The sequence below is a fragment of the Mesorhizobium sp. P160187 genome, from assembly GCF_057766425.1.
The window spans coordinates 1-56,168 of sequence record NZ_JBYMDX010000004.1; the positions used below are offsets into that span (position 1 = coordinate 1).

The window sequence follows — 56,168 nt, forward strand, 5'->3', positions numbered from 1 at the left end:
GCACTCTAACCAACTGAGCTACACCCGCGCATTGGACGAGCACGTGTCAGCCGTGTTCGTCGTTGGGGCGGTGGATAAGGGGTTCGCCACCGGGTGTCAAGCGCAGCTGGACAGCATAAACGCAAACAGGAGAAGGTTTTTTGACGGGCGGCACTTTGCCCGCGAAAACCACTGTGCGGCTAAGCTCGCAGCTGTTCATTTGGCCTTGCGAAGCCGGTCGCGACCGCTTAAAGGTCCGGCCGGAGCGGGCGATTAGCTCAGTTGGTAGAGCGCTTCGTTTACACCGAAGATGTCGGCGGTTCGAGCCCGTCATCGCCCACCACTTTGATTAGGCAAGGTAATTATTGTTTTTTGCTTCTTTGCGATCGCCGCGTCACTTGCTGCCTAGCTACAAAGTAGCAACAGATGGCTGGTCACGTGGGAACAAAATAGCTCGCCGGGTACTCCGGGCCTTGTAACGGCGATCTTCATACCCTAATTCAAAGAACAACAAAAAGAATGGCGGCCGGTCCAATGGCCCAAGCCATCTCAATCAGAGGGCGATCTTGGTCATCCGAGATCTGGGAATTTGGACTAACCCTATCGCTTAGGCGCTTCGCTCTGATCAGCCATCCATATCAACATGGACGGCGGTCGGATTGCATGTCGCCATCCCATCGCTGTCCGGATTTTAGAGGGCAGTCATGAGGCAGCGAAACACTGAACAAACATTCGTCAATCTCTATCTGTTTTTTGCAAAGAAGGGACTCCTCCCCCTTCCTGATGAGCTCGCACGTCGGAAGAAGCGAAGGAGAGGCTTTCGTGATGGGGAGCTTCTAACCACATCGCAGACGGCGCGGTTTCTCAAAGTGAGCGTCAAGACGCTCGCCAATTGGCGCGTAAAGGGCGACGGGCCGGTTTTCACGAAGATCGGCAGCTGCGTGGTCTATGACTTCAGTGAGCTGAAATCGTTCGTTGCTACTCGCTCGAGGCCCAGCACTTCTGCCGGGAGGGCGTAATGGGCAATTCCCTAAAAAGAAAGGTGAAGCATCGGAGGCGCAGGAGGGCCGTTCAAAGAGTCGAACCCATGCGGTTCCCTCCGATCGACGAACTCCTCCAGCAAGGCGGCTTGAACGGCGCAATAGACGATCTGGGGCGCAATTTGGGTGCACTTGGAAGGCAACATCGCCGCGAGCATCGCAAGGCCATTGCCTGTGGCTACTATCTTGCTCGCATGTTGCAGGCAGTGCCCGACCTTTGGCGCGATTTCTGTCAGCGGCTCGAATGGAACGACAAGCCGAGCAAGCCAAAGCTGGAAGATTCCGCGAGGGCCATCGAGTTTGTCTTCCGTATTTCTTGCGGCCTGGATTCCACGGTTGGGCAGAAAAAGGCATCGAAACTCAAGTTCGCGCTGTTGGATGCTTGGGAGGCCGAAGTCTCGCCTGTCGAAATATCCGATTGGCTGAAGCGGCAAGGGGGCATCGAGAAAGCTTACAAGGCAAGGCGAACAAGGTTGGCAGCTGCGGGCGAGAAGTCATCTATCCGGCGGAATCCCAAGCCAGACACGATGCCTGATGACCACGGGGTGGCCCCGCCTTCGACATTCCAGATTTTGGCGAGCAAGGAACATCTCGCAGCGATCAACATGATCAAGGCCCCGCTATTCACCTGGATCTACATTCGGCGTTCGGACGAAGACCCGTCCAAATTCGAGATCGATCATGTGGGGAAGAGCGATACTCTTCCATGGCGGAAGCCTTGATGCCCGTTGTAGCACCAAAAAACGTGCCAGCGCCCACCAACGTGCCAACGCGAACTAGGCGCTGATATCCCGCACACACTACGTCGACCGTCGAGTGCACGAAACACGTCTCTGACGCCGCCCGTGCACTCGACATCACCCCACACATCACGAGATTTATCATGGCTTCAGAGCCCATTATAAAGTGGAAGACGTTCGTATCCTCCCATCAACAATTTGACGAAAAAGTGAAGAGATATGCGCTCGGAAAGCGAGGGCGCGAGGGCAAGTTCGCTTTAAGCGAAGCCGTCAGGGAGAACTTTCAAGATCGCTCATCACTGTCGCTTAAAGCGACAAATGCGAGGGCCAGAATCGAATTCTGCCGGGCAGCCCGGAAGATCATGAAGGCCACAGCTACGCCAACTCCTCAAAGCCCAGCCTTCTTCCTTACGCTATCCCCGATCGATTTCGTAACCACCGCTGCCGACGCAGAAACGTATGATTGGTCGGTCCTACAAAAATGGGCCGAGGAGGAGCTTAAGGGACTTTGCTACTTTGGCGTCGTCGATGCTGCGCCGTATGCCAACACCCCTAGAGGGCGTGAGAAGGTTGTATCGTGGCATATCCACGCCATTGTGTGGGGCGCAAGCCGTGAAAAAATGAAGGCGTTGAAGAACACCGTGAATGCTCGGTACGAATCGCTCTTGCCAAATCGAGAGGCAGCGCATTTCCGTGTTCGTAGTAGCTGGAAGGGCCTTCGTCAGAGCCTTATCTACATGCTGAAAGCCCCTCTCAAGACCTACCGAGTTTACGCTATAAAAGATTCTAACAAGCGGCCAACCGGGGAATACCAACAAAAGAAAGATTGGCATCGTTCAGGCGAGGCGGCCGCGGTCTGCCGGTTCATGCATGGTGCGGAGATCGACAAGCTGTGTGTCGCTGGTCTAGGCGGTCGTGAGGTTTTGGAGCGGACTATCGCTAAATCCATTTCAACCATCGGGCAGCAGGATGCCGAGCGGCTTCGTGCCTTAGTTCGGTGGGTTTCCTGGGGATAGTTCCTATCCGACTGACCCAGCTGTCTCGCAGGCGCGGCAGGGTCCTCTTAGCAGCTTGCGCTGGCCACAGAGAAAGGTCCGATGTTATCGCACACGTCGGGGCAACATCATGCAGAACTTGATCTTCTATCACTTCACCAGCGCCGAAAGCCTCTTAGGCATCGGCCGTCATGGGCTTACGGTGGGTGACGTGCCGACTAATATCGTAAAGATGCGCGGACTAGTCGGAGTTTGGCTTACCAGTTCGCCCCTCTCGGACAATCATGGGCTTGGCAAGCAATATGACAAGCGCCGATATAGGCTCACCGTCGAACTTCCAGTTGGCCTGCCGACCTTTCACAAATGGACCGACTGGTCGAAACAGTACGTCACCCCGCAGACCATATCTGGCCTTCAGGACACTGCTTCGGCTTGGGACACTTGGTACATTGTGCTGGGAGTGGTGCCTGCTGATGCGGTGATCGCGTGTGTCGATGTCCTGAGTGGCGAAACAATCCACAACTGGCGTGAAATCAAGCTACCCGGCAGCGAGAAGCGTATCGTGCCACCGTGGAGGCGCGAAGCGTGGCAAAAGAGAATGTTCAAGCAAGTTAGCAAGGCTCTAGCAATGCGGGCGAAATAGCGTTCCCTGCCATCCATCATTGGCAGCCGCGACAGGCCTCTCGTTCTACCGAACCAAGCCTCGTGGTCTCGGAGACCTTCGTCAGATTCCCCGATCCGACATCGTAGAAGCGCCGAACGCAGGTGTCGTATTTGTCGTTGCTGGTGTCCATCCAGTCAGCCTGCAGGAGAGTGCTGTCGATGCCATAGTGGAGTTGAAGCTGGTAGTTGTCTCCGCCGCCCAGCGGGAAATCGACCACTCTCCCATCGCGACCATCGATCAGAAACGCGAAAATGCATGACGTGCCGCAGCCGATTTCGATCGAGAAGTGGCCGCCGTAATTTGCGCCGGACTTCATGCCGTTCCGAATCCTGGTTTTGGATTGGGCGACACAGCCTCGGCTTTCCCTTGAGATACATTTTCGTTGGATAGTCGCCGAATTTAGGTTCTGCCGCTGCCGGTGAGACGGCGAGTAAAATGGCTGCTAACAACGCTCAAATCAGTTTCATCATGCTGCCCAAATCCCCTCAACGACGCGGCAATGCCTCCGGCCGCCAAACCTGTCAACAGTTTTCCTACACCCGGTTTTAACTGAGACCTCGCACTATTCCGCGTAGACATTCGATGCCTTTGTGGGACTACCTGCCAACTGCTGACTAGATTGGGCATTTGATCTGAACGTGCCATCCAATAGCTGGTCCATGATCCGGCCGCAGGTTTTGCAGCGCGACGGCTATTGCTGTGTGTCTTGCGGCATCAGGCTCAAGTCGGTGGATGCGGACGTCCACCATTTGCTCCCCCGCTCGATGGGCGGGACCGACGAAATGTCGAACTTGGTCACCCTCTGCGACGGCTGTCACGCGCGCCATCATCCCAACTTGGCCGGTGGTCTGGCGAGACGGGTGATGGAGAGATGGGCTGTGCGCCTTGCAAAATGGCTGGACCGTGAAGGGGTGGTGACCGAAGCGGCGGGCAACTTCGGACCTGCTCTACGCCTGTTTGGGCTGCAGCGATTTCGTAACGGTCAGTTGCCAATCATATTGGCAGCGCTTTCGGGAAAATCCGTGTTAGTCGTCAGTCCTACAGGCTCCGGCAAAACCCTATGCTTTCAGCTTCCCGCGGTGCTCAGACGTGGCGTCGCCCTTGTTGTTTCCCCCTTGAAGGCGCTGATGTCCGAACAGGTGTCCGACCTTCTAGCCAAGAAAATACCGGCAACGTTCATCAACAGTGATCTCAGCCGCGAAGAGAAAGAGACCCGCTTTTCTCTGCTTGGCCTCAAGGCCATAAAGCTCCTCTACATAGCGCCGGAGCGCTTCTTCGTTCGCAGCGATGCGGAGCGCAGCCAACTCAAGCGCAGCGAGCCGTCATTTCTGATCATAGACGAGGCCCATTGCGTTGACCGCTGGGGTGAGGACTTTCGCCCCGAGTACGGCCGCTTACGCGAGGTTCGGGAAAAGCTCGGTGCTCCCCCAGTCTTGGCTTTCACAGCTACCGCTGGAAAGGAAATGCAGGACCGGATTCTCGCCTCGCTTGGCATCCCGGATGCAAAGGTGTTCGTCCGCGACGTGGATAGGCCGAACATTGCGATGTTGCGACGGCATTGTCGATCTGAACAGCGGGCGCAGGAAATAGCATCCATGCTGGCGCTGCCCCAGTTGAAGGGGCAAAAGGCGATGATTTTCGTCCCTACGGTAAAAGTGGGTGACGAACTGCGGACTGCTATGTCGGCGATGGGGTTGGACATCCCATTCTATCATTCCAAGCTGGGAACCGCATGGGAGCGGCAGGAACTCGTCAAGCGCTTCTTGGGGCAGAGCCGCCCAGTGGTCGATCAGATTGTCTGCACCAACGCCTTTGGCATGGGCCTCGACGTTCCTAACGTGCGGCTGGTGGTGCATTGGCAACAATCAGCATCTGTTGAAGACCTGTTGCAGGAGTTTGGCCGCGCTGGAAGAGATGGGAAGCCGTCGGTCTCGGTCATGTTCCACGACGGTAAGGGCCGAGGTGATACGGGACGCCTCAAATTCATGGCCGAGATGACTGTCTCGAATGCAACGGGAGATGAACAGCAAAGAGCAGTCATCCTGGAGCAGAGGACCCGGAACATCGATCAAGTGGCTGGGATGCTCCGCTCGACTTCTTGTTTTCGTAATTCGATCCGCAACTATTTCGGCGACAGCGAGGGACGGCACAGACTGAGCCTTGCAGAGCGGATCCTGGAATGGGTTTTTGGGACCCGTGCGCCGACAACCTACCACACCGCTTGCTGCGATAGCTGCGACTCCGCAACAATCAAAAAGCACGGCGCGATAGCTTATGTTGCGCGGGTCATGGGCGGTGAATTCCCGCGTTTAGGGCGAAAATGACAATCGATTGTGCTCAGAAGACGGAACCCCGTCATCACCACAATACAGTATTTGGTCCAAACATTTAGTGATCTCTTAAGCACTTCTCCACAATCGGTACTTGCCCGGCTTGGCCCGTTTTGCTAATGAGTCCGTACAAACGGGGGTTTGGATAATGTCGAAGCGCAATTTCCTGTCACCAATGGCCTTGTCGGCCACGATGATTCTCGGCGGCCAAGTTCAGGCTGCAGTCCTTGTCGAATCGGCAAATCAGCCTTCGGCCAAGCTCGCTGAAGCTGGCACTGTTCCGGCGGACCTCGGCTACGGTGAGGTGCTCGATCGCTCAAATGGTACCGACGTTATCATGGCGTACCACACCAGCCATTCGAGCCATGCTAGTCACGGGTCTCACTGCTCTGGCTACAGCTATTGTTGATGTCGGACACCCCTCGCGACAGCGAGCTCGTCCAGACTGCCCAAGTCAAGTTTGATCTGTCAGTCTTCAGCCTCGACTGTGTGAAGCGCGCAGCGTATCGGGTAACCGGCAACGCTGCGGTTGAGATCACGATCGAAGGCGGCTTCGCAGTATGCACGATCAACTTCAGCAAGGCGGCCGCGCGAACTTCGGCCGACGCAGCGGTAGAAGGGCTGCGGCTAGAGGTCTTGGATCAGGACCTGCGTAGCAGCATCGCCGCCGAAACCGCCACGGTTAGAAACGCGATACTGGCGCTGGCGTTTTCCAGATCGGGCCTACAGTCCGATGACTAAGTTTGCTCCGGCAACTGACTTCCAACGACCGTTGGACGACACATATCAGCTCGCGTACTTCCGTTTTTCCCAGTTGGACAACGAGCGGTATGTGCTGACCAACCAAGCGGGCGAATATCTGGTATTGCCGCGCGCCGTGCTGGCTTCGTTTGTCAAGCACGAGCTTCCCAGCACACACGCTGCCTACTCCCGCCTGCGCAGCAGGCAGTTCCTCTTTGATGCATCCTCCAATATCGGCAAGGAGCTGCTGGCGCTTAAGGTTCGGACAAAGGCAAAGAGGCTTGAGAACTTCACCTCGCTGCACATTATGGTCATATCGCTGCGTTGCGAGCACTCCTGCCCCTACTGTCAGGTATCTCGTCAAAGCGAAGATCGTTCAGCCTTCGATATGTCAGAGGAGACTGCCGAGAAGGCGTTGGCGCTCATTTTCCAGTCTCCAAGTCCGGCTATCAAGGTCGAGTTCCAAGGCGGCGAGCCGCTTCTGAATTTCCCGTTGATCCAACACGTCGTGCATCGGGCTGAAGCGCTCAACAAGGTCGCCGGGCGGAAGCTGCAATTCGTTATCACGACGAATCTCGCTGTCGTTACCGACGAAATCTTGGAGTTTTGCCGCGAGCACAGCGTCCTAATTTCTACGTCGCTTGATGGTCCGGCCACCCTTCACAATGCCAATCGACCGCGCCCGGGAAAGAACAGCTATGAGTTGGCTGTGGCAGGTATCCACAAATCCAGACTGGCTCTCGGCCATGAACGCGTCAGCGCACTTATGACGACGACCAAAGCCAGCCTTCCACTAGTGCGCGAGATCATTGACGAATACGTGCGGCTAGATTTCCCCGGAATATTCCTTCGGCCGCTTTCCCCTTACGGCTTCGCGGTCAAGACAAAATCATACGCCGCCTACGATGTGGACCGCTGGCTCGACTTCTATTTCGACGGGCTGAACTACATCCTCGAACTGAATCGGAAAGGCATTCCCTTCAAGGAGTTTTACGCGGCCACCATCCTTACAAAGATGCTCACGCCTTTCGAGCCGGGATATGTGGACCTCATGAGCCCGGCAGGCATCGGTATCTCTGCCGTTGTCTATAACTATGACGCCAGCGTCTACGCATCCGACGAAGCGCGCATGTTGGCTGAGATGGGCGACAAGACATTTCTGCTCGGGAACGTCCGCGAAAACACGTACGCGGAGATTTTCGGGTCTGATGCTCTCATCGATCCTATTGAGCAGTCCTTTGCCGGGTCAGCTCCGATGTGCGCCGAATGCGCCTACGAGCCTTTTTGTGGGTCTGATCCCGTATTCCACACTGCAACGCAGGGCGACTTTGTTGGCCTCAAAACGCGGTCGGGATTCTGCAATCGCAACATGTCGATCTTCAAGAGGCTGATCGACCTTATGGAGAGGGACGTTACCGCCCGAGAACTCTTTCTAAGTTGGGCGAATTAGGATGTTGCGACTGAGTGGCTTCGCTGCGTCAGCAAGCGTCGGTGATTTCTCACAGCGAGTGGCACTTAGGCTCGTGACGGGCCAAGCTGATCAAGCGCCTAACCCGGAGCATGATGCGTATCTTTTCAAGGGGAAGGCGTTTCATCCTGAATGCCAGTGGGTTGTCACCTTTGAGGAGCATCGGCCGGAGGCTGAGCGATTGTTTTCAGACCGACGACTAGTCGTTCTGCCCCACGAGTTCGACTACCTCAGTGGGGGAGACGTTATCCGCTTTGTGCCGGATCGGAAGGCAGTGCGTGTCCTGTTCAGAAAGGATGCCAACGCGAACTATTTCCTCGTAACGGAGCGGTGCAACCACCTGTGCTTGATGTGCTCCCAGCCACCCAAAGACGTTGACGATCGCTGGTTGGCGCGGGAGATTTTGGATGTGCTGCCATTGCTGCCCGCAACGACCCCGTTTCTCGGGATCACTGGCGGTGAGCCAACGCTGGGGGGTGAGGACTTTTTTGACATTTTGTCCTCGGCTCGTGACCACCTTCCTACGACGCCAATTCATATTCTTTCCAATGGTCGGACGTTTAAGGACAAGGCGTTTGCTGAGCGGTATCAAGCAATTGGACATCGCCGCCTTTCGGTCGGCATACCGATCTATTCCGCCGACCCGGAAGTTCACGATTACGTGGTTCAGTCCAAGGGCGCTTTTGACGAAACAATCCGCGGAATCATGAACCTGAAGTCCGTCGGGGCTGAGGTTGAGATACGAGTTGTCGTTCACAAGCAGACCTATGAAGGTCTCGCCGACCTGTCAGATTTCATTTTTAGAAACCTCACCTTCGTAGACCACGTGACGTTCATGGGGCTGGAGATCACGGGCTTCACAAGGGCAAATATGGATAAGCTCTGGATGGACCCGTACGACTATCGAAGTGAGCTGCGGGCGGCTGTGCAATATCTGGCTGCGGCTAGGATCAATGTTTCAGTCTACAATCACCAGCTCTGTCTTCTTGATGGCTCCATCCATCGATACGCGAAGCGTTCGATCAGTGATTGGAAGAATGAGTACGTGGATGAGTGCGCGCGATGCTCCCGTCGGGACGATTGTGGTGGCTTCTTTTCGTCGAGCAGCCTTGCACGGAGCTCCCACATCTCGCCTTTCCAGTGAATTCACGGAGCAGCCTTGGATAAAACCGCGATCAGAAAAGACGCGTATGAAATCGCGCTTCTCCTTACGGCCAAATCCAGAGAGCTAACACAATTTGACCTGCGTCTCCCGTTCGAGTGGAAAGCGGAATCGCTTCAGTGGCCGAATCCGCCGGAATGGGTCTTAGAGCACAGGTTACACCGTCTAGCATCCGAGCTGCTGGAACTCCTTGATGCGCTCGATCGGCTTCGCCGGGAAGAGCATTTTGACGCACTGTACGCGCCCTTGCAGAAAGGAGAATTCTGGAACCTTGGTACAATTGAGATTCGATTGGAACAGAGACCAATACACCTCGGGTTTTTAGAACCAATCCTTTATACGCCATTCGACGTTTCCGACGAGAATCTTGCCGCATATTTGATCACCGTGTCAGGTGACGACCATCCCCTGAAGCGCGAACACCATGACCATTTCGGCTGGCACTACCACTATCTAGATCGGAAAATGAGGCGCTCAGACGTTATTCTGTGTTGGGATACGTTCGCTAAGGTGACCGACCAACAGATCCGCCCCCTGTTCTATGAGAATCACGCAGAGGGCAGTTGTGATTTTCCTGCTCGCCCCACCTTATGGGCTGACCGAAAGAGGAAATCCATGCACGAGGCTTGCAGACCCGATCTGCTCAAATGGCGGATCAACGAATTCAAGACCCCCGGAAAGACCTCCTCGGCAGTATGGCCATTGGGAGCAGTCCTTACGCCACGCCCGCCTAGTTCTGGTCAGCAACAATCTGAGCAAAAAAAAGCTGCTGGAAAGGGCGTACATCGCAAACGTGGGCACAGGAGTTAGCCTTTGAGCAAGTACCAAGAACTTCAAGAGCTTGTGGCTTCCTATGGGGAAGCAACAATCTTGTTGATCAATGAGTCCCGGCGCTTTGGGCAGGCCATCATTGACGGCTTTCCCGACTATCTCGGATGCGAGAAGCATCGGGTCAAGGGGGTGCCTCCGCAAGGCGAAGTGAACGTCAATGCCCGATACCAAGACGACATTTTCAGTTTCTATCACAAGAACCCTAATTTCCTCGAACCCGTCACCATGGGCTTCTACGTCGAAGTGGCCAATAAGATTGGCAGAGGCGCAACATGGGTGATCTTTGGCGTTGAGTTTTGGCTTAGTGGCCAAGACGTGATCATCACTGTAGCTGGCAAAGACCAACGGGCGATTGCCCTCCCTCGCGTCGAGAGCCCTGATCTGACCCGCGTTTTTGAAGTGCTCTTCGATGAAGTTCGATCAGAATTCTCGGTCGATTTGGACGCTTCGCGAGAGCGGCCGCGTATTGGCTTCACCGGCCGCGAAAAGCTGGACTAAGTACGAGTCGGGATCAACAGAATAAAGGGAGCAAACGGTGCCGACCTACAACTTTACGCCGAACGCGTTGTTTCGTGGCGGGCCAGTCACTGAATATAATGCTTGTGTAGGGGAAAACGGGGGGCCCTACGATTTGATCGACTACGGACAGGGCTTCTTCGACGGGGCACAGGAAATTGTGCTCGCTGTTAAAGAACGAAACGGGACCGTTGATCTTTTGGTTTATCCGATTTGCTTTTCGTTTCGACATGGGATCGAACTCTACCTGAAAGCGCTTGTGCAGACGGCTAACAAGTTCAACGGGTCGAAACGCACTTACCAGAAAAACCATAGCATTGACGAATACTGGAAGATGGTTGTCGAGGAATTCGAGAAAATGGACGACCGAGTCATTGATAAGCTGGAGGTCGGGATTGCAGGTGACATCATCGCTGACTTTGTGCAGATTGATCCGACTGGGCAGGTGTTCCGATATCCCGAAGACCTTAAAGGCAACACTCATTTGACTGGGCTAAAGCTGATTAACGTTGAAGTTTTATCGCTTGGCATGAGAATGCTGCATGGTTTTCTAGACGGCTGGTATTTCCGAATAGAAGGTCTGATGGAATTTCGTCGCGAGAATGCCTGACTGATAGTTTCGGAACCAAGAAAGAGGCCAGATGCCAACGCTCCAGCAAAACATTGCGCACAAATTCGTTGCGGCACTTGCCGAGGGGCAGAAGGTCGATAATGACAAGACCGAGCAAATCCGCAAATTGTTGGCGAATGGTAAAAAGCCGAAGGCTGAGGACCTCGTCAAAATCTTCTTGGCACCTACAGACGGCGACGTGAAGTGATCAAGCTCGAAACCGCTCACATCGAAGAAGTGCGCGGAATCCGCAAGCTCGATATCGACTTTAGGAAGGAAACCTTCGCGATTTCCGGCCCGAATGGCACGGGAAAAAGCGGCGTTATCGACGCGATTGAATTTGGGCTTACTGGGGAGATCGGTCGACTCACAGGCAGAGGCACGAAGGGCCTGTCAGTTGCCGAGCACGGCCCGCATGTCGATAAGGTAAAATTCCCGGACGCCGCCTTCGTTGAATTGAAGGTCTTCATTCCCGCTCTTGGCAAATCAGCAACGATCACGCGTAAAGTTTCCGCGCCCGGCAAACCGAAGATCGTGCCTGCCGATGCCGACGTGAAAGCGGCCCTTGATGAGATTGCAGATCACCCCGAGATCACGCTCGCCCGACGTGACATCCTGCGGTTCATTTTAGTCGAGCCGACGAAGCGCTCAGAGGAAATTCAGGCGATCCTGAAGCTGGAAGAGATCGGACAAACGCGGTCAGCACTCAACACGGCCCAGAACAAGCTCCAGACAGGCCACAAGAACACCTCAAATCTTGTGAAAATCAGCCGGGAGATGCTGCAGCGTCATCTGCAAATCGCGATATTCGGGCCTGCCGAGCTCTTGGCGGCTGTAAATCCAAAGCGGGAAGCATTGGGCCTTCAGAAGCTCGAAAAGCTGACACCCGAGACGCGGCTGGACGCCGGATTGTCGGACGCGGACAAGCTGCCCGAATTCAACAAGCAATCCGTGCTGCGCGACCTCAACGCCATGTTGAACGCGCTGAACACGCTTACCAATGCCGGAGAAGGGGATGCGGGTGCCATTCTGTCTGGCATTGCAATGCTAGAGAATGATCCCGCCTTGCTGCAGGCGCTGCAGCGGCGGTCCCTCGTCGAGAAGGGTCTTGACCTGATCGATGGCCCCGAGTGCCCACTATGCGACTACGTGTGGCCCGATGAGGCCCATCTGCTGGGCCATCTGCAGGCAAAGCTCGCCAAATCTGAGGACGCTGGGAACCTTCAGTCCTCTCTAATCAAAAGCGGGACTGCGCTTGGCGGGCATGTTGACGGATTGCTAGGTTTGCTCAGACAAACACTAATCATCGCAAGAACTGAGAACGATGGAGCTTTCGTTGACCTGATTACGGCGTGGGGCACGGAGCTGCGGGAGCTGAAAGGGCCGCTTTCAACCTTCGATGGGCTGATGGGGATGAAAGAGCGCCTCACCGATGGATGGCCCAGGATGCCTGTAGATTTTCCCGCAGGCCTCTCCGCCCTGCAATCCAAGGTCGAAGCTAGGCCCGATCAGAGTGCGACCGTTGAAGCGCAGACGTTTCTTACGACTGCGCAGCTTCGCCTGAATGACTACCGTGACGCGCTGCGGAACAACGAGAGGGCGAAACTCGCCAGCGATGCTGCCAAGGCCGCCTACGATACCTATTGCCGCGTCATGGAAGGCGAACTGAACGCGCTCTATGACGACGTCCAGGAGGACTTCAGCACTTTCTATCGGCTAATCAATGGTGACGACGAGGCCAAGTTCACCGCCAAGCTGACGCCAAGCGAAGGACGCCTCGATTTCGATGTGAACTTCTATGAGCGCGGTCTCTTTCCGCCCGGTGCGTACCACAGCGAAGGGCATCAGGACGGCATGGGTGTGTGCCTCTATCTCGCCCTAATGAAACGCCTTTTCGAAACGAACTTCACCATCGCGCTGCTCGACGATGTCGTGATGTCAGTCGATTCCGGTCACCGCCGCGAGTTCTGCAAGCTTCTGAAGACGCATTTTCCCAACACGCAGTTCATCATCACGACACACGACCGCCTCTGGGCTGAACAGATGAGATCGGCGGGGCTGGTCACCGCGAAGACTTCGCTCGCGTTTCATAGCTGGACGGTGGATACAGGTCCCTTGGTGGAGTCAAACGTAGATATCTGGGATGAGATCGCTGCAGCTCTCGCCAAGGGGAAGGTGGAGACGGCGGCCCATGGGCTGCGTCACCATCTCGAATACGCCTCACGTCAGCTCGCGGATCAGCTTGGCGCGCGCCCGATCTTTAGAGCGGACGGCAACTACGAGCTTGGCGAGCTGCTCCCCAGCGTCCTCTCGCGTAGCAAGGACCTGTATGGCAAGGCTGCGGATGTAGCGCAGTCCTGGGGTAACGCTGCTGCTAAGGAGGCCGCGCTAGAGCGCAAGACAACGCTTTCCGGCTCGAGTGGTGCGAGCAACGTCGAACAATGGGTCGTTAACAAGGCTGTGCACTACAACGAATGGGCCAACTTCGGAAAAAAGGACTTCGAGCCCGTCGTCGCGGCGTTTAGTGAGCTGCTTGAATGCCTGCGATGCAAGGACTGCCAGTCTTGGCTTTATGTCACACCGCGCGGCGGCAGCCCGGAGTCCTTACGCTGCCAATGCTACGCGGTGAACCTGAACCTGAAGGCGAAGCCGAAGTGACCGGTGCTGACCTTCGTAAACTGAAAAAACTTTTCGGACCCAATCATGAAAATACGGGGACCCATGGCATATTGCGCTCGTTGTCGCTTCAAGATCTTAACGCCCTTGCAGATTGCCGAGGGTGCATCGTTGACCGTTACAATTCCCGGCTGTCCACCGGCAGTCATCGATGTCGGCCCAGATGCGTATCCATCAGGGCAATGGATCGTTATCAGAATGGACGGGTTCGAAACCGAAGACGAAGCGTTCAAGGCAGGGACGCAGCTCGGTGACGTTCTGTCAATTGTTGGCGCTGTTACGCGGCTTGGAATTGATATTGGCTTCAGTCGGCCGACTCTTCAGTTCAGCGAGCATGTCCACGCCGCCATAAAAGCGGAATCGGGTAAGCAGCTACGCACGGAAACCCACGGCTTAATGGTCTACGAAAAGGATGCTGTCACTATCGTCGGGATGGAAGCTCGCGGCAGGTCCACGATTGCCTCCGACGCATTTGTCCAACGTCTAGAAGAATGGGGCCATGCGACAAAACAGCTTACCCAACGCCAACAGAACTGCGCCGCGCTGCTGAACGACTCATTGTTTGTACCGCAGGCGGAAGGCCAATTTGTGCTGCGCGTTTCCGCAGTGGAGGCATTGTGCGATCAGTTCGACGTAGGTGCGGAATTGCAAGCAGCAATCACTCAAATCGAAGCGTTTGTGGCAGGCCTGTCGCTTAACGCTGATGTTCAAGAGACGATAAGGAAATCACTCTCTTTTCAGAAGAAGCAATCACTACGCCAGTCGTATATGACGAAGTTTAGAACCCTTCTATCCGAAGATCACGCTAGAGCTTTCGATGCCTTGTATCAGAAACGCAGTGCGCTGGTTCACGACGGACGCGGTCGTGGACAGCTGAGTGAGGCTGCAAATGAAGCAATGGACCTTGCCTGCGCCTTGCTTGCGGCGGAATTGAAGTAGCCCTGTCAGATTCTTCGATCACATACAGCACCGAGTTGCGGTAGGCACGTTAGACACAGTGGGGGAATATTGCATGATGATCATTCGACAAAGGGGAGAGAGCGACTGCGGTATTGCCTGTGTTGCGATGCTTATCCAACGCTATGCAGGATGCCCCGCGAGTTCCTCATACGATGCTGCGCGGGCCGTATTGTTCGGGTCAGCTAAGGGCTCAGACACCGGCACGAGGGATCTCCGAAGAGCACTTGCGAAGTTTGGCATAAAAACCGCAGGACGCACGGTCGGTTTCAAACCGATCTCAAGCACCAATATGGGGTTGGAATTTGATGCAATCGTCTCAACAAAAGTCAAGGCGGACGGTTGGTGGCATTGGCTTGTTTGGGACGGAAAAAACAACGTCCTGTTGGATCCCCTTGAAGTTCCATACAAGCGCCCGATCGTGACCCACTATCTAAGGATTGTGAATTGAGTGCTTTTGTTTATCGCTATCTCAATAAGCAACAACAGATCAACTGGCGGCCGATGCACGCCGATCGCAAGACCCGCTCGCAAGGGAAAGTTGGATGAACCTCCCAGAGGAGATACTGTATTTTGACGAGCCCGGGATCGACTCCTTGTCGAACCAAATTGACAGTGGGCGACTGGTAGATTTCTCCAAGGAGCACGAAGTCAGCCGCGAAGGGTCTGGTTCTGTTAAACCTAAGCTCGGCATAGGCTCAATCCTTTCGATGCTCGGAGGTCCATCGTTGGAGGTCGACAGTGAGTTTGGTCTCAAACGTAGCGGAGTCGATAAATCAGTACAGAATTTTTCTTCCACCCGAGAGACGCGATATGCCCAACTCTTGGCGCATTTGGGAGGGTTTTCGGCTCTCAAAGGAACTCTTGATCAGGCATGGCACTCCTCACTCAGCAAAGACGGTAGCGTATTCTGCCTTATCGAAGGGCGCTTTCAGCCCACAGAGCCATCTTTCTGGGTCGAAACCGCAAACGAATTGCACTTTCTGCAACTGACCGACAGCGTGTCGGAATCGTTCAAAATGGGCATGAGCTTCTCGAACATCTCTGGCATGAGGGACAATAAGTTGCACCATCTAAGCCATCTCGTAAGACGAATCCGTGATGGCGCGCATCTGCGGGTTTTTGGAAAGATGGATAGAACGCGGTACATAAAGCCATTCGTCGTTTCGTGGAACTAGTCAGGTATTGATGCAACGTTGGGGTATGCCTTGAGGTGACGTAACACCATTCTCGCCAATCGATGTAACACAGGAGTTGACACCGACTATTTGTGACAAGGTAGCCTCGGGCCTAAACCTTGAGGTGACACACATGAGCCGGATTGGCTACGCCCGCGTCAGCACCATCGACCAAGATCTCGACCCGCAGATCGCAAAACTGAAAGCCGAAGGCTGCGGCATCATTCGATCGGAAAAGGTCTCTGGGGCCAGCCGCGATGGCCGGGCCGAACTGGCGACCGTCATCGACTTTCTACGGCCGGGCGATGAACTGGTCGTGACACGGTTGGACCGGCTCGGCCGCGACACGCGCGATGTCCTTAACTTGATCCACGAGTGCGAACAACGAGGGGCGTTCGTGACTGTCCTGGACCCGCACGTATCAACCCGAGGCGAGATGGGTCACATCGTCCTTACGGTCCTCGGGATGGTCGCCCAGATGGAACGGAGGTTTATCAAGGAGCGACAGCGCGAAGGTATCGACAAGGCTAGGCGCGAAGGTGCCTATAATGGTGGGAAGCGGCGTATTGATCGCGAGCGGATAACCGCTTTGCACTCCGAAGGAAACGGGGCCGCTCTGATTGCTCGATCCGTAGGCTGTTCACGAATGCAAGTCTATCGAGTGCTGCAAGAAAATAGAGCCATGAACCGGACAGTTCTGTAGGCATCGGTCGGCGGACGGCACGGTCAATGCCATCCGCTGCTATGCAGTGGCACTCAGGTATAAAGGTTCGCCAAAACGTGGTCTGCGACTTTATTTCCAACCTCAATGCCCACACTGGCATCAAAATGCCAGTGGATTCCTAAGAAAATTCGGCTTCTAGCATTGAGGTACTCTGGGTGCGAGTACGAAACAAACGATTGAGGAAGTCGAGGGCGCGGTTTCTTGTCATAGATTCCGCGATTTTGACCGTTATACTCATCAGAAACGAAAGTGAAACTCTCATCGCCATCAGCTGGTATGAGCGCTCGCAACGCCTGAAAGACGGCGCCGCCAAAAACTGCGTGGCCGGATGGGTAGGCGGGAAACGGAGGGGTGAAATTAGGTCCTCGTCCGTTCGTCGCCGGTGCGCCTAGAGGATAGAACGCGGGGTCTGGATCAGTCTGAGGATTTCCATCGTCTGGCCACCTGATACCCGTTACTGGCCGCCAAAAATCATAATGCCACTTAGCGTCCCACGCGGCGATCCCAGCGTCCGCCATCGCTACGTTCACGATAGCAAGAATTCGTGCCACCTCTTCCAACTCAGTGACACGCTTCTGAAGCGCAACGTCTTGGGCAATCTTATTATACAAGCGCGGCGGGGCGCATAAGCCCGGTGTACCGTCGAAAGCCCAGAACACGCCTTCAAAAGTCTCAAAATCCATGCGCTCGGTTGGTGTATTGTTCCGAGGATCGCCACCCACTCGTTTTACTTCCGAATATGCGGCCGCATATTCAGGGCTATCCAGCGCGGGGGGGGCGGCGGGACGAAACTGGTCACCGGACGTCAATATGAAAGGGCGTACACTGCCCCACCGCGCTCCGAGGGCTACCGACAGTTTGGATATCGGATCAATGTCCCAGTGACCCGCGCCCCCTACAAGCGGGTGGTCCACGCCTACCGCAGGCTCCACGTGGTTAGAGCCATCGTTTGCCCGCATGGTGACAATGGTTGACGCAGCTGCCTTGCCCAAGGTCATTGACGCTTTCGCTAAAGCGTCCGATTTCGCGATGTCGGTTGGATCGTTTATCTCTGGAATTCGGATGAGGTCGCTGCTTAGCAATGCCGAGATTCGTTGCTGCTGATAAGGATACAGGGCGACTAGAGCATCGTGCGCTGCCCATGCTACCGCCGCTTGGATGGATACGTCACCAGCAGCTGGCGGCAGCCCAATGTAACTCTTTCGCTTCTTCGTAACCGCGTTGATCGCCTCGAACATAGCGATGTGAACTATCGCCATAGCGCGACTAGACCGGTGCGGTCCCAGTTGAAATCCAAAGCGCTGTGGGGCCTCGGGAATATCCTTTGACGTGGGAACATGATCCAACGCGCTGGCGTCGTGAGCCAGCAGGCTCCACATCAGATATCGGTCTACTGGCCCTTCAGCTATCCGTGGTAACTCGCGGAAACCCAGTACATTTGCTTTGCCCTCTTGGAGACTTAAAAGGCGCTCAAATTCTTCACGAATCTTGTCACTTAGCGGATAGCTCGGTTCAGCGTCACTTGATTCTTGGGAAAGTGCCGAACCTGCAGATCCAACCATCGCAATTGGCGCTGCTCCAGCAAGCTTTAGTAAATCACGCCGCTTCATAATAATTTCCTCCCCAATGACGCTGCCTACAGTTACCGGTTGCGATCTCTCCTAAAGAATTGCATTTTACTAATGTGGAGTCGACAGATGTTTTCTGAATGGAAACTGCAAGATCCGTAACGCAGAACGATAGGCGAACTAAGGTGACGCTCTGCCGGTTCTTACAATTCGACGTTCCATGAAGCGACGGAAGATTGTTTGCAAAACGTACTCGCGCACGGGACGATGCGGGATAGCTATTTCTGGACCCCAGACGCCATCTAGGCAACATAGCTCGTATTGATATAGCCGGACCAAGCGCGGCCGCCCTTTCAGACGGAACACCGCTTCATCGCGGATCGGCAGCGCGAGGGGATCGAACGTGCTAAGGCCTCCAGAACCTGCCCGGACGCAAGGGCAGCTTACCCTCGGTGGCGAACGCTGCGGCACACCCGCTGTAGCAGTTGTTCACCAGTCCTAGTCGCTGAAGACGGCAGTCCAGTTCGTATACCAGTTGCTGTGGCAATACCCGTTGATTGTTCTAGGCTCTAACTCTGAATTCGCATAAACATAATACACATAAACCGGCGCCCCGCTGGACGTCTCGACCCTAATTCTGTGCTGAGCGTTTCGGTTGGCAAGTATTATACAGTTGTTTCGTTGATTTATACTCAGATCTTGGCAGGCTACTCCTGAACAGCCTGCAAATGCGGTAGCGTTGAGGTTCAATACCATGGCGGCACTCACAGCAGCCAGACTCCCAATTCGAAGCACACCAGATGGCGACATCTCAAAATTCTCCTCAGTCAACGTCCCAGACCACTACGAAGCTCCCTGTAGATCCGTATGTGAGCGAAACCTGCCCACTAATTATCGACGCAAGTTACTTCCCAGAGGCCGAAGCCACAGGCTCCCCCGCTCATAATTTCCTTTTGGATTACCCTATAGGGGGAAACCGTTTTCTTGCCGTCGGCAGTTATGGTGCAAACGTTGACGGCCATTTGGTCGATCGAGGTTCCGCATGGAAACCATGTATCGCCTGCCCACGGGCAGCCGTTGCCTCCCATGCAAACTTTAAAGGTCTGATCAGCCGATGCTGGAAAGCTGGTGGTCAACATTAATACTGTCAGAACACGCGCCGAACCGCGATTCATGGGATCCTCCCCAAACAGACAGAATCTGATATAATGGACTACAAACCTGTTGAAAGGCGACGTTGTACAATCAGTTCGGAGGCGCTCAGTGATGTTAATCAGATTCAAACTGAATTAAGCTAGTCAAACCTCACAGATCGAATCCTGTTTCGCCAATCTCCCGCGCCGCGAAAGCAGTTATCCAGCTCACAGAATATTTTCTTGTTTAGAATTTTTATGCAAGGATTGCCATAGTTCGGCTTTTCGCAGAGGGCCACTGGCCCTCCGTCTACTAGTACGACTACACTCTTCGCGTTTATGCTAGCTGGTAGAGTTGGAGAATTCATTTCGATCCGCACCCGCGTTTTGTCCGCAGCGATTAACGTCACTCGCCGTGACGTCTGGCTATCTGAAGCGCCGGAGAAACATACGAAGACGATGCCAATTATGCTGTACAACAATACCTTCCGGCCACTTTTCTTCGGGCTTTGTTCGGTTATCACGAAAACCTCCATTCAACTGGTGCGCAAGCGCATCACTGCGCCAGAACACCCGCACTGCGCCAAGATCGACATTGTCTCAGCTTCTTGCAGTGACTAGGGGTGACACTGCCCGGACCACTGAATTTCCTCGGACGATCGGGTGCTCACGTCTGAGCCCTTGCTTCTGCAAGGATCGCCACCGGGTGCTTTGCCTGCAGTCTCGGCAATTGCTTGTCGTGAGGCGGCACATGATGATCCATCCGCAGAAATTGTCTGATCACCCTGATCCCGCCCGCTAGTGTCGAAACAATAGAAGCGTTTAGCCACAAAGAACTGGCCATTGTCCGCGACCGCGAGCGAACAAGACAAACCAAGAAAAATAGAACCTAACATGAATGCCTTCATCTACTCCTCCTACACTAAATTAAATGATTAATTTGCACAGCACGAAGTGATTGACGACACAACTAGCGGCAAGTAGCTGCTACCTCGCACCCACAAACATAAACTGGTTTGAGTTGTTCTCGCGGTCTGGTCCCGTTCGGTGGCTTTTTACAAGTAATTGTCGTGCCGTTGACACACGTATATGTCGCACCGCAATTCCCGGTGTAGTCAATCGGCCGGATGGCATTCTCAGGAACTGAAGGACTGACCATGACTCCGTAAGCAATCACGGTCCCGGCTGGGAACAAGGCAGCGACCAGCGCCGCTATTACTAGCGTTCGCATGTGATCCTCCTCAAGTCGTAAGTTCTGAAACGCTAATATAGCGGCGAATGCTGGCTGTGTCCAGCGGCACATTCAACGAGTGTAAAATATCTAAATATTTTATTGTCTTTTCAAAATGTTGCGCGCGGCTCTTATCGGTCGTGATAAAGTAGCCGTGCGCCTGAAGGCCTTTTCAGGAATTCTATCCGGGCGCACAAATCGATACTTCGATCCTCAATCTAGTGCGCCTGTAATCTAGTGATAGGTTCGCTTGACGTTCCACAAATTTGTTGGGGGAGGTTTCCACGAAGCTGGCTAAGAGATGGATCTCTGGATCGAGAAGCTACAGCCATCTACCGCTCGAATTGAAGATATCAGGTTCTTGCCGTTTCTGCGGACTGTCTAGACAACCGACCGCCCTACGGAAGTTTGCGATTTGCGCTCGAAGGTATAGCGAGCAAGAAAGCGGCCTCCGGTTCAAGGCTAACGAGCTGTAACGGCTTCTTGAGATTGCGATAGAATGCGGTCATCGCCGCCGCAGAAAGCGGCCCGCGATTGCGCTTTTCTGGAATGACATATTGTGCGGCTTGATCACCGTTGCCGTCTGCAAGAGCGTAGTAGAATGCCCTCACGGTGGTAGCCGCAGTTCCGTACTCTTCGGTAATGTCCTTGGTGGGAGAGACCTCGACTGCGCTCGCCAGCAGAGGCGCATGATGATGGCCCGTGGTCGCCGCTGCCTGACTAGCTAATTGGACCTGGACGTCTTTCCCCACGAGGGATCGCAGCAATGCCTCCGTGGCGGTTGTCGCGAAGAGTTGGACCGTTGAGACCGGCTCGGCCTCGTTCGCAAACTCGTCACCGGTTAGGCAAATCGGGGAGTCAAGACGGAGTATGTACGCAGGCTCCGGTTCGTCTCCTAATGTCACATCCTCGAAATTGGGCGATCCGGGGAATTTCCGGTAGATGAGTTGGCCAGACAGATGCTCCGGCTGTCCTTTGGATATGTCGAAGCATTGGCTTGCCTCCAGCCGCGTCGACAGGATGGACAACGCGAACACAATCGCGATTAGGGATCCGACCCGTTTTCCCATTGACTTCATACCTTCGCCTTTCGCCACCCAGCCCACCAAGCCTCCCATTGGGAGCAGAACCAGCGTTCCCCTCGCGCCGGGTTTACGCGCGTGGCCGAGTAATACTCCTGGCCGGGCATGTGATAGATATGCTCGCCGCGCTCATTGATGTTTCCTTTGATGTCACAGCCCACTCTGCGCACGGCGACGGAGGTCGTTGACGTGCCGGGATAATGAACATTTGGAAGTGAGTGCTGGGTGTCTATCGCGACATAAGCGAGGGACGCCGTGCCAAGCAGCGCCAAAGAAATAGGGAGGCGAGCGCGCAGAAGCGAACGCCACCAAGGCCTTCGCCGTCTAATCCACGGCTGAACAGAATTGCCCATAGCCATCTCCCCGAGGGGAGAATGCTTCCGTCAGGCGGAAGAGTCTAGAGAAGGAAGAAAGCACTATCGGGCTATTCTGAACTGTCCTCGTCGCTTTCGTCGGGAGGGACTTCATCGTCTGGCGCTGGCTGTTGCTCCTCAACGTAAGCCTGACAACCTTCATTGAAGGATTGGCTGTTGCCGTCGCAGTCGTTGGCGTCCGAAATACCATTTCGTTCGGCCCAATCGTATCCTGCTTGGTGGCCTGAACAGTCTGCGGTGCAGTCGTAACCTTCGAAAGTTTGCTGCGCCACGGTAGGGTAGGCCGTAAGGCTTAACCACACGATAGCGCCAACGGCGGCTGATCTATTCATCGAGGTTCCGGCCTAAGCCGTCTTCCGCCGCGCGGCAGGCTTTTTGGCTTTGGCTGCAGGTTTTTTTGGGGCAGCTTTTGCAGCCGTTTTTCGGCCGAGGCCTGAGGATTTCGCAAGGGCCGACCGCTGAGCAGCATAGTTTGGTGCCACCATCGGATAGTCTCGAGCCAAGCCCCACTTGGACCTGTATTCCTCCGGCGCCAGCCCATAGTGGACATTCAAGTGACGCTTGAGGGATTTGAACCTCTTTCCGTCCTCCAAGCAAACAATATAATCTGGGAACACGGACCGCTTGGGATTCACTGCGGGAATGAGTTCAGGCTCCGGCTGCTTCGCAGGCAGACCAATCCCTACCAATGCAGAATTGACGCTGGCGATAAGGTCGGGGAGCCCGGCGACAGGCACAGCGTTCTTTTGGACGTAGGCCGCCACGATATCCGCAGTCAGCTCCAACAAATCGGGGCTCATCTGTCCATTTGGCTCGTTCATCAAATTCAATCTCCTCGTTGACCTTCTGCGTTCCTATTCAGGAAATTCACGCGACGCAACAGCCGCGCAAACGCAGCACATCGAGAAATTCTGCTATTCGTCAGATCGAACCCCGCTCCACCCTGCGGGGTTTCTTTCGACAGAGCATTGATCGACAGGGATTATTAGACGACCCTGTAGCGAACGAATGCTGGGAGCGTTTGCGATGCTGGTTAACTTGTTTTTGGCAAGCGTGGCGGTTTGCCCCGGCCTGATGATAATTATCATTTGGCAGTTCTTTCGAATGAAGAAGGAGCAGAAAATTGCGCTGGGGAATCAGACTTTGCTCGCGGAGCACATCCATCGACTGGAAACCAAGTACAAGCCGATATTGGACATTGAGGCTGAGGTGACACGTCTAACAGGAGATTTACAGTTTCAGGAGAACAGGATCGTGAACCTGCGTTCTGACTATACAGACAAGAAGGCTATCTATGACCGGTTGCTCAAGGAAGTTGCGATCTTTGACGATAAGCTGGCGTTCGCCGAGATGGGTGTCTACGAGCCGCACTTCGATTTCACGGACAGCGAGGAATACAAGGCTGCGATATTGACGGCTCGGGAGCAGCAGAAGGCTATGATAACAAGTGAAAACGCCGTGATCTGCACCACTAAATGGTCTGTCGAGGGAAGCGCCGCCAAAGGTCAGACAATGACGCGCCGTAATATCCGTCTCACACTAAGAGCGTTTAATAACGAGTGCGATGCCGCGATCGCTAATACTCGCTGGAACAATGTGAATGCGATGGAAAAGCGTATTCTGAATGCGCAGGCTCAAATCGACAAACACAATGCGTCCAACACAATTTTCGTCACCGGCGACTTTGTCAAGCTCAAGCTCAAGGAGCTCTACCTTGCGCACGAGCATCGCGAGAAATTGAAGGCCGAAAAAGAAGAGAGAGCCGAAGCTGCACGTCTCGCCCGTGAGGAGCAACGGCTAATCCGTGATATGGAGCAGGCGCAAGAGGAGGAAGAGCATTACCAGCGTTTGCTGGACAAGGCTAAGACTGAGGCAGGCAGCATTGTGGGACCGAAGCTTGATGCCTTCGCTGAGCAGATCAAGATGCTCGAACGAGACCTAGCGGCGGCTCATGCTAAGGTCGAGAGAGCCCAAGCCATGGCAGAGAAGACGCGATCGGGGTACGTCTACATCATCTCGAATATCGGCTCTTTCGGCGGTGACATTGTGAAGATCGGGCTCACACGGAGACTAGATCCGCTGGACCGGGTCCGGGAGCTAGGCGACGCAAGCGTTCCATTTGTTTTCGATACCCACGCGATCATCTATAGCGATGATGCGCCGACGTTGGAACGCGCGCTCCACGTAGAGTTTGAGCCGACACGGGTGAACGCCCAGAACTATCGAAAGGAGTTCTTCAGGGCGTCTCTTGATGATGTGGAAGCTGTGGTGAAGCGCCTCGCACCCAGTGCGCCCTTCTTCAAGGATATCGAGGCTCAAGAATATCACGAAACGCTGTCGAGGAGACGTCAGGCCCTGGAATTTGTCGCACATGCCGAACAGTCAGTTTTCCCAATGACGATCTAGGCCAAAATTGCACCTGCATAACCGCCCGCGGCTGATCGTAAGCAGATACCCTAATGCTGGTGCGACTGATGGCTTGCCAAGATATTGCAATTGCTGCCACTCTTCAGGACAGCAAGCGGGGACAGCTATGACATTGGAGTTGCGAAAGCGAGTATTTGAGTTGCTCGCGTCAAGACCGGACGAGCGGTTCAAAGCTCGCGACATAGCGAAGTGGATCTGCGAGCACTATCCTCTCGAGGCCGCAGAGAAGCTAGAAACCAGCGCGTCGGTGACCAATCAAACCCAGCTTTTGAATCAACTGGTGGCGGAAATCGGAGCCAATCGACCCGGATGGGAGCAACGGTATCCTGAGTTGCGCACGACAGAGGGTGTTCGTCCCCGCCTATATTATTGGACAGCGAAGTCGGAGGCGGCCGAAGTTGAAGAGGCAGAGCGGGCTGGAAAGGCCCCCCAATCCGAGCTTGAAGACCCAAAAATCCGAGAACATGACCTTTATCCGATGCTCGTCGATTTTCTGCTGAGTGAGCAGGGCATCCGAGCCGAAAGAATCGACGAGCGAAGGTCGTCAAACACTAGCGGATCGGGCGGAAACAAGTGGCTGTTCCCCGATGTGGTCGGAATTGAGGACCTTACCGCCGGGCTCAACTCCGAAGTAGTTTCCGCCATAAGAGAAAGCAGGGATAAACGACTCCGCCTCTGGTCATTTGAAGTCAAGATGCTGGTGAACCGGTCGAACGTGCGCGAAACCTATTTCCAAGCAGTGTCGAATTCGTCGTGGGCAAATCTCGGCTATCTTGTTGCGGCAGAGATCGAGGGAGTTAACACTCTCAAAGAGCTCCGCATCCTATACGCGATGCATGGCATTGGACTTATCAAGCTTGATGTAACCAACCCACCAGAAAGCCAAATACTCATCCCAGCTCGGGAACGGCTCGACCTTGAATGGGCCATGTGCAGCCGTCTCGCGGATGAAAATAAGGACTTCCGGTCATTTATAAAGCGAGTTCGGCAGTTTTTTCAAACTGGCGATCTATGACTGTGTAGTCTTCCGTTGTAGCCTTCACGGGCCGGGACTACCCGGCACTTTGCAGTTCCAGTGAGGGCATACTTTTGATCAGGGAGTTCTAGTCCGGCGCTGCCAAGAACGGCATCGGACGTTTCCACCGGTAGGGCTCGAGTCTATCGAAATTGCGGAGGGCCAGAGAGTGATCCCGTATGCTGATCGAAAAGAAGCCGTTCGAGCTGTGCTCAAGTATTGCGCGATGCAGGGCCAGACGGTTCGTTATGGGGTGCTTGGGAAGGCGGTCGGCATCCCTGCTCAAGGACCTTGGAAGCCGATTCTCGATGAAATAAGCGGTGAAGAGTTGCCAGACATTACCTTCCTAGTAGTTAACAAGGACGGATTGTCGAGCCAGATCGATTTTAAGGAAGCCAAGCCAGCCATCGACAGGCAAAGGAGAAAGGCCGCAGATACGATCAAAGCTGTCTTCACACACTATAGCAATCAGAAATAGCCAGTTTCTCGTACTCCGCCGCGGGCAAGCCAACTCGATTCAGAAGAGAAAATCTGGGGCGACCAGCAGACAGCCTATGCTTACTCGATGGAGCGTCCGAATTGGACAATGAAGCCCTTCCCGGGGTAATGCCCGCCTCGCGGTCACTGAGCCCAGCAATCGGCTTCGGAAATGTTCTTGAATTGCTGCCCATCAGCATCTGCAAAGGTCAGTCGGGTGTTGGCGACGTCGTAGATCGCGAACCTTTTGCGACCGTGCAAAGCTCCACCGATGAACATTTTTTGCATCGCATGGAATTGCATGTTCTCGTCGTCGCTGAGGCCCATTGAGGCACCGGTTGCGTTCTTGGAACCGGCGAGCAAATAGTCTTCTACCGAGATCATCGAAAAGGAGACTGCCCCGCCATTCCGAACGACATCGACCGCAGCAATCTTTTTCCCCTCGATCACGAAATCACCGGCGGAAGTGAGCGCGACCTCCACCACTTCCTCGGGATCGTCCGACCCCATGTTCACCACGCCCAGAACTGTTGTGCCTTTTGCTGAACAAGTCATTTCAGATATGCGCCCGTCCGTGGCGCTTTGATTAGCGAAATTCTGGAGGCTTGGCGGATTTGAAGACGGCAGCGTTTGTTGCGTCTGGCCCGATTCAATAGCGTCAATCTTCTGGTCAATGGCACTATCCAAATCTCTCCATTCGTTTGAGGCGAATGCTTCAACCGACTCGTTACGGATCTCGATGAGCCGTACTTTCAGTTCTTGCAGGGCCGCCCTTGATGACGGATCGGCGGGGAGAGCTTGAGTTCGTTTGATCAGCTCGACAAGTTCTTGCTTGTAACCCTTCGCCTGTTGCTTTCTGGCCTGCAGCTTTTGCGTGAACTGCTCGAGAGACAGTGCATCTGCACCGGCAGCTGATTGGCCGCACTCTGCCGCCTGCGATATAAGAACTTGGACCCAGTTCGGGTCCATCTTAGAAATGGGCGTTTCCTGATACACACCCGAACTGTTTGCGGCAATCATATCTCTGCAAACGTCGGCAAAAGCGCGCGGGGTTAGGAGCAGCGCGACCCCAACGCAAACAGCCGCGCATCGAACGGTTTTCCTCACTTTGTGGCCTCGCTGGATGTCTTACCTCTGCCTGCGCGACCGCTCCTCCATGCGAAGAATGCCATGGCGGCCAAGATCAGGTCGGCGATGGCCCAAATCTTCATGTCGGTGAAGGCGCTGGCGGCGATGAATGCAAACAGGCTGCCGACGCCGAAGATGATTGCGGAGATCAGTGGCAGGCCGAACGCAAAGGCGCCGCCGACGAAGAACAGCAAACCCACCAACACGCCGACTGATCCAGCGCCCGCTAGGTCATGGTTGGCCGCGATGCTTCCACCCGTCGCGACCGCGCAGGACTGCAGCATCGAAATCAAGCCAAGCAGAATTCCAATAATCCCAACTGCTATTTTCATTTCACTCCCCCAAGCAAGCACATGAATCGTGCAATCCCCTGAAATTGGAAATAGGGGACTATTGGTCCGTCGATTGTCAAGCCGTTTGTATTGCCTTCTTGCCCACAATGAACGTGCGCAAGATCATTGGTTGGAATCTCCGTAACCTGCGTGTCGAACGCGGGCTGTCGCAAGAGCGGTTGGCGTTGGCGGCGGAGATCGATCGTTCTTACGTCGGCCGCGTCGAGCGCGGTTCTGAAAATGTGACGATCGATACGCTGGAAGCTTTGGCGAAGGCACTTGGCGTCCCGGCCGCAGACCTTCTGACCGAACCTCCGAAAGGCGCTCGTGAGCCGTCGCCGCTTACGTCGGGCAGAAAGCCCAAGGCAGGTTAGAAGAGCGGGGAACTGTGCCCCTGTGCCCTGTGCAGGGGAGAACATCAGTACTCCTCCGGCAGCATGACGGTCATCACGCGAATGGTGACGGCCGGGTCGGAGGCATCGGACGATAGGTTCACGAGAGCGCGGTCGTAGCAGTCGATTTTCCACAGCAGCTGCCGATCGCCGACGTACAGCAGAGCGCAGTCGTGGGTGTCATAGGGATCGTTGTCCTCGTTGAACACGTCGAAGTTGGCGATGGCCAGCAGGATAGCGCCGATCTCTTGGGCAGGCAGTGCGGCGACACCGGCGGTCATCACCATGCGCCCGCCAGCGCCGGTCTGGCGCAGCTGGTCGTTTAGGGTCCGAATACGCGCGGTTCGATCAGCTGCCGACAGCCGACCGACGCGCTCGGTTGAGCATGTCATGGGTGTTTCCTTCGAATGGATGTGTGATTGACGGGGGTGGTGGGCCGGGACGAACCCGGCCCGTTGCAAGACCGCTTACTTCTTCGCCAGCTGGCGGGGGTGGATCAAGCCAAGCTGGTAGTAGCTGCGGTCTACCTGCGGGGCGTCTGGGTAGTCCCTGAACTTCAGGGTGAAAATCCCCTTGGCTTTCGCTTTCATAATGCGGGCCTCAAAGTATCCCTCGTCGGGTCCTTCCGATGCCAGCACGACATCGCCGACCGTTAGCTTTGCCCAAAGGTCGCTACCGTTACCGCCAACGGCACCGCCGCCACCGCCGCCCTCGCCATGGCCCGCCACGGCCTCAGGCGAGCCCGCTGAAGCGTTTTCGGGGCTGTTGGCGGCCTCGTCATCGCCCGGCCCGCCGTCGCGCTCGTCAGCGACGCCCGCTAGGGCCGCAATGCGGGTATAGACTTCCGATTTGACGAACGGCACGAAAGCCTTGCCGCTGTCGAACAGCTTGCCAGCCGGAAGGCGCATGACGATCTCGGGAGCTTCGCCGGGCTCAACGCGGTGCGAATGCATCCCCATCAGCCTTGCAGCGCTTTCCGCCGCCTCGACTTCCGGCAACAGAAAAACCGATGCGTGGGGTTTACGGGTATCATCGCGGCCGAAAACAATCAGCGAGCGGGTGGTTTCGAAGGCGACATTCATAGTCTTGCCTCCTGATACGACAAAGGGGCCAGAAGGCCCCCTTTGGTGTGATTTGAGTGGTGCCCACATGGCGTGTCGGGTCGATCTGTCAAAGGCATGTTAGTCCTCCTGTTAGGGTCTGGCCTAACCGCGTCAGCCGACGCAGCTCGCCGCAACCAGTATAGAGGAATGTTTTCCTATTGTCAAGAATCGGTTTAAAATCAGCTACTTACCTCCAGCGGGTTGCTCATTCCTCCAGCGGGTTGCTCATTGAGGGCGTAAAGCTTGTAGCGATTTCGACGACAGGCCACGCCTCGCCCTTTCTCGGTGGGATGTCTCACTTACCCACCGAGATCGGAATCTAGTTCAACGCGGCGCGCAATTCCCGACAGCAGGCGGGGACGCGGCCCCGGCGATGGCACCTACAAAACGCCCAGACTCAGCATTTTTGTGAACACCTTCCAGTAAAATGGTCCTCTGCTAGATTCCTCCGGCTTCTACATAGCATTGAATTTGCTCGCTAATTTCATCTGCCAGTTTTTACACGCAGATTTTCTTGCATCGCGAATCAGTTTTTCTTAGAAAATTGAACCCCACCGCCGATGAAGAAATGTGGGGCAAAAGGGAGTGAGCCTCATGTTTAAGACACCATCGATCCCCGACAGCATTCGTCGCTCGAAGCCGCCGCAGGAATTCGTCAACCCGCTGCAGATCGGAATAGTTGGCCCAAACCTATTTGGCACGGAAACACTATGCGGAGATTGGGACGGGGATCTATTGCTGTTGGCGCAAGATTTCGCGCCCGCCGATGAAGTGCGAGCAGTTCTGAAAAAGCATGGCTCGAAAGGCGCATGGCGTCACAATGACGGAGATGGGCGCTATGGGATCGGAATGATCACCAACGAAAACATTTGCCATCATCTTGGAAGCATCGGCAGGACGATTGACCTCGCAGGCAGGAGATCGTTCGACAGCGGTGTGCTTTACGGCAACGCTTCATTTTTCCTCAAGGAGGGCAATGTCTCTCCAACGAAGGGGGTCAGAGCCTCGGCCCCGGTATTTGAGTTCGTCACGAATAATATGCGGAATCTGAAGGTTGTAGCTTGTCTTGGAAAGCCAGCTTTCGAGGGTGTGATGGGCTGGCTCAGCAGTTCCGCCGACTGGCGAACTCACATGAACGCCCGAAAGCCGGTCAGATACGGTCAACTGTCGGTTTTTGCGCTCGCTCATCCCGGTCAACTTGGGATCAACGGACGACTACCGAGTGCGACCTATTCGGAGCGACTTGCGGCCATCGCGGCTGATTGGAAAGCCGTGGGCAAGGCCCTGAACTGACGCTGCAACCTCGGCAAAGGTGGATTCATGACCGTTAATGCACTCGCTCATCGACATCTCGACGAAGAATTTCTGACGGCGTTAGACGATCTGGCTAGATCAAAGACGAACAAAAACTGGTGGCGGGACGTGTTACTCCGGCCTGACGTGGTGATAGCTATTCGAAGAAATTCGATAAACGTCTATAATCGCGGTGCGTCGCTATTTAAGGTCGATTGGAGCGGTGGCAGAATATTGCTTTCTACCCATGCCAAGTACCTAGTGAGACAGGAACAAACCTACGTTCCGCTTACTGATTCCGGATTCGGAATTACTAGCGAGAGGCTCTTCTGGCAGGATTATGAAGGACCGCAAACGCTCGACTCCATGGTTAAGGCCGCGCAGAAGCTGGCAGGGCCGGAAAAGACCGGCCTTCATCCCCTTCTAGTCAACGATCCGAAGGTGATCGATGCCGAGATTGCGCTGACCCGGGCCGCCGAGATTGAAGACGGTGAAATGATCTTAGCCCCTGTGTCGGAGAGGCGGCAGGATCGGTTGGATGCAGCTGTTGTCCGGAGTGGCACGGATGGCCTGACGATCTCATTCTATGAGGCCAAGGACTTTTCGAACAAGGATCTCCGAGCGTTCAGTGACAATCCTCCTGCGGTTCTTATGCAGCTGGCTGCATACGAGAAAGCGCTCACGGCAAAAGGACCGTCGATAGCGGCCGGATACACCAATGTCGCAAAAGCATTGGTCAGGATTGATGCCATGCGAAAGCACGTGGCAGGAGATGGCTTCATAAGACAAATCGATCCCTTGGTGCTCAGCCTTGCGGAAGGTGGGTTGTTGCCAGCAATCGACTGCAAGCCCCGGCTGTTAATCTTCGGATTTGACAGAGCTCAGCGCGATGACAGGGGTTGGCAAGGCCATTTAGCCAAGCTGAAGTCGGCCGACGGAATCGGGCGAGGTCGAGTACAAGCGGTCGGCAGCGCCAACCGCCAAACACGGTTCTCCTAAGTTTTGAAACCGAAAAGAGTATCAATGCGTCAGAGAGCCTTTGCCGCGGTTTTCGCAATATTTGGCACCATCATATCCGCTAATGCCGCTAAGAGACCTGAGTCCAAAGCCGGGGCACTTCAGGCGGGGCAGTTCGTCGGAGTTGCTGAGCAATGTTTTTCAGCCGGGAAGGCTGTCCTCACAAAAGCGGCGCGCAAATTCGCGGCGGCGGCTGAGCGGAACAATCCCAAATGGTACTATGCTGCCTATAATGACGAGATAAAAGGTCCTCCAAGCGTTTATGATGAAGCCTTCTGCAACGATATAGCGCGAAAGGATTACGGGCCAAAAGGCTCAGTCAGCAAACGCCTTGGGTTCACGATAATGGACGTTGCGAACTTCGTTGAATGAATGGCGTCACGGCGCAGGAGGGGGCTTGTTTGATGCCAAGATGCCTGCAATCTCTGCGCTTACTGCTTCGGCGGCGGAAGCGAGTGCCTTGTCAGGGATGTGAATATATCTAGAAGTCACCCCCCGTCCTTTGTGTCCAAGTAATCCCGCTATCGTGCCGTCCGAATAGCCTAGACCTGATGCGACAGAAGCAAACGTGTGCCTAAGACAGTGGGGGCTCGCCTTGTCGATCTTTGCGGCCTTAAATATGCGCGCGGCTTCCTTGCCCATGCCTTGATAGGCTGCGGTGCCTCTGCTGCCAGGAAATATAAAAGGCTTGCCAGCCATACGACGATGAGCCTTGAAGACCGCGATTGCGGCATCTCCAATTGGTCGCAGACTCTTGCCAGTCTTTGTATCGTCGAGCCGAAGGCATTTCAGCCCGAGATCAAGTTCGGTCCAACGCAGGCCGTTAATCTCTCCGATTCGACATCCCGTTAGGCAAAGGAGCTTGATGATGGTGAGGGCATATGGATGGATCGAGCTGTCTCCAGCGTCTTTTTCATTCGCCAGCACTAAACCAAGGCGGCGCAGCTCCTCCGTACTAAGAAATCGTTGTTTCGATTCACTGCGAAACCGCCGAACCCTGTGCACTGGATTCTGATCTATGATGCCTTCGTCGACTGCCCAAGTCATGATGCCCGACAACAGATCCGCGACCCGAGCAGCGGTGGCGGCTCCTCCGGTGACTTTTGCCCGACCTCGCAGTTTTGTTTTTATGAGAGCCTTTGTTTTGCCAATCGTTATGTCTTCAATTAGGCGCTTCACAGCACGGCTATCTATGTCGGTGACCGATTTCGATCCGATCAGTGGCTTGATGTGGCGGCTGATCCGGCCTTTGTCGATCAACAGGGTGGAGAGCTTCTTGGGCCGGTTGAACCGAGTAAGGATTCCACCGGCTTCAGCCGATTCCATATACCGATCGCACAACTCGCCGACAGATACCGGCGTCGGTCGGTCCCGAACGACGGCTGGATCGTCACCGGCGGCCACAAGGCCGAGTAATCGCTTAGCCTCTATCCGTGCTTGATCAACTGTCCACGGCGAACCGTAGCGACCGATGGTGTACCACCTCTGCTTCCCGCTCTTGCTGTACTTAAGGCAGAACGTCGGGTGCTTGCGCTGACGTCGAACTCCGAAACCTGCAACCGATCCTCGGCCAGAATCCCAAAGCGTGGATTTGAGAGACATTGCATCGATATCGGTCTTTGTGATGGGCATCGGGGGCGGCCTAGCTACAAACTAGCAACAGCCAATACGGGAACTCAGGTGATTTGCAAAGACCCTGAAACTTGGAAAATCAAACAAAATCAGCGAAGATATGATCTTGCGGGTTCCTCAGTGACCTGTAAGTTATACGTTTACACCGAAGATGTCGGCGGTTCGAGCCCGTCATCGCCCACCATATCCCGGCCGACATATCTCGAATGCCGGGCGCGGCCGCAATGAGCCGCACCCGCCGTTCTTTCCCGGCGCGCTAGCCTATCGCTTGACGTAGCAGTTCTTCTTCACGCGGCGGATGGGATCCTCGCCAAAGGCGTCGACGCTGCATGTGACGCCGTTCCTGAATACACCCTGGACGTACTGGCCACGCGCCCCGTATCTCACCACTTTGCGGCCACGGAACTCGCAGAACCGCCCCTCCGAGGCGCAAGCCACCCATCTGCCGCGGCCCTGGCCGTAATCATTATCGCCGTAATTGTCATCATTGCCGTAATTGTCGTCGTCGTTGTCACCATAATCATTACCGCTATCGCGCCTCGCAATATAGCAGGCCTTGTCGCGGCCGGGCGCCGGGTCGCCGAAGACGCGATTCGAGCAAGGCACGGAACGACGATCGAAGAAGCGGGAGGTGGTCTGGCCGCGCGCGCCGTAGACCACTTCCGAGGGGTAGGGCAGGCGGCACGTGCCGCCTTCATCGGCGCATTTCTGCATGCGCTGGGCCGACGCGGTGGCGGGGAAAAGGATAGAAACGGACGAGGCCAGGCCGACCAGGCAAATGAATGTAAACGTCATCCGGATCAAAGCAGTGAAGGTTTTTGACATGATTTTGTCTCCCGTCGATTCGACCAGCATGGTACAGCTGCCTTGTTAAATGCACGATGAATGAAAGCCCTCGCGGAGGCAGCACAATGATCGACCATCCACGGCGGCTGATGTTACAACTGCTATTGGCATTGGCAATCTCTGGTATTGGGCGCTTCGCCTATGCAGGGAATGCGGGCGACGGCGTCGACCAGCCGGCGGCCAAGGCCGCCTTGCTCAAGGTCTATCCCGGACTTTTCACCATTTCGGGCAATGTACTGACCTGGACCGACGGCACCACGATGGTGTGGGACGACGGCAAGGCGCGCGAAGCCGACGCGCTGCTGGAGAGCCCTGACATCGAAGACATGTTTCGCTACGTCTATCCCGGAGCAGCCGAGGGCGCGCTGGTCCCGGCGGAGGATTTCGATCCCGGCCGTATCCGCAATGAACCTTTCTTCGAGAAGCTCTACGGGGCAAGTGCCGCCGAGGTGGGCAAGCACATCGCCAACGTCAAATGGTTGCCGAAGCTCGGCAAGAAGACCGTGCAGGTCACCAGGATTTTCGGCATCAACGACCGGCTGGGCAAGGTCTCCGCTGCGCTTGAGGCGATGCCCGCGGAGCTGAGCCGTTACGGGCTCAAGCCCGGCGGCGGCTTTGTCTGGCGGCCGATCGCCGGCACCGACCGGTTGAGCGTTCACTCGTTCGGAGCGGCCTTCGATATCAATGTCGGCTTCTCCGACTATTGGTACAACAACAGGAACAAAACCAACCCGAAGGCCCACATTCCCTTCAAGAACCGGATTCCGCTGGAAATCGTGGAATTGTTCGAGAAAAACGGCTTCATCTGGGGCGGGCGCTGGTATCACTACGACACCATGCACTTCGAATACCGGCCTGAGTTGCTGCTGTACAAGAAATCCGGCTGATCACGGCGGCAGCAGCCGGAAATCCTTGCCTTCGGGCAGCAACTGGCCGCCGTCGACGACGATGGTGGTGCCGGTGATGTAGCTGGCATCGTCGGAGGCGAGGAACAGGAAGGCGTTGGCGACGTCGCGCGGACTGCCGAGGCGTCCGAGCGGGATCGAATCCTCCATGTTCTTGATGTAGGCGGCGCCGCGATGCAGCTCGATCGCTTCGGTCAGGATGTTGCCGGGCTCGACGCCGTTGACGGTGATGCCGTAGCCCGAAAATTCCAGCGCCGCCGAGCGGATGAAGCCGTTGATGCCGGCCTTGCTGGCGGCATAGTGGCCGTGGCCGGGGCTGGTGACGTGCGGACCGGTGATCGACGAGGTGTAGAGCATGCGCCCGTAACCTTGCACCTTCATCGGCGCCAGCGCCGCCAGCGTGGCGTTGAACGTGCCGCGCAGATTGACCGCCATCACCCGGTCCCAGTCGTCCGGGCTGGTGTTTTCGATCAGCTGCCAGGGATAGATGCCGGCATTCTGCACGACGATGTCGAGGCGGCCATGGCGGCTCAGCGCCAGCGCCACCGCAGCTTCTGCATCGGCCATTTGCGAGATGTCGGTGCGAATGAAATCCGCGCCGAGCTCGTCCGCGGTCGCTTGACCGGCCCCGGCTTCGCTGTCTGCCAGGACCAGCCGCGCGCCTTCCTCGGCAAAGCGCTGCGCGATGCCCTTGCCGATGCCGCGCGCGCTGCCGACGATCAGCGCGACCTTGCTTTCGAGCCGTCCTGTCATGCCAGCCGTCTCCTATGCCAGTCTTTGGCGAATGGTTTGCTTGAAGGCGTCGAGCAGCACGGCGGCGAGCACCAAAAGGCCGTGGATCACCTGGGTGAAATTGGCCGGCAGGCCCATCAGGTTGATTGCCGTGTTGATGGAGGAGAGCAAAAGCACGCCGGCATAGACGCCGGGCAAGGTGCCGACACCGCCTTTCAGGCTGACGCCGCCGATGACGACGGCGGCAAAGGCGTTGAACAACAGCCCGGTTCCGAGATTGGCGGTGGCGCCCGAGGTGCGGATGGCGAGCAGCCAGCCGGCGAGGCCGGCGATGGCGCCAGCCAGCACGAAGGCGATGATCAGGTTGCGGTTGACGCGGATGCCGGCGCGGAAGGTCGCTGTCTCGTTGCCGCCGATCATCACGAGGTGGCGGCCGAACGGCGTCTTGGCCATGATCAGCGAGAACAGGACGAAACAGGCGACGGCGATCCAGGCGGTCAGCGGCAGGCCCGCCAGCCGCTGGATGCCGAACCAGCGGATGGCCGGCGCCAGATCCTGTGCCGAGCGGCCGCCGGAAATCACCAGAACCAGGCCACGCACCCAGATGTAGGACGCCAGCGTGATGATGAAGGCGCTCATCTTCACCTTGACCACGAGATAGCCGTTGAAGACGCCGATGAGGCCACCGACGGCCAGCGCAACGAGCAGCGAAACCGGAACCATCAGCCATTGCGGATTGAGCTGTATGCCCATGCCGATGCCCGATGAGCAGAACAGGATGCCGACCGCCATGGCGCTGAGCGCGGCCACCGATTCCACCGACAGGTCCATATGGCCGGCAATGATGACCAGCGACAGGCCGATCGACATCACGCCGAGAACGCTCGAGGCCTCGATGATGTTGGCGAAGATGCCGAGCTGGAAGTAGTTCGGGACGAAGATGGAAAAGACAACCAGCACAAAGATCAGCATGAACCAGACGAGGTTGTCGAGGACGAACTCCAGGGCTTTGCGGCTGCGCGGGTTCATGGGCTGATCCGGTTGGCGCTCCCGAGAAAATCAGGCTGAGAAATCAACTCGATTTCGTCGGGTTCAGGCGCGGGTTTAGGTTCGCCACGGTGTCCTGGGACGCGGCGTCGTGAATGGGCAGGCTCCGGGCCGCAATGGCCCGGAGCGCTTCGCTAGGCTACTATTCGACAGACTTGATCGTGTCCGTCGGCGGCTTCTGGTTGCCCCAGAAGGCCGGATTGTCGACGTTTTCCTTGGTGATGGCGGCGCCCGGGATCTTGATGTTGGGGCCCCAGCTCTCCTTCGTTACGGTCGACTTCAAGCCGAGCACGTCATACTCGCCAGGCTTGATTTCCTGCTTGCCGGCGATCTTGTCCATGAACATCGCCACGGCCGCGGCCTGCGCGTAGAGCGGTTGCTCGACTTCGACATTGAGCCAGCCCTTGCGGATCAGGTCGAGACCGACCGGAGCGCCATTCGAGCTCATCAGCAGGACGTCGCCCGGCTTCTTGCCGGCGGCCTCGAGCGAGGCGACGGCTGCGACCGACAGGTGCGCGGCATGGCTGAAGATCAGGTCGATGTCGGGGTTGGCGAGCATCTGGTCGGCAACGATCGTGCCGGCGTTGCTGGCTTCCCATTGCATGGCCGGCAGCGAGATGATCTTGACGTCAGGAAACGCCTTCAACTTCTCCTCGAAACCCTTCTGGATGTCGAGCGTGTAGGGATCGCCGGGATCGCCGAGCACCTGCAGGATCTTGCCCTTCACAGAACCGTTCTTGGCGGTCAGAAGCTTTTGCGCCTGCTCGGCGGCGACGTAGCCGATCTCGACCGTGCCCGCCACCGAGGTGAAATCGGACGGGGTCGAGGTGATCTGGCGGTCGAACTCGACCACCGGGATGCCGGCCGCTCGCGCCGCTTCGATGGACGGCTTCAGCGCGTTGAAATCGACGGCGGCCAGGATGATCGCCGCCGGCTTCAGCGCAATGACGTCGTTCATCTGCGATTGCTGCGCGTCGGTCTTGTTGTCGGCGTTGAGTGTTTTCACCTCATAGCCGACCTGCTTGAGGAACAGCTCCAGCGCGCTCACCGAGCCGGTCTGGAATTCATCGAGCAGGGTCGGGACCATGTAATAGACGGTGCCCTTGGTCTGGGACATTGCCGGCGTGAGCGAGGCAAGAGCCAGTGCCAGGATACCGAAGACAAGAACCAGTATTCGCTTCATGTCGTTCGCTCCTCTTTTATACCGGACCCCTCTTTTGTCCCTCAACCTGCCGGTCCGGCACCGGCAAGCGTCTCACCGGTGATCATGTTGATCACCGCATCGGGACTTGTTTTGTTGCGCGCGACATCGCCGGCCACGACGCCTTGCCGGATCACCACGATCCGGTCGGCAACCTGGAAGGCCTGTTGCATGATGTGGGTGATGATGACGACGCCGATGCCCTGGTTGGCCACCTGGCGGATCATCTCGAGACCGCGCCTGGTTTGTTCGACGCCGAGGGCGGCGAACGGCTCGTCGAGCAGCACGAGCTTGCCGCCCCAATGCACGAAGCGGTTGAGCTCGATGGCCTGGCGCTGGCCGCCCGAGAGATGCTCGACATTGGTGCGCAGCGACGGGATGCGGGTGCCCGCACTGGCCAGCGCCTTGCCGACCACGGCCTCCATGGCGCGCTCGTCGAGGATGGGGATACCGAGAACCTTGCGGGTGATTTCGCGGCCCATGAAGAAATTGGCGACGACGTCGACATTGGTGCAGAGCGAAAGGTCCTGGTAGACGGTCTCGATGCCGGCGGCCTTGGCCTCGGCCGGCGTTTTCGCCAGGAATTCCTTCCCCTCGAACAGCATGCGGCCGGAGCTCGGCTCGAGGCCGCCGGCGATGATCTTGACCAGCGTCGACTTGCCGGCGCCATTGTCACCGAGCAGCGCCACGACCTCGCCCTTGCCGATCGAGAAGCTGATGCCTCTGAGCGCATGGATGGCGCCGTAATTCTTGGTGACGTTTTCGAGTACCAGCAGCGGTTCGGTCATGCCGCCACTCCCTTGCTGTGCATGAGGTCTGGCCGGCGCTCGCGCTCGGCAATGAACATCTGGCCGAAGCGCGGCGACAGCACGCCCGAAACGGCCAACGCGGCAGCGCCCCGCAGCACCGAATGCTTGCCGCCGGTCGCCACCGTCACGCGCGGTGTCTTGCGGTCGCGCCGCGCCGAGACCGAATTGGGAAGCTGTCCCGCCGCGCCGACCAGCTTTTCGAGCAGGTCGGTGGGCGCGAGCCCGCCGAGGATGACGGTTTCGGGGTCGAACACATTCTCTATGGTGACGATGGCGTTGCGGAAGATCGGCGCGATCTCAGCCACCCAGGCGGCGTCGCTGATGTTGCGGCGGCGACGTGCTTCCAGCGAGAGATACCGTTCGAGGCAGCCGCTGTTGCCGCATGGGCAAGGCTCGCCACCGGGAACGGCAGGGATGTGTCCGATTTCGCCGGCATTGCCCCAGGCGCCGCGCATCACCGCGCCGTCATGCACGATTACGCCGCCGAGGCCGACGCCGAAATAGAGGTAGTAGTATTCGGAATAACCGGAGCCGAGACCGTAAAGCCGTTCGCCCATGGCCGCCGCCGCCATGTCGGTTTCGAAGAAGGCCGGCAGCCCGGTCGACGCCGCCAGCCGTTCCGGCAGCGCGACATCCTTCCAGCCGGCCATGGTCGTCGGGCCGACGAAGCTCATCGACTCCACGCCGAACGGTCCAGGCAGCGCCATGCCGATGCCGAGCACGCGTCCGCCGGGCCGCAGCGCGGTCAACTCGGGCACCATCGCGCCGATCAGCTCGAAGGCATGGTCGGGCGTCGCATGCGGCGCCTCGCGATGCATGCTCTCGATGACATCGCCGCTGAGATTGATGAGCGCCGCGTCGATCCCCAGCGGGGTGAGGTGGACGCCGACGGCATAGCCGCCCTCGGGGTTGATCCTGAGCGTCGCCGGCGGCAACCCGCGTCCGCGCGGCTCTTCGCGCAGCGACAGCACATAACCATGCTCTTCGAGTTCGCGAACGATGGTCGATACGGTCTGGACGGTGAGGCCGACCCGGCCGGCAATGTCGCCGCGAGCGATGGGACCGTGAAGACGGATGGACTCCAGCACGATGCGCCGGTTGTAAGGCCGCCCGAACTCCTGATTGGTCCCCCGCAGTGCCATGTCCCGCGCCCCATAGGAAGACCAAGACTTGCACAGGCAATTTATTCAGTCAAATGGAATTCAAAAATAATTCGTGACGGTTCCCGGGCGCGCTGCAGGACCTGTCCCATTCGTCGCGCTGGCCGATTGCAGCCGGGCTGAAACCACCGCAATGGTGAATGACGTCAGGCGGGCGCGGGGCTCGCCGGCCAACAATCCAGCAGGAAAACCGATGATCGAATTGCCTTTTGCGCGCGATGAGTACCAGCGGCGGCTCAAGAAGATCCGCGCCGAGATGGCGGCGCGTGGGCTGGAACTGCTGGTGGTCAACGATGTCGCCAACCAGCATTACATCACCGGCTATGACGGCTGGTCGTTCTACACGCCGCAGGTCGTGCTGGTCCCGATCGAAAACGAGGCCGAGCCGGTCTGGATCGGCCGCGCCATGGATGCGGCAGGCGGCTTGCTGACGGCCTGGATGAAGCCGGAGAATGTGGTCGGCTTCCCCGAGGACCACGTGCAGCGCGCCGATCGCCATCCGATGGACTGGATAGCGGCCTGGATCGTCGACAAGGGCTGGGGCGCGAGACATATCGGCATCGAGCTCGAAGCCTATTATTTCTCGCCGAAGGCGCATGCCCGGCTGGTCGCCGGCCTGCCCAATGCGAAATGGCACGACGCCGATCTCCTGGTGAACTGGATCCGCGCCGTGAAATCCGCTCCAGAAATTGCCTACCTGCGCAAGGCGTCGACCTTGGCTGAAGCAGCTGTTGCGCGGGCCTTCGAAGTCATTGCGCCAGGTGTGCGCGAGTGCGATGCGATTGCCGCGATCCAGGCGACGCAGATCGCCGGCAGCGCGGACTTCGCCGGCGACATCACGGCACTGCCGCCGACCATCCTCGGCGGCGAGAATGCATCGGCTCCGCACATCATGTGGAGCGACCGGCGGTTTGGAGAGGACGAGACGATTGCGCTCGAACTTGCCGGTGTCTGCCGCCGCTATGCCGCCGGCCTCGCCCGAACGATGCAGCTCGGCAAGACGCCGGCCCGTGTCGCCGACACCGCAAAGGCGGTGATCGAAGGCATGGATGCGGTGCTCGACGCGGTCAGGCCGGGGACCACAGCCGAAGCGGTCGAGGCCGCATGGCGCAAGGTTATCCAGCGCTACGGGCTGAAGAAGGAATCGCGCATCGGCTACTCCATTGGCGTCGCCTATCCCCCGGATTGGGGCGAGCACACGATCAGCCTGCGGCCCGGCGACAAGACCGCGCTGCAACCCGGCAATGTCGTGCACTCCATTCTTGGCATGTGGATGGATGGCTGGGGCATCGAGATCAGCGAGACCATTCTGGTGACCGAGACCGGCCATGAGACGCTGACCAAATTCCCGCGAGACATCCATGTCAAATCCTGACCGGTCAGCCACGACGGACGCCACCGCGACCCGCCTGACGCATCTGCTCAATATTGGATCGTCCGGCGCTCGATCAGCACCACAAGACAAAACAGGACGATCGACAGGCCCGATGACAGCACGATCGCCGCGTAGAGGCGGTCCGACCGGTAGTTGAAGGACGCCTGGATGATCAGCGCGCCAAGTCCTTGGTCGGAGCCGATCCATTCGCCGACAATGGCGCCGATCACGGCGGTGGCCGAGGCAATCCTCAGCGATGAGAACGGCATCGGCAAAGCGCGCGGCAGCCGCAGGCTCCAGAACGTGACGCCGGAGCACGCGATGTCGGATTGCCAAACAACAGGATGGTACAACGGGTGAAGGAGGCGGGGGCGTGCAACCAGCCGCCTGGCTTGACCCTACAGATACTGCTCGACCTTCTTGCCGACGGTCAGGAAGCGCAGCGGGTCGATGGCTTCGCCATTGTGGCGGACCTCGTAGTGCAGGTGCGGGCCGGTCGAGCGGCCGCTGCTGCCGGTCTTGCCGATGATGTCGCCGGCCGCGAGTTTTTGGCCGACGGCAACGTCGATCTCGCTCAGATGGCCGTAGCGCGTGGCAAAGCCGTTGCCGTGATCGACCTCGACCATGCGGCCATAGCCGCCGTTCCAGCCGGCCTTGGTGACGATTCCGGCCGCGGTGACCTTGGCTGGCATGCCGACCGGCGCGCGGAAATCCATGCCTGAATGCAGGGCAGCGGTGCCGAGGATGGGGTCGGTGCGCACGCCGAACGGGCTGGTGACGGAGTGGCCCGGCGCCGGGTTGGCAAGCGGCAGCCGCCGCGCCTCTTTCTTCAACTGGTCGAGCGTATCCAGCGCCTCGTCGAGTTCCTTGACCTTGCTGTCGAACATCATCGAGCTGTCAAGCGGGATCAGCGGCCCGCCGACATCGCTTTCGTTCTTGCCGAAATCGCTGTCGACCGGCAGGCCGGCCGCCTCGAGCGCCTGGGTGATGGCGTCGGCGTTCTTGTAGGCATTGTCGGCCAGGGTCTCGATGCGGGTGAGTTGCTGGCTTTCGATAGCCTTCAGTGAATCATTGATCGAGACGAACAATTTGTCGGCACGGTCCGCAGCCGTTTCGCTGGGCAGCGGGTCGGAGCGTGTCGACCACAGCGAGAATGGCCTGGTGTCGCCCGAACCGAGGCTGGCGACCGAATAGGCGAGTGGCTCGCCGCCAGTCAGTTCGGCATGCTCGTCGAGTTTTGCCGCCACATCCGCGGCGGCCGGCGTGCCGACCTCGTTTTCCGCCCGTTCGAGGATCGGGCCAAGGCGGCCATGGCGCTGGCTGAGCTGGCTCTGCCGCTCGATCAATTCGCTGACCTTGGTCTCCATCAGTTTCTGGTCGAGAAGCTGGCGGCTGGTGATGCGGTCGACCTGCGCGCGCAATGCGGAAATGCGATCTTCATAGGCCTGCTGCATGCGCGCCTGCCGGGCCGTGGTGGCGCCGATCAGATCGTCGCGCAGTACGAGATAGGAGGTCGCCAAGAGATAGCCGATGGCGATCGCCGCCAGTGCCGAGCCGAGAAAGGCGACGAGCCACGGCCGGATGGTGAAATGCCGTATTTCATTGCCCCGCGCAATGATGACCGTATGCGGCTCCTCGCGCCTGCCGAAGACCGCTGACTGACCGGTTAGGTTCACGGGACCAAGCTTTCGTTACGACACCAACGAAGCCCGATTACACATTATTAGGGTTAACAAAGTTTTATTAGGGTTAACAAAGTTTTGCCGTCGAGCGGGCGCGCCAGTGACCAGCGGTGTCAGCCAACCGCATATGTGTCTTATTCCCCTAATGCAGGGCGCGGCGTTGGCCAGATCGGTGGGGCCTCAGAGCGCGCGGACCGCCTCCAGCACTGCTTCGGCATGGCCTTTCACCCGGACCTTGCGCCAGATCCCGGCGATCCGCCCGTCCTTGCCGATCAGGAACGTCGCCCGCTCGACGCCCATATAGTTGCGGCCATACATCGTCTTCTCGACCCACAGATTGTAGGCCTCGATCACCTTGCGCTCCTCGTCGGCAACCAAGTCGACGGTGAGATCGTATTTGGTTTTGAACTTGTCGTGCTTCTTCACGCTGTCCGGCGACAGGCCGATCACCACGGCGCCGGCCTTTTCGAACTCCGGCTTCAGCTGCGAAAAGCTGATCGCCTCATTGGTACAACTTGTGGTGTCGTCCTGCGGATAGAAATAAAGTACAATGGGCTTCCCCCGCATCGAGGCAAGGCTGAGTGAGCCGCCGCCGTCGCGCGGAAGATCGAATTGCGGCGCAACGTCGCCAACGTCGAGATCAGCCATATCGATGCCCTTGTTTGAGGTTACGCGGCCCTAAATCAAAGAGATAGAGCATGATGTCGTCCGAAAACCGCCTCACACCTTTCGGCATCATGCTCTAGCCTGCGTCGTTATAGTGTCGGGCGGGGATTCGTCCACGATCGAATTCGCACAACGGAAAATTGCGTGGATCAGGAAGAACCGCAGCACGAGAAAATCCGGTTCAGGCGTGACGAGATCACCGACCTGGGGGCTTTCCCGTCCGCTTGCCGCGTGCCGCCGCTCGGCAAGGCACGGATCGGCCGCGGCTTTCGCATCCTTGCCCGGCTGTTTGCCGGCATTGGAGCCCTTGTGCTGCTGGCAGCGGCCGCCGTCTACGTCATCGGCGCCACCGGCATCGGCAACGAACGGCTGCGGTTGGAAGCCGAAACGGCGATCGAGAAACTGGCCGGTTTCGACGTCAAAGTCGCCGTCGGTCCTGCCAGCTTGACACTCGACGGATCGAGCTTCATTGCGCTGCAGGTCAAGGATGTCAGCGTCGAGACGGCGGACGGCAAGCCGATGGCCGATGCCGGGCGCGTCCGCTTCGGCATCCGGCTGATCCCGCTGCTTTCGGGCGAGGTTCGGCTGACCAGCGCCAGGGTTTCCGACGCCCATATCGTCACCGCGGCAATGCCGTCGGGTGGTGACTGGACAGCGCGCCTGCGCAATCAAGACGGTCTCATCGATCCGGAAAAACTGGCCGCCGCCGTCTTCAGTGACGTCAATCGTGCACTCGATGCCGTGCGCGAGGATTCGATGCGCCGCATCGATCTCAAAAATGTCGCATTCGAGCTGCCCGAGGCCGGATCGGTCAAGCTGGTCATGATCGCCAACGCGACGGTGCTGCAGTCGGGCCCCGGCAGCGTGGAGTTCTCGTCCGAGGCGGATGTCGATGGCCGCGCGCTCACCGTCACGGCCACCGCCACCCGCGATACGAGCTCGATGCGCGTCACCGCCTTGAACGCCGCCATCGACATGGCGGATGTCGCGGAGACAACGCCGGCGGCCGGCGGGCGAACCGGCGCGATGGCTTTGAAGCTCACGGGATCCGAAGGCTCGGGCGAGACCGATTCGCGGCTGACGGGCTCGCTGTCGCTAACCGGCTCGGTGCTCGACCTCGGCACACGCGGGCTGTTGCCGGCCGATGTCGATGTCGACGCCGCCCTTGTCTCCGGCTCCAACAAGATCGATGTCGGCAGGCTGGTTCTAAAGACCGGGCGCTCGGCGTTCAATTTCGCCGGCTCGATCGGGCCAAAGCCGTCGACCGGCGCGGCCGGCGAGGAGCCTTCCTATCGTTACGACCTGACCAGCGACGGCTCGACGCTGGCGCCTTCGGAATCGCCCGAGCCGGCGCTGAATTTCTTCGCCCGCATCGCCGGCGTCTATCAGGTCAAGAGCCGCAAGCTTGTCGCCGACCAGATCGGCATCAGGTCGGGATCGGGGAGCGAAGTGCTGGGAACCGCTGCGGTTTCCTTCATCGACAACGGACCGCCGGGTATCTCGGTGTCGCTCAACGTCCACGACATGGCGGTCTCGCACGTCAAGCAATTGTGGCCCTGGTTCTCGGCCAAGAACGCGCGGCTGTGGGTGCTGCAGAACCTGTTTGGCGGCCGCGTCGTCGATGCCAGCCTGCAGTTCCAGGTCGTTCCGGGGCGTCTCGGCAACGGCGTGCCGCTTTCGGCCGACGAGGTGTTCGGCCGCTTCCAGGTCGAGGGCTCGCGTTTCGACACCGCCGGCCGCATCCCGCCGATACGCGATGCCGTCGGCGTCGTTTCCTTCCACGGCAACGATGTCGACGTCGCGCTGTCCTCGGGCAGCGTCTATATGCCGAGCGGCCGCACCGTGGCGGCAAGCAATGGCACACTGTCGGTAAAGGCGGCAAACCACCCGCCGGTGATCGGCGCGCTCGACATCGACGTCGCCGGCGAGGCGCCGGCCATCGCCGAACTTGCCTCCTACGAACCGATCAACGCCATGCGCCATGTCGGCATCTTGCCGGACGACCTGTCGGGCACGGTGACCGGCCACGTCAAGGCCGACATTCCGTTGCAATCCGGCGTCGACACGTCGAAGCTCGATTGGCTGGTATCGCTCGACTACAAGGACCTGTCGCTCGCCAAGCCGTTCGAAGGCCAGATGGTGACCGATGCCGACGGTTCGATCGAAGTCGGGCCCGGCAAGGCGGTGATCTCTGCCAAGGCGCGGCTGAACGGCATTCCAGCCGAGCTCGATCTGGTCGAGCCGCTCAGGGATGGCGGCCCGCCGCGCAGCCGCAAGGTGGCGCTTGTGCTCGACGACAAGACGCGCGCCATCGCCATGCCTGGCCTGTCGCCGCTGATTTCCGGCACCATCAAGGTGGCAATCGACAAGAGCGGCGAAGGCGGCAGCCAGAACGTCGACGTCGACCTGACGAGCGCCAGGCTGGACATTCCCTGGGCAGGCTGGAGCAAGGGGCCGGGCATTGCCGCCAATGCCACTTTTACCGTGAGCAAGTCCGGCGATACCACGACGCTGTCCGACTTCGACCTCGACGGAAAGAGCTTTTCGGTCGAAGGCGATGTCGTCCTGGTCAAGGGCGCGCTGTCGTCGGCCCGCTTCAGCAAAGTCGCCTTGAACCGGGGCGACGATGTCGCCGTGACGGTGAAGCGGTCGGGCAAGGGCTTCGCAGTCGATGTCAGCGGCAACGCGCTCGATGCCCGCTCGCTGATCAAGCAGTTCACCTCCGATGTCGATACCGCCACCAAAACCACCGGCACGGACGCGGTTTCGGTTAGCGCCGACGTCAATTCGCTAACCGGGTTCCATGACGAGGTCCTGTCCAATTTGAAGCTCGACTACAGTGCCGCCGGCTCCAGGGTGAACAGGCTCAAGGTCAGCGCCGCGGCAAGTTCCGGCGCCGCCATCGCCATCAGCAATACGGCAGGCAATGGTGCTCGCGCGCTCACCATGAAGTCGGCCGACGCAGGCGCCATATTGCGCTTCCTCAACATCTACGAGCATATGGAAGGCGGATCGATCACGCTGGCGCTCAGCGGCGCGGCCGACGGCCCGATGCGGGGCCAGGTCGATTCGAGCAACTTCTTCATCGTCAATGAACCGAAGCTTGCGTCGATCGTATCGACCACGCCAGCCGGCGACAGCCGCAGCCTGAACGAAGCGGTCAAGGGCAAGATCGACACCTCGCGGGTAAAATTCGAGCGCGGCTTTACCGAGATCGACAAGGGGTCGGGCTATTTGAAATTGGCGAATGGCGTGCTGCGCGGCCCGCGCATCGGCACCACCTTCCAAGGCACGCTCTACGACCAGAACAACAATATGGACATGACCGGAACCTTCATGCCGGCCTATGGCCTCAACCGCATCTTCGGCGAGTTGCCGTTGGTCGGCGTTCTGCTCGGCAACGGCCGCGACCGAGGCCTGATCGGCGTCACCTACCGGCTTAAGGGCAACGCCAACAAGCCGGTGCTGGACATCAACCCGCTATCGGTAATCGCGCCGGGCATTTTCCGGTCGATCTTCGAGTATCGCTGAGGATCCCAGAAGACGGCTCAGGCAGGCCGCACAAGCACGTGCTTTTTCTTGCCCACTGAAAGCTTTGCGACGTTTTCCGGACTCAAATCCTGAGGCGTCACCATCCGCCGGTCGTCCGCCACCGGCTGGTCGTTGAGGCGCACAGCGCCACCCTGTATGTGACGCCTTGCCTCGCCGTTGGACCCGGCAAGGCCCCCGCTGACCAGCAGCGACAGGATGCCGATGCCGGCTTCCAGCGCGGCGCCGTCCACTTCCACGGTCGGCAGCGTTTCGGCCGTCACGCCTTCCTCGAAGGTCTTGCGCGCGGTCTCCTCGGCTTGTTGCGCCGCCTCGCGGCCGTGCACGATGGCCGTGGTTTCGGTGGCCAGCACCTTCTTGGCCTCGTTGATCTCCGAGCCGCCAAGGGCGGCCAACCGCGCGATCTCCGAAAGCGGCAGCCGGGTGAAGATCTTCAGGAAGCGCTCGACGTCGGCATCCTCGGTGTTGCGCCAGTATTGCCAGAAATCATAGGGCGAGAAGAGGTCGCCGTTCAGCCACACCGCGCCCTTGGCCGATTTGCCCATCTTGGCGCCCGACGATGTCGTCAGCAGCGGCGTGGTCAGCGCATAAAGCTGCGGCGTGCCCATGCGGTGGCCGAGATCGACGCCGTTGATGATGTTGCCCCACTGGTCCGAACCGCCCATCTGCAGCCGGCAGTCGTGGCGGCGGCTGAGCTCGACGAAATCATAGCCTTGCAGGATCATGTAGTTGAATTCGAGGAAGGACAGCGACTGTTCGCGCTCGAGCCGCAGCCTGACGCTGTCGAAGGTCAGCATCCGGTTGACCGAAAAGTGGCGGCCGACATCGCGCAGGAACTCGACATAGTTGAGCTTCATCAGCCAGTCGGCATTGTTGACCATGATGGCGTCGCTGCCAGTGTCGCCGAAGCGCAGGATGCGGCCAAAAATTCGCTTGATGCCCTCGATGTTGGTGGCGATCGCCTCGGGCGTCAAAAGGCTGCGCTGGTCGTCACGGAAGGACGGGTCGCCGATCATCGAGGTGCCGCCGCCCATCAGTGCGATCGGCCGGTGGCCGGTCTCCTGCATCCAGTAGAGCATGGTCGCCGATATCAGATTGCCGATGTGCAGGCTGGTCGCCGTGGCGTCGTATCCGACATAGGCGGTCACGGTTTCCTTCGCGAAAAGTTGATCCAGCCCGGTCTCATCCGAAATCTGGTGGATGAAGCCGCGCTCGCTCATGACGCGCAGGAAATCGGACTTGAAGGCGGACATTGTTTCTTCCTGAAAGCGCCGGGTCCGAACGGCCCGGCATGGCCTGAACGCGGGCGTTTAGCATCCAAGCGCGTCAAGCAAAAGTGGTTTCCGATTTTGCGCCGGCATGGACAGCCTATTCTGCACTGCCGCGCATGCTTGCTTCATCCTGTCGGCTGGCGTAATGAGGCGCCGCGCCAACGGGTTCGATCCGCTGGAACGGCACCGCACGGCATCCACCGAATGCCATATCTTGTGACAGAGCCCGACGCGATATGCCGGACGCATTGATATCCATCGTCATTCCCTGCCGCAACGAGGCGGCGAACCTGCCGCTGCTGATCGACGAGATCGAGGCGGCGATGACCGGGCGCGATTTCGAAATCATCGTCGTCAATGACGGTTCGACTGACGACACCGCTTCGGTGCTTGCCGCTGAAGCCGCCAAACGTCCGTTTCCGCTTCGGCAGCTGCGGCACGAAAAATCCGCCGGCCAGTCGCTTTCGGTGCGCTCGGGCGCCTGGGCGGCGCGCGGCTCGATAATCGCCACCATCGACGGCGACGGCCAGAACGACCCGCAATATATCCCCGTGCTGGTCGATGCGCTGCGTCGGGCAGGGCCCGATTTCGGCGCCGCGCAGGGGCAGCGGTTGAAGCGCCGCGACAGCAAGATCAAGCAATTGGCATCGCGTTTCGCCAACTGGCTGCGCGGCGCGATCCTGCATGACGACACCCGCGACACTGGCTGCGGCTTGAAGGCGATCCACACCGATATCTTGCGCAAACTGCCGTTTTTCGACGGTACGCATCGTTTCGTTCCGGCGCTTGTCATCCAGGAAGGCTACCGCGTCGTCCATTGCGACGTCGTCGACCGCTCCCGCCGCCACGGCAAGTCGAATTACGGCATCTTCGATCGCGGCCTGCAGGGCGCGCTCGATCTCGCCGGCGTTTGGTGGCTTCGGCGCCGGCGCCGCAGAATGCCAAAGGTAGAGGAAATCACGCATGGCTAACGTGTTTCAGGAATTGGCGATCTGGCTGCACCAGGTTTTCGTCAAGCAGTTCGACGCCTGGGTTCTGCTCGGCTTCGTTGCCCAGTTCTTCTTCACCATGCGCTTCCTGGTGCAGTGGATCGCTTCGGAAAAGGCCAAGCGCAGCGTCGTGCCGATCGCTTTCTGGTTCTTCTCGCTGTTCGGCGGCGGGCTGCTGCTCGTCTACGCCATCCAGCGTGAGGATCCGGTGTTCATCGCCGGCCAGGCCATGGGCATGGTGATCTATGTCAGAAATTTATGGCTCATCGCCAATGAGCGCAAGGCGGCGATGACCAAGGTCGACTGAGCCACCAGTCCCGCCAAATTCAGTCTGTCCGGTGTCGAAATGAGCAGGAACTACATCTTTCTCTTCCTGTTCAGCCTGATGATGACGGCGTCGGGACTGGCCTCTTTGCCGCCGCTCGACCGCGACGAGCCGCGCTTCGTCCAGGCGACCAAGCAGATGACGGAGACCGGCGACTATATCGACATCCGCTTCCAGGACGCGTCGCGCTACCAGAAGCCGATCGGCATCTACTGGCTGCAATCGGCGGCGGTCACGCTGAGCGGCGAGGGGGCACAGGCGCCGATCTGGATTTACCGGCTGATCTCGGCGCTGGGCATCGCCATCGCCGTCGTCGCAATCGCCTGGACCGGGGCCAATCTGTTCGGCGCCAATGCCGGTCTTGCCGCCGGCCTGGTCATGGCGGCGATTTTCGCCACCGCCTTCGAAGGCCGTGACGCCAAGACCGACGCGATGCTGCTTGCCTGCTGCGTTCTGGCGCAAGGCGCGCTGGCGCAGATTTATCTGGCATCGCGCCGCGACGAGCCTGTCGCCGGCCATCTGCCGTGGATTTTCTGGGCTGCGCAGGGCGCGGCGATCCTCATCAAGGGGCCGATTGCACCGCTGCTGTCGGCGCTGACGGTGCTCACGCTGGTTGCTTTCGAGCGCGACTGGCGCTGGCTGGCGAGGCTGAAAGCCGGGCGTGGGCTGATTCTGGTGCTGTTGATCGTGCTGCCTTGGCTCGCCCTCATCACCTGGAAGAGCAACGGCGCCTTCCTGCAGCAGGCCGTCGGCAAGGATATGCTCGGCAAGGTCGCGCAAGGCGAGGAGTCGCACGGCGTTCCGCCGGGCTTCTACATGCTGACCTATTGCCTGTTCATGTGGCCGTTCGGCCTTGTGGCGCTCGGCGCCGGACTGCAGGCGCTCAACCGATTGCGCGACGATCCGCGCCTGCGTTTCTGCCTCGCCTGGTACGTTCCGTTCTGGCTCGTCTTCGAATTGATCCCGACGAAACTGCCGCATTATGTGCTGCCGGCCTATCCCGGCATGGCCCTGCTCATCGGCTGGCTTTTGACGCTGACGCCGCAAGAGGCAAATGCGCCGCTCAGGCGCTGGCAGACATGGCTGTGGTGGGCGACCGCATTCGGCACCGTTCTGGTGACCGTCGGTCTCGCCGTGCTTTGCGTCGGTGCGCCGATCTATCTCATGAAGACATTTTTATGGTGGAGCGTTCCGGCCGCCGCGGCAGCATTGGGCGCCGGCTACCTCGCTGTTTCGCGCCAGACGCTGGTGCCGCTGGTCCGCATCGGCGGGGCTGCGGTTTGCGCCGGTATAACCTACGCCCTGCTGTTCGGTGTCATCGTGCCGTCACTGAAACCGATTTGGATGAGTCGGGAAATCGAGGCGGCGGTTCGCGCCGATCGTCCCTGTGAGATGAGCGTGCTCGCCTCCGCGCAATATCACGAACCGAGCCTGGTATTTCTGGTGGGCACAAAGACGGTACTGACCGATGTCGACGGGGTTGCGCAACATCTGCTTGGCGATCCGGCCTGCGCGCTGGGCCTGGCGCCGGTCGGCGATGAAAAACGGCTGGATGACCTGCTGGCAGGGCAAGGCAAGAAGGCCAGCCGCGTCGCCGAGATCGACGGCATCAACTATTCGTCAGGTGATAAATTGTCGCTCGGCCTGTACCGTGTGGCGAACTGATAGCTCTTCAATGATCGCGCCGAGCTCCGCATGTTGATGAAGTCGCCATCGCCGGCGCGTGCCGCTTTGCCTGCCATGCTCCGGCAGTCTGTCGCTAATTTCCGCGATACCTTCGGGATTGTACGGCATCGCCTGGCGACGCGCCCGGCGCGCTACCCGAAAATCCTGTGGTCGGTCTGGGTTGTGGCCTGGCTTTTGCTGACGATCGCGGTGTCGCTCCGTTTCGACCATCTTGGAGGGACCATGGCGAGGCAGTGGGCTTCAGGCTCGACCAATGTCTTCCGCATCGCCGAGTTTTTTACCTTCTTCGGCCTAGGCGGCTGGTATCTTGTCCCGTCGGTACTGGTGCTGATTGCCGCGAATCTGACGGATTGGCGCAGCCTTTCCCGGCGCGCGCGGATGACCTTCTACAACTGGACCTGCTTTGCTTTCATGGTGCTGGGTTCGATCGCACTCTCGGCCATGGTCGTCAACGTGCTGAAATATGGCGTGGGCAGAGCCAGGCCGATGAATTTCGACAAGCTCGGCGATCTGTCGCTGCATCCTTTTTCCTTGGAGGCGCGCTTTGCCAGCTTCCCGTCCGGCCATGCCACGACCATGGGCGTCATTTTCGGCATTGCACTGCTGTTGTTGCCCCAGCGCAGATGGGTGCTGCTGGCAGCAACCTTGTCGGTCGCATCGACCCGGATCTTTATCGGCGCGCACTACCCGAGCGACACTGTCGCCGGATTCGGCCTTGGCTGTGCTGTTGCCATCGTCTGCGCGATGGTGCTTGGCCGGCTGGGATGTATCTTCCGCTACACGGCGTCGGGGTTGCCGGTGGCAAAAACTACGTTCCGCCTATTCCGTCGGGCTCGCAAACCAAACCAAAACGATGCGCCGAGACAGACGAATTTCGGCATTGGAGCAGCGCCGGCAGGCAACTGAATTGCTGACGCCTTTGGAACCATCTAAGACCACCCCAGCTAGCTGTCGATGCCGCCCCAACTCCGCACCAGCCGAGCCATGTCGGGCGCGCCGGCGGCTTCCTTCTCCAGCCCTTCGGCGACACCGACGCGGTCGGCGACAGGCCGGTTCTGGCTGACTTTCCACTTGCCGCTGATTTCGGCGATCTCGATCTCAAGCCCGACAATGCCCTTGATTTGCGACTGGATGAAGGTAGGCGGCGCATCGGTCACCGCCCAGGGTGCCTCGCGGGCGCCTTCCTGCGACAGCGTCAGCTCGGTGATCTGCTGTGCGATCCAGGCGGAATCCTCGATCACTCTGACGGTTCCTCGCACCTGGACAATGGCGTAGTTCCAGGTCGGCACGACCTTGCCGGTCTCGCGCTTGGTCTCGTACCAGGACGGCGTCACATAGGCGTCGGCGCCCTGGAAGACGACCAGCACCGGCGATGTCGGATTGTCGGCCAGCTGACGCCATTGCGGGTTGGCCCTGGCCAGATGGGCGCGCAGCCGGCCATTCGGCCCAACCTCGGCATCAAGCAGGAAGGGAATGGCATTGGCGACCGGGCCATCGGCGCCGTTGGAGATCAGCAACCCCAGCGGATGCGTCCGGATCAGCCCGTGCAGGACGTCCGGCCGCGTTTCCTGGAAATGGGGAGGCTGGTACATGATCGGTCATGCCTTCTTGCGCTGGCTGAACCGGCATTGTGCACCGTTCAGCCGAGCCGCGCCACATGTCAGGCTGGCTTCACCGTTTGGATCAGCCGAAATGGCATTTTCGCGCCCATGATGGGCACGACTGTGACGGCATCGGACCGGGAGTTTTTGTTTTGACGCAATTCCGGACGGAAAACCCGTTTACACTTTTCCTGGAATTGCTCTTAGCGCAGCCGCTTCGGCCGCGGATCGGACAATTCGCCGGCCAGCCGTCGGTCGAGATAGTCGGCGCATTCCTCGAGCAGCAGATCGGCGTCGTTGGCGAAGAAGTGGTTGGCGCCTGGCAAGGTCTTCTGCGTGATGGTGATGCCCTTTTGCGTGTGCAGCTTGTCGACCAGGCCCTGCACATCCTTGGGCGGCGCCACCTTGTCGGCATCGCCATGGATGATCAGACCCGATGACGGGCAGGGCGCCAGGAACGAGAAATCATAGGTGTTTGGCTGCGGCGCGATCGAGATGAAGCCCTCGATCTCGGGCCGGCGCATCAGAAGCTGCATGCCGATCCAGGAGCCGAAGGAATAACCGGCCACCCAGCAGCTCTTGGAATCCGGATGCAGCGACTGCACCCAGTCGAGCGCTGCGGCGGCATCCGACAATTCGCCGGTGCCGTGGTCGAATTCGCCCTGGCTGCGGCCGATGCCGCGGAAGTTGAAGCGAAGCGTGGTGAAATCGCGCTTCTGGAACATGTAGAAGAGGTCATAGACGATCTTGTTGTTCATCGTGCCGCCGAATTGCGGGTGCGGATGCAACACGATGGCAATCGGCGCGCTCTTTTCCTTGGAAGGCTGGTAGCGGCCCTCCAGGCGGCCGGCCGGACCGGTGAAAATGACCTCAGGCATGAACTACTCCAAATGGCATACGAATGCGCGGCGCCCGGAACAACTCTTTACTCTAGCCCCAGCCCTTCCGGGCCTTGACGCAGGGCAAGCGTCTTCTTAGAAGCTAGTTTAGAATTGTTCAAAACTGGATAGCCAGCCGTGACGGCCCGGCCATCCTCGCCGCAAGCCGCGTAAATAGGACGTCTTGCCTTGCAATTTCAAGGAAATAACGCGCTATCCTTGCGGAAAGGGTCTTGACGGGATCGATTGGGTGAAAATGGCCGCAGCACGCGCCTATCTCGACTACAATGCCAGCGCGCCGCTCATTACCGAGGCGCGCGAGGCGATGATTGCCGCGCTCGATCTCGTCGCCAATCCGTCGTCGGTGCATGCCGAGGGGCGCGCGGCGCGGCGCCTGATCGACACTGCCCGGCGCGATGTGGCAGCACTTGTCGGCGCCAAGGCCGAGCATGTCGTCTTCACCTCGGGCGCGACGGAAGCCGCATCGACGCTGCTGACGCCGGATTGGCAGATGGGCCGTGGCACGGTGCGCATGAGCCGGCTCTATGTGTGCGAGGCCGACCACCCTTGCCTGTTGAACGGCGGCCGCTTCCCGGCAACACAGGTTTCGCGGATCGGCGTCGACGCCGATGGCATTGCCGACCTCGCTCAGCTGACAGCCGCTCTGGCCGCGCATGACAAGGCCGAAGGCCTTCCGTTGGTCGCGATCCATGCCGCCAACAACGAGACCGGCGTCATCCAGCCGATCGAGGCAATCGCTGCAATCGTCAAGGCGGCGGGCGGCATTCTGGTGGTCGACGCGGTGCAGGCTGCGGGCCGTGGTCCCATCGATATGTCGGCGGCTTACGCCGACTATTTGATTCTGTCTTCGCACAAGATCGGCGGCCCCAAGGGTGTCGGCGCCGTCGTTGCGGCAGCCGATCTGATGATGCCGAAGCCGCTGATCAATGGCGGCGGCCAGGAAAAGGGCCATCGCGGCGGCACCGAAAACCTGGCGGCCATCGCCGGCTTTGGCGCCGCGGCGCGGCAGGCTTTGGCTGGACTGAACCATGTCGATACGCTCGCGCACCGGCGCGGCGAGGTCGAAACCATCATCAAAACACTGGTGCCGGACGCAGAAATCTTCGGAACCGGCGCGCCAAGGCTTGCCAATACGACATTCTTCGCTATTCCCGGCATCAAGGCCGAGACGGCGCAGATCGCTTTCGATCTGGCTGGCGTTGCGCTGTCGGCGGGATCGGCCTGTTCGTCGGGCAAGGTCGGGCCGAGCCATGTGTTGAAAGCCATGGGTTACGGCGACAGCCTGGGCGCTTTGCGCGTGTCCATCGGCCACGCAACGAGTGCCGGGGATATCGAACTGTTCCGTGCTGCGCTGGCCGGTATTGCCCAGCGCCGGGCGGGCAGGGAACAAGCCGCCTGAGGCGGCGACAAAGAATTCAGGCCTCGCGGCCTGGTAGAGCCGTGCGTTTGCAAGTGGCCGGGTGAATTCCCGGCCGAGACGCACTATATGAAACTTACGCCGCCTTCGGCGCCTCATGGGCAGCCCTCGGCGATGCCATAGTTTGAAAACTGTCGGGCCTTGACCCCGGCGTGGATGGAGAACGCTTATGCCTGCTGTGCAGGACACGATCGATCGGGTCCGAAAGATCGACGTCGACCAGTACAAATACGGATTCCAGACAGAGATCGCGATGGACAAGGCCCCCAAGGGCCTGAGCGAAGACATTATTCGCTTCATCTCGGCCAAGAAGGATGAACCGTCCTGGATGCTGGAATGGCGTCTGGAAGCCTATCGGCGCTGGCTGACGCTGGAAGAGCCGACCTGGGCGCGCGTCCATTATCCGAAGATCGATTTTCAGGACCTCTATTACTACGCGGCGCCCAAGAGCACGCCCGGCCCGACCTCGCTGAGCGACGTCGATCCCGAGCTGTTGAAGGTCTACGAGAAGCTCGGCATTCCGCTGCGGGAACAAGAAATCCTCGCTGGCGTGCAGAAGACCGACGTCTCCGATCTCGAGGAGCCCAGCGACAATGTCTACAAATCGGGCCGTGTCGCGGTCGACGCGGTGTTCGATTCCGTTTCCGTCGTCACCACCTTCAAGAAGGAGCTGGCGCAGGCCGGCGTCATCTTCTGCTCGATCTCGGAGGCCATCCGCGAGCATCCGGAGCTGGTGCAGAAATATCTCGGCTCGGTCGTGCCGACCTCCGACAATTTCTACGCCACGCTGAATTCGGCTGTCTTCACCGACGGCTCGTTCGTCTTCGTGCCCAAGGGCGTGCGCTGCCCGATGGAGCTGTCGACCTATTTCCGCATGAACGAGAAGAACACCGGCCAGTTCGAGCGCACGCTGATCATCGCCGAGGAGGGGGCTTACGTTTCCTATCTCGAAGGCTGCACGGCGCCGCAGCGCGACGAGAACCAGCTGCATGCCGCCGTCGTCGAACTGGTGGCGCTCGACGATGCCGAGATCAAATATTCGACGGTGCAGAACTGGTACCCCGGCGATGCCGAGGGCAAGGGCGGCATCTACAATTTCGTCACCAAGCGCGGCGACTGCCGCGGCCACCGTTCGAAGATCTCGTGGACGCAGGTCGAGACCGGTTCGGCGATCACCTGGAAATATCCCAGCT

Annotated in this window: 56 protein-coding genes, 1 tRNA gene and 1 pseudogene (1 of these 58 running past the window's edge); 35 read left to right on the plus strand and 23 right to left on the minus strand. The window is 58.3% G+C overall.

The features are described 5' to 3' along the window. Positions 1-246 precede the first annotated feature (246 nt). The 5 genes from AC3CCE_RS16910 (at position 247) to AC3CCE_RS16930 (ending at position 3,397) form a co-directional block, all read left to right on the plus strand. Positions 247-322 (plus strand) — tRNA-Val (locus AC3CCE_RS16910). Between the two features lie 361 nt (positions 323-683). Further along, on the plus strand, positions 684-998 hold the full coding sequence (locus AC3CCE_RS16915; protein ID WP_352624458.1) for a helix-turn-helix transcriptional regulator: 315 nt from the start codon (positions 684-686) through the stop codon (positions 996-998). A 68-nt stretch (positions 999-1,066) separates the two neighbouring features. After that, the gene (locus tag AC3CCE_RS16920; RefSeq protein ID WP_352624460.1) at positions 1,067-1,741 is read left to right on the plus strand and encodes a hypothetical protein; all 675 of its coding nucleotides are present in this window, start codon (positions 1,067-1,069) and stop codon (positions 1,739-1,741) included. A gap of 161 nt (positions 1,742-1,902) precedes the next feature. Further along, positions 1,903-2,775, plus strand: a complete 873-nt coding sequence (locus AC3CCE_RS16925; RefSeq protein WP_352624462.1) for a hypothetical protein — start codon at positions 1,903-1,905, stop codon at positions 2,773-2,775. Between the two features lie 109 nt (positions 2,776-2,884). Further along, the gene (locus AC3CCE_RS16930) at positions 2,885-3,397 is read left to right on the plus strand and encodes a hypothetical protein (protein WP_352624464.1); all 513 of its coding nucleotides are present in this window, start codon (positions 2,885-2,887) and stop codon (positions 3,395-3,397) included. A gap of 16 nt (positions 3,398-3,413) precedes the next feature. Here the strand turns inward: AC3CCE_RS16930 and AC3CCE_RS16935 are convergent, their stop codons facing one another. Then, positions 3,414-3,734 (minus strand): hypothetical protein, encoded by a 321-nt coding sequence (locus tag AC3CCE_RS16935; RefSeq protein WP_352624466.1) that lies wholly within the window; start codon positions 3,732-3,734, stop codon positions 3,414-3,416. Between the two features lie 343 nt (positions 3,735-4,077). Between AC3CCE_RS16935 and AC3CCE_RS16940 the strand changes: the two genes are divergently transcribed. The 14 genes from AC3CCE_RS16940 (at position 4,078) to AC3CCE_RS17005 (ending at position 16,590) form a co-directional block, all read left to right on the plus strand. Next, the gene (locus tag AC3CCE_RS16940; protein ID WP_352624468.1) at positions 4,078-5,742 is read left to right on the plus strand and encodes a RecQ family ATP-dependent DNA helicase; all 1,665 of its coding nucleotides are present in this window, start codon (positions 4,078-4,080) and stop codon (positions 5,740-5,742) included. Between the two features lie 154 nt (positions 5,743-5,896). Next, positions 5,897-6,157, plus strand: a complete 261-nt coding sequence (locus AC3CCE_RS16945) for a hypothetical protein (RefSeq protein WP_127218519.1) — start codon at positions 5,897-5,899, stop codon at positions 6,155-6,157. Then, positions 6,157-6,489, plus strand: coding sequence for a His-Xaa-Ser system protein HxsD (hxsD, locus tag AC3CCE_RS16950; RefSeq protein WP_352624471.1), 333 nt, complete (start codon positions 6,157-6,159; stop codon positions 6,487-6,489). The genes AC3CCE_RS16945 and hxsD overlap by 1 nt, the downstream gene beginning before the upstream one ends. Beyond that, positions 6,482-7,939, plus strand: a complete 1,458-nt coding sequence (gene hxsB / locus AC3CCE_RS16955) for a His-Xaa-Ser system radical SAM maturase HxsB (RefSeq protein WP_352624473.1) — start codon at positions 6,482-6,484, stop codon at positions 7,937-7,939. Before hxsD ends, hxsB begins: the two co-directional genes overlap by 8 nt. A 1-nt stretch (position 7,940) precedes the next feature. Continuing rightward, positions 7,941-9,101, plus strand: coding sequence for a His-Xaa-Ser system radical SAM maturase HxsC (hxsC, locus tag AC3CCE_RS16960; RefSeq protein ID WP_352624475.1), 1,161 nt, complete (start codon positions 7,941-7,943; stop codon positions 9,099-9,101). 15 nt (positions 9,102-9,116) lie between these two features. Continuing rightward, positions 9,117-9,929 (plus strand): hypothetical protein, encoded by an 813-nt coding sequence (locus AC3CCE_RS16965; protein WP_352624477.1) that lies wholly within the window; start codon positions 9,117-9,119, stop codon positions 9,927-9,929. A 3-nt stretch (positions 9,930-9,932) separates the two neighbouring features. Further along, entirely contained in the window at positions 9,933-10,448 is a 516-nt protein-coding gene (locus AC3CCE_RS16970; RefSeq protein WP_352624479.1) for a hypothetical protein, read from the plus strand. Between the two features lie 37 nt (positions 10,449-10,485). Further along, on the plus strand, positions 10,486-11,076 hold the full coding sequence (locus AC3CCE_RS16975) for a hypothetical protein (RefSeq protein ID WP_352624481.1): 591 nt from the start codon (positions 10,486-10,488) through the stop codon (positions 11,074-11,076). Positions 11,077-11,107: 31 nt separating this feature from the next. Next, entirely contained in the window at positions 11,108-11,284 is a 177-nt protein-coding gene (locus tag AC3CCE_RS16980) for a hypothetical protein (protein ID WP_352624483.1), read from the plus strand. Next, positions 11,281-13,734, plus strand: coding sequence for an AAA family ATPase (locus AC3CCE_RS16985; RefSeq protein ID WP_352624485.1), 2,454 nt, complete (start codon positions 11,281-11,283; stop codon positions 13,732-13,734). The genes AC3CCE_RS16980 and AC3CCE_RS16985 overlap by 4 nt, the downstream gene beginning before the upstream one ends. Positions 13,735-13,779: 45 nt before the next feature. Further along, positions 13,780-14,691, plus strand: a complete 912-nt coding sequence (locus AC3CCE_RS16990; RefSeq protein WP_352624487.1) for a hypothetical protein — start codon at positions 13,780-13,782, stop codon at positions 14,689-14,691. A gap of 73 nt (positions 14,692-14,764) precedes the next feature. Then, on the plus strand, positions 14,765-15,160 hold the full coding sequence (locus AC3CCE_RS16995; protein WP_352624489.1) for a cysteine peptidase family C39 domain-containing protein: 396 nt from the start codon (positions 14,765-14,767) through the stop codon (positions 15,158-15,160). A gap of 94 nt (positions 15,161-15,254) precedes the next feature. Continuing rightward, complete coding sequence (locus tag AC3CCE_RS17000; RefSeq protein WP_352624491.1) at positions 15,255-15,887, plus strand: hypothetical protein; 633 nt, start codon at positions 15,255-15,257, stop codon at positions 15,885-15,887. Positions 15,888-16,020: 133 nt separating this feature from the next. After that, entirely contained in the window at positions 16,021-16,590 is a 570-nt protein-coding gene (locus tag AC3CCE_RS17005) for a recombinase family protein (protein WP_352624493.1), read from the plus strand. Positions 16,591-16,643: 53 nt separating this feature from the next. Here the strand turns inward: AC3CCE_RS17005 and AC3CCE_RS17010 are convergent, their stop codons facing one another. The 5 genes from AC3CCE_RS17010 to AC3CCE_RS17030 all read right to left on the minus strand — a co-directional run bounded on the left by AC3CCE_RS17010 (position 16,644) and on the right by AC3CCE_RS17030 (position 22,820). Continuing rightward, positions 16,644-18,221, minus strand: a complete 1,578-nt coding sequence (locus tag AC3CCE_RS17010; protein ID WP_352624495.1) for a vanadium-dependent haloperoxidase — start codon at positions 18,219-18,221, stop codon at positions 16,644-16,646. Between the two features lie 845 nt (positions 18,222-19,066). Next, the gene (locus AC3CCE_RS17015) at positions 19,067-19,354 is read right to left on the minus strand and encodes a hypothetical protein (protein WP_352624497.1); all 288 of its coding nucleotides are present in this window, start codon (positions 19,352-19,354) and stop codon (positions 19,067-19,069) included. A 1,587-nt stretch (positions 19,355-20,941) separates the two neighbouring features. Then, positions 20,942-21,649 carry a hypothetical protein gene (locus tag AC3CCE_RS17020; protein ID WP_352624499.1) on the minus strand — a complete coding sequence of 236 codons (708 nt, stop codon included), beginning with the start codon at positions 21,647-21,649 and terminating at the stop codon, positions 20,942-20,944. After that, on the minus strand, positions 21,619-21,984 hold the full coding sequence (locus AC3CCE_RS17025; RefSeq protein WP_488377165.1) for a sunset domain-containing protein: 366 nt from the start codon (positions 21,982-21,984) through the stop codon (positions 21,619-21,621). The genes AC3CCE_RS17020 and AC3CCE_RS17025 overlap by 31 nt, the downstream gene beginning before the upstream one ends. A 359-nt stretch (positions 21,985-22,343) precedes the next feature. Then, positions 22,344-22,820 (minus strand): Ros/MucR family transcriptional regulator, encoded by a 477-nt coding sequence (locus AC3CCE_RS17030; protein WP_352624501.1) that lies wholly within the window; start codon positions 22,818-22,820, stop codon positions 22,344-22,346. A gap of 205 nt (positions 22,821-23,025) precedes the next feature. Between AC3CCE_RS17030 and AC3CCE_RS17035 the strand changes: the two genes are divergently transcribed. From AC3CCE_RS17035 to AC3CCE_RS17045, 3 genes are all read left to right on the plus strand, one after another. Next, positions 23,026-24,405 (plus strand): SNIPE associated domain-containing protein, encoded by a 1,380-nt coding sequence (locus AC3CCE_RS17035; protein WP_352624503.1) that lies wholly within the window; start codon positions 23,026-23,028, stop codon positions 24,403-24,405. 127 nt (positions 24,406-24,532) lie between these two features. After that, positions 24,533-25,441 carry a COG2958 family protein gene (locus AC3CCE_RS17040; RefSeq protein ID WP_352624505.1) on the plus strand — a complete coding sequence of 303 codons (909 nt, stop codon included), beginning with the start codon at positions 24,533-24,535 and terminating at the stop codon, positions 25,439-25,441. 169 nt (positions 25,442-25,610) lie between these two features. Next, positions 25,611-25,919 carry a hypothetical protein gene (locus AC3CCE_RS17045; protein WP_352624507.1) on the plus strand — a complete coding sequence of 103 codons (309 nt, stop codon included), beginning with the start codon at positions 25,611-25,613 and terminating at the stop codon, positions 25,917-25,919. Positions 25,920-26,062: 143 nt separating this feature from the next. Here the strand turns inward: AC3CCE_RS17045 and AC3CCE_RS17050 are convergent, their stop codons facing one another. Both AC3CCE_RS17050 and AC3CCE_RS17055 read right to left on the minus strand, forming a co-directional pair. Next, positions 26,063-26,887: a hypothetical protein gene (locus AC3CCE_RS17050; protein ID WP_352624509.1), complete on the minus strand. Its 825-nt coding sequence runs from the start codon at positions 26,885-26,887 to the stop codon at positions 26,063-26,065. A 134-nt stretch (positions 26,888-27,021) separates the two neighbouring features. Further along, positions 27,022-27,330, minus strand: a complete 309-nt coding sequence (locus tag AC3CCE_RS17055) for a hypothetical protein (protein ID WP_352624700.1) — start codon at positions 27,328-27,330, stop codon at positions 27,022-27,024. Positions 27,331-27,485: 155 nt separating this feature from the next. Between AC3CCE_RS17055 and AC3CCE_RS17060 the strand changes: the two genes are divergently transcribed. Continuing rightward, positions 27,486-27,752 carry a helix-turn-helix domain-containing protein gene (locus tag AC3CCE_RS17060; RefSeq protein WP_352624511.1) on the plus strand — a complete coding sequence of 89 codons (267 nt, stop codon included), beginning with the start codon at positions 27,486-27,488 and terminating at the stop codon, positions 27,750-27,752. A 44-nt stretch (positions 27,753-27,796) separates the two neighbouring features. Here the strand turns inward: AC3CCE_RS17060 and AC3CCE_RS17065 are convergent, their stop codons facing one another. Together AC3CCE_RS17065 and AC3CCE_RS17070 are read right to left on the minus strand one after the other, a co-directional pair. Then, positions 27,797-28,162 carry a DUF3768 domain-containing protein gene (locus tag AC3CCE_RS17065; RefSeq protein WP_352624513.1) on the minus strand — a complete coding sequence of 122 codons (366 nt, stop codon included), beginning with the start codon at positions 28,160-28,162 and terminating at the stop codon, positions 27,797-27,799. 75 nt (positions 28,163-28,237) lie between these two features. Further along, positions 28,238-28,852 carry a hypothetical protein gene (locus tag AC3CCE_RS17070; protein WP_352624515.1) on the minus strand — a complete coding sequence of 205 codons (615 nt, stop codon included), beginning with the start codon at positions 28,850-28,852 and terminating at the stop codon, positions 28,238-28,240. 615 nt (positions 28,853-29,467) lie between these two features. Here AC3CCE_RS17070 and AC3CCE_RS17075 point away from each other — a divergent pair. From AC3CCE_RS17075 to AC3CCE_RS17085, 3 genes are read left to right on the plus strand one after another with little or no spacing between them, the layout of a single operon-like run. Then, a complete protein-coding gene (locus AC3CCE_RS17075) occupies positions 29,468-30,166 on the plus strand; it encodes a hypothetical protein (RefSeq protein ID WP_352624517.1) in 699 nt (232 codons plus the stop codon). A 27-nt stretch (positions 30,167-30,193) separates the two neighbouring features. Beyond that, complete coding sequence (locus tag AC3CCE_RS17080) at positions 30,194-31,165, plus strand: hypothetical protein (RefSeq protein ID WP_352624519.1); 972 nt, start codon at positions 30,194-30,196, stop codon at positions 31,163-31,165. Positions 31,166-31,189: 24 nt separating this feature from the next. Continuing rightward, positions 31,190-31,555, plus strand: coding sequence for a hypothetical protein (locus AC3CCE_RS17085; protein WP_352624520.1), 366 nt, complete (start codon positions 31,190-31,192; stop codon positions 31,553-31,555). Between the two features lie 6 nt (positions 31,556-31,561). Here the strand turns inward: AC3CCE_RS17085 and AC3CCE_RS17090 are convergent, their stop codons facing one another. Together AC3CCE_RS17090 and AC3CCE_RS17095 are read right to left on the minus strand one after the other, a co-directional pair. After that, a complete protein-coding gene (locus AC3CCE_RS17090; protein ID WP_352624522.1) occupies positions 31,562-32,815 on the minus strand; it encodes a tyrosine-type recombinase/integrase in 1,254 nt (417 codons plus the stop codon). A gap of 261 nt (positions 32,816-33,076) precedes the next feature. Further along, positions 33,077-33,670 (minus strand): hypothetical protein, encoded by a 594-nt coding sequence (locus tag AC3CCE_RS17095; protein WP_352624524.1) that lies wholly within the window; start codon positions 33,668-33,670, stop codon positions 33,077-33,079. Positions 33,671-33,726: 56 nt separating this feature from the next. Here AC3CCE_RS17095 and AC3CCE_RS17100 point away from each other — a divergent pair, with 56 nt between their 5' ends. Next, positions 33,727-34,548, plus strand: coding sequence for a M15 family metallopeptidase (locus tag AC3CCE_RS17100; protein ID WP_352511300.1), 822 nt, complete (start codon positions 33,727-33,729; stop codon positions 34,546-34,548). Here the strand turns inward: AC3CCE_RS17100 and AC3CCE_RS17105 are convergent, their stop codons facing one another. The 5 genes from AC3CCE_RS17105 to AC3CCE_RS17125 all read right to left on the minus strand — a co-directional run bounded on the left by AC3CCE_RS17105 (position 34,549) and on the right by AC3CCE_RS17125 (position 39,497). Continuing rightward, on the minus strand, positions 34,549-35,319 hold the full coding sequence (locus AC3CCE_RS17105) for an SDR family oxidoreductase (protein ID WP_352624526.1): 771 nt from the start codon (positions 35,317-35,319) through the stop codon (positions 34,549-34,551). It lies immediately after the preceding gene. Positions 35,320-35,331: 12 nt separating this feature from the next. Further along, positions 35,332-36,327: an ABC transporter permease gene (locus tag AC3CCE_RS17110; protein ID WP_352624528.1), complete on the minus strand. Its 996-nt coding sequence runs from the start codon at positions 36,325-36,327 to the stop codon at positions 35,332-35,334. Between the two features lie 160 nt (positions 36,328-36,487). Then, positions 36,488-37,528, minus strand: a complete 1,041-nt coding sequence (locus AC3CCE_RS17115) for a sugar ABC transporter substrate-binding protein (protein ID WP_352624530.1) — start codon at positions 37,526-37,528, stop codon at positions 36,488-36,490. A gap of 41 nt (positions 37,529-37,569) precedes the next feature. Further along, positions 37,570-38,334: an ATP-binding cassette domain-containing protein gene (locus tag AC3CCE_RS17120; RefSeq protein WP_023706423.1), complete on the minus strand. Its 765-nt coding sequence runs from the start codon at positions 38,332-38,334 to the stop codon at positions 37,570-37,572. Then, on the minus strand, positions 38,331-39,497 hold the full coding sequence (locus tag AC3CCE_RS17125; RefSeq protein ID WP_352624532.1) for an ROK family transcriptional regulator: 1,167 nt from the start codon (positions 39,495-39,497) through the stop codon (positions 38,331-38,333). The genes AC3CCE_RS17120 and AC3CCE_RS17125 overlap by 4 nt, the downstream gene beginning before the upstream one ends. A 211-nt stretch (positions 39,498-39,708) precedes the next feature. On the opposite strand from AC3CCE_RS17125, the gene AC3CCE_RS17130 reads away from it, so the two are divergent. After that, on the plus strand, positions 39,709-40,890 hold the full coding sequence (locus AC3CCE_RS17130) for a M24 family metallopeptidase (RefSeq protein ID WP_352624534.1): 1,182 nt from the start codon (positions 39,709-39,711) through the stop codon (positions 40,888-40,890). A 47-nt stretch (positions 40,891-40,937) separates the two neighbouring features. On the opposite strand, the pseudogene AC3CCE_RS17135 reads toward AC3CCE_RS17130, so the two are convergent. The 3 genes and pseudogenes from AC3CCE_RS17135 to AC3CCE_RS17145 all read right to left on the minus strand — a co-directional run. After that, positions 40,938-41,195: pseudogene (locus AC3CCE_RS17135) on the minus strand (ABC transporter permease); the annotation flags it as partial. Positions 41,196-41,288: 93 nt separating this feature from the next. Continuing rightward, positions 41,289-42,566, minus strand: a complete 1,278-nt coding sequence (locus AC3CCE_RS17140) for a M23 family metallopeptidase (protein WP_352624536.1) — start codon at positions 42,564-42,566, stop codon at positions 41,289-41,291. A gap of 186 nt (positions 42,567-42,752) precedes the next feature. After that, on the minus strand, positions 42,753-43,220 hold the full coding sequence (locus AC3CCE_RS17145; RefSeq protein WP_352624538.1) for a peroxiredoxin: 468 nt from the start codon (positions 43,218-43,220) through the stop codon (positions 42,753-42,755). Between the two features lie 162 nt (positions 43,221-43,382). Here AC3CCE_RS17145 and AC3CCE_RS17150 point away from each other — a divergent pair, with 162 nt between their 5' ends. After that, positions 43,383-46,769 (plus strand): hypothetical protein, encoded by a 3,387-nt coding sequence (locus AC3CCE_RS17150; protein ID WP_352624540.1) that lies wholly within the window; start codon positions 43,383-43,385, stop codon positions 46,767-46,769. 17 nt (positions 46,770-46,786) lie between these two features. Here AC3CCE_RS17150 and tyrS read toward each other — a convergent pair whose 3' ends face one another. Beyond that, positions 46,787-48,040, minus strand: a complete 1,254-nt coding sequence (tyrS, locus tag AC3CCE_RS17155; protein ID WP_352624542.1) for a tyrosine--tRNA ligase — start codon at positions 48,038-48,040, stop codon at positions 46,787-46,789. 254 nt (positions 48,041-48,294) lie between these two features. Here tyrS and AC3CCE_RS17160 point away from each other — a divergent pair, with 254 nt between their 5' ends. From AC3CCE_RS17160 to AC3CCE_RS17175, 4 genes are read left to right on the plus strand one after another with little or no spacing between them, the layout of a single operon-like run. Next, complete coding sequence (locus AC3CCE_RS17160) at positions 48,295-49,029, plus strand: glycosyltransferase family 2 protein (protein WP_023690217.1); 735 nt, start codon at positions 48,295-48,297, stop codon at positions 49,027-49,029. Beyond that, positions 49,022-49,354, plus strand: coding sequence for a lipid-A-disaccharide synthase N-terminal domain-containing protein (locus AC3CCE_RS17165; RefSeq protein ID WP_023748554.1), 333 nt, complete (start codon positions 49,022-49,024; stop codon positions 49,352-49,354). Before AC3CCE_RS17160 ends, AC3CCE_RS17165 begins: the two co-directional genes overlap by 8 nt. 39 nt (positions 49,355-49,393) lie before the next feature. Then, complete coding sequence (locus AC3CCE_RS17170; RefSeq protein WP_352624544.1) at positions 49,394-51,037, plus strand: ArnT family glycosyltransferase; 1,644 nt, start codon at positions 49,394-49,396, stop codon at positions 51,035-51,037. Between the two features lie 30 nt (positions 51,038-51,067). After that, complete coding sequence (locus AC3CCE_RS17175; protein WP_023743151.1) at positions 51,068-51,964, plus strand: phosphatase PAP2 family protein; 897 nt, start codon at positions 51,068-51,070, stop codon at positions 51,962-51,964. Positions 51,965-52,002: 38 nt separating this feature from the next. On the opposite strand, the gene AC3CCE_RS17180 is transcribed toward AC3CCE_RS17175, so the two are convergent. After that, positions 52,003-52,650 (minus strand): FMN-binding negative transcriptional regulator, encoded by a 648-nt coding sequence (locus AC3CCE_RS17180; RefSeq protein ID WP_023743150.1) that lies wholly within the window; start codon positions 52,648-52,650, stop codon positions 52,003-52,005. A gap of 212 nt (positions 52,651-52,862) precedes the next feature. Then, positions 52,863-53,537: an alpha/beta hydrolase gene (locus tag AC3CCE_RS17185; RefSeq protein ID WP_023669128.1), complete on the minus strand. Its 675-nt coding sequence runs from the start codon at positions 53,535-53,537 to the stop codon at positions 52,863-52,865. A 256-nt stretch (positions 53,538-53,793) separates the two neighbouring features. On the opposite strand from AC3CCE_RS17185, the gene AC3CCE_RS17190 reads away from it, so the two are divergent. Beyond that, complete coding sequence (locus AC3CCE_RS17190; RefSeq protein ID WP_352624546.1) at positions 53,794-54,957, plus strand: cysteine desulfurase family protein; 1,164 nt, start codon at positions 53,794-53,796, stop codon at positions 54,955-54,957. Positions 54,958-55,144: 187 nt separating this feature from the next. Next, positions 55,145-56,168: the 5' portion of a Fe-S cluster assembly protein SufB gene (sufB, locus tag AC3CCE_RS17195; RefSeq protein WP_023706434.1), read on the plus strand. 494 nt of this gene lie beyond the right edge of the window; 1,024 of the gene's 1,518 nt are visible here — the first part of the coding sequence; it begins with the start codon at positions 55,145-55,147; its stop codon lies off the right edge, out of view.

Excerpts from the sequence above, each read along its gene's own strand:
- AC3CCE_RS16915 (WP_352624458.1), top strand. The coding sequence starts at position 684 with ATGAGGCAGCGAAACACTGAACAAACATTCGTCAATCTCTATCTGTTT.
- AC3CCE_RS16920 (WP_352624460.1), top strand. The coding sequence starts at position 1,067 with ATGCGGTTCCCTCCGATCGACGAACTCCTCCAGCAAGGCGGCTTGAAC.
- AC3CCE_RS16925 (WP_352624462.1), top strand. The coding sequence starts at position 1,903 with ATGGCTTCAGAGCCCATTATAAAGTGGAAGACGTTCGTATCCTCCCAT.
- AC3CCE_RS16930 (WP_352624464.1), top strand. The coding sequence starts at position 2,885 with ATGCAGAACTTGATCTTCTATCACTTCACCAGCGCCGAAAGCCTCTTA.
- AC3CCE_RS16935 (WP_352624466.1), bottom strand. The coding sequence starts at position 3,734 with ATGAAGTCCGGCGCAAATTACGGCGGCCACTTCTCGATCGAAATCGGC.
- AC3CCE_RS16940 (WP_352624468.1), top strand. The coding sequence starts at position 4,078 with ATGATCCGGCCGCAGGTTTTGCAGCGCGACGGCTATTGCTGTGTGTCT.
- AC3CCE_RS16945 (WP_127218519.1), top strand. The coding sequence starts at position 5,897 with ATGTCGAAGCGCAATTTCCTGTCACCAATGGCCTTGTCGGCCACGATG.
- hxsD (WP_352624471.1), top strand. The coding sequence starts at position 6,157 with ATGTCGGACACCCCTCGCGACAGCGAGCTCGTCCAGACTGCCCAAGTC.
- hxsB (WP_352624473.1), top strand. The coding sequence starts at position 6,482 with ATGACTAAGTTTGCTCCGGCAACTGACTTCCAACGACCGTTGGACGAC.
- hxsC (WP_352624475.1), top strand. The coding sequence starts at position 7,941 with ATGTTGCGACTGAGTGGCTTCGCTGCGTCAGCAAGCGTCGGTGATTTC.
- AC3CCE_RS16980 (WP_352624483.1), top strand. The coding sequence starts at position 11,108 with ATGCCAACGCTCCAGCAAAACATTGCGCACAAATTCGTTGCGGCACTT.
- AC3CCE_RS16990 (WP_352624487.1), top strand. The coding sequence starts at position 13,780 with ATGAAAATACGGGGACCCATGGCATATTGCGCTCGTTGTCGCTTCAAG.
- AC3CCE_RS16995 (WP_352624489.1), top strand. The coding sequence starts at position 14,765 with ATGATGATCATTCGACAAAGGGGAGAGAGCGACTGCGGTATTGCCTGT.
- AC3CCE_RS17000 (WP_352624491.1), top strand. The coding sequence starts at position 15,255 with ATGAACCTCCCAGAGGAGATACTGTATTTTGACGAGCCCGGGATCGAC.
- AC3CCE_RS17005 (WP_352624493.1), top strand. The coding sequence starts at position 16,021 with ATGAGCCGGATTGGCTACGCCCGCGTCAGCACCATCGACCAAGATCTC.
- AC3CCE_RS17010 (WP_352624495.1), bottom strand. The coding sequence starts at position 18,221 with ATGAAGCGGCGTGATTTACTAAAGCTTGCTGGAGCAGCGCCAATTGCG.
- AC3CCE_RS17015 (WP_352624497.1), bottom strand. The coding sequence starts at position 19,354 with ATGAATCGCGGTTCGGCGCGTGTTCTGACAGTATTAATGTTGACCACC.
- AC3CCE_RS17025 (WP_488377165.1), bottom strand. The coding sequence starts at position 21,984 with ATGGCTATGGGCAATTCTGTTCAGCCGTGGATTAGACGGCGAAGGCCT.
- AC3CCE_RS17030 (WP_352624501.1), bottom strand. The coding sequence starts at position 22,820 with ATGAACGAGCCAAATGGACAGATGAGCCCCGATTTGTTGGAGCTGACT.
- AC3CCE_RS17035 (WP_352624503.1), top strand. The coding sequence starts at position 23,026 with ATGCTGGTTAACTTGTTTTTGGCAAGCGTGGCGGTTTGCCCCGGCCTG.
- AC3CCE_RS17040 (WP_352624505.1), top strand. The coding sequence starts at position 24,533 with ATGACATTGGAGTTGCGAAAGCGAGTATTTGAGTTGCTCGCGTCAAGA.
- AC3CCE_RS17050 (WP_352624509.1), bottom strand. The coding sequence starts at position 26,887 with ATGGACCCGAACTGGGTCCAAGTTCTTATATCGCAGGCGGCAGAGTGC.
- AC3CCE_RS17055 (WP_352624700.1), bottom strand. The coding sequence starts at position 27,330 with ATGCTGCAGTCCTGCGCGGTCGCGACGGGTGGAAGCATCGCGGCCAAC.
- AC3CCE_RS17060 (WP_352624511.1), top strand. The coding sequence starts at position 27,486 with ATGAACGTGCGCAAGATCATTGGTTGGAATCTCCGTAACCTGCGTGTC.
- AC3CCE_RS17065 (WP_352624513.1), bottom strand. The coding sequence starts at position 28,162 with ATGACATGCTCAACCGAGCGCGTCGGTCGGCTGTCGGCAGCTGATCGA.
- AC3CCE_RS17070 (WP_352624515.1), bottom strand. The coding sequence starts at position 28,852 with ATGAATGTCGCCTTCGAAACCACCCGCTCGCTGATTGTTTTCGGCCGC.
- AC3CCE_RS17075 (WP_352624517.1), top strand. The coding sequence starts at position 29,468 with ATGTTTAAGACACCATCGATCCCCGACAGCATTCGTCGCTCGAAGCCG.
- AC3CCE_RS17080 (WP_352624519.1), top strand. The coding sequence starts at position 30,194 with ATGACCGTTAATGCACTCGCTCATCGACATCTCGACGAAGAATTTCTG.
- AC3CCE_RS17085 (WP_352624520.1), top strand. The coding sequence starts at position 31,190 with ATGCGTCAGAGAGCCTTTGCCGCGGTTTTCGCAATATTTGGCACCATC.
- AC3CCE_RS17090 (WP_352624522.1), bottom strand. The coding sequence starts at position 32,815 with ATGCCCATCACAAAGACCGATATCGATGCAATGTCTCTCAAATCCACG.
- AC3CCE_RS17095 (WP_352624524.1), bottom strand. The coding sequence starts at position 33,670 with ATGCTGGTCGAATCGACGGGAGACAAAATCATGTCAAAAACCTTCACT.
- AC3CCE_RS17100 (WP_352511300.1), top strand. The coding sequence starts at position 33,727 with ATGATCGACCATCCACGGCGGCTGATGTTACAACTGCTATTGGCATTG.
- AC3CCE_RS17105 (WP_352624526.1), bottom strand. The coding sequence starts at position 35,319 with ATGACAGGACGGCTCGAAAGCAAGGTCGCGCTGATCGTCGGCAGCGCG.
- AC3CCE_RS17110 (WP_352624528.1), bottom strand. The coding sequence starts at position 36,327 with ATGAACCCGCGCAGCCGCAAAGCCCTGGAGTTCGTCCTCGACAACCTC.
- AC3CCE_RS17115 (WP_352624530.1), bottom strand. The coding sequence starts at position 37,528 with ATGAAGCGAATACTGGTTCTTGTCTTCGGTATCCTGGCACTGGCTCTT.
- AC3CCE_RS17120 (WP_023706423.1), bottom strand. The coding sequence starts at position 38,334 with ATGACCGAACCGCTGCTGGTACTCGAAAACGTCACCAAGAATTACGGC.
- AC3CCE_RS17125 (WP_352624532.1), bottom strand. The coding sequence starts at position 39,497 with ATGGCACTGCGGGGGACCAATCAGGAGTTCGGGCGGCCTTACAACCGG.
- AC3CCE_RS17130 (WP_352624534.1), top strand. The coding sequence starts at position 39,709 with ATGATCGAATTGCCTTTTGCGCGCGATGAGTACCAGCGGCGGCTCAAG.
- AC3CCE_RS17145 (WP_352624538.1), bottom strand. The coding sequence starts at position 43,220 with ATGGCTGATCTCGACGTTGGCGACGTTGCGCCGCAATTCGATCTTCCG.
- tyrS (WP_352624542.1), bottom strand. The coding sequence starts at position 48,040 with ATGTCCGCCTTCAAGTCCGATTTCCTGCGCGTCATGAGCGAGCGCGGC.
- AC3CCE_RS17160 (WP_023690217.1), top strand. The coding sequence starts at position 48,295 with ATGCCGGACGCATTGATATCCATCGTCATTCCCTGCCGCAACGAGGCG.
- AC3CCE_RS17165 (WP_023748554.1), top strand. The coding sequence starts at position 49,022 with ATGGCTAACGTGTTTCAGGAATTGGCGATCTGGCTGCACCAGGTTTTC.
- AC3CCE_RS17170 (WP_352624544.1), top strand. The coding sequence starts at position 49,394 with ATGAGCAGGAACTACATCTTTCTCTTCCTGTTCAGCCTGATGATGACG.
- AC3CCE_RS17175 (WP_023743151.1), top strand. The coding sequence starts at position 51,068 with ATGTTGATGAAGTCGCCATCGCCGGCGCGTGCCGCTTTGCCTGCCATG.
- AC3CCE_RS17180 (WP_023743150.1), bottom strand. The coding sequence starts at position 52,650 with ATGTACCAGCCTCCCCATTTCCAGGAAACGCGGCCGGACGTCCTGCAC.
- AC3CCE_RS17185 (WP_023669128.1), bottom strand. The coding sequence starts at position 53,537 with ATGCCTGAGGTCATTTTCACCGGTCCGGCCGGCCGCCTGGAGGGCCGC.
- AC3CCE_RS17190 (WP_352624546.1), top strand. The coding sequence starts at position 53,794 with ATGGCCGCAGCACGCGCCTATCTCGACTACAATGCCAGCGCGCCGCTC.